This window comes from Blastococcus sp. SYSU D00669 (assembly GCF_054050715.1).
The window spans coordinates 1-42649 of the sequence record NZ_JBJGZV010000044.1 but is presented as its reverse complement, the minus strand read 5'-3'; the positions used below and the strand labels follow the sequence as shown (position 1 = coordinate 42649).

The following is a 42649-nucleotide window of genomic DNA, read 5'->3' as shown; positions in this document are numbered from 1 at the left end:
GTGCTCTGCGACATCGAGGGGCTGACCTACGAGGAGATCGCGGCGACCCTGGGCATCAAGCTGGGGACGGTGCGCAGCCGCATCCACCGCGGCCGCGTCCAGCTGCGCGAGGCGCTCGCCCACCTCGACCCGCGCCGGGCGCCGGCTGGGGCTGCCGAGGAGGACGTGCCGGCAGCAGGATGACGGCATGGCCGCCGAGCCCGGGCTGGAGCCCGACCGCGAACCCAACCTCGACGAGTTCCTGCTGGCCCGCATCGCGGAGGACAAGCGCGTGGCCGCCGACGCGGCCGCGGCCGCCGGCCACGCGCACTGGGGCACCGGGGACGCCGGGACCCTGCAGCGCGACGCGACCGAGCACCTGCTGCACCACGACCCGGCGCGCACCCTCGCCGAGTGCGCCGCCAAGCGGCGGCTGGTCATGGTCTGCCGCGACTCGCAGCCCGACTTCCGGTTCCTGGGTGCCCGGCCGGACGGCATGGCCGACTTCCCGCTGACCCCGGCCGACCAGCACCAGCTGGCCGCGCTCACCCTCGCGCTGCTGGCCCTGCCCTACGCCGACCACCACGACTACCGGCCGGAGTGGCGGCCCTAGACCGGAGGGGCCGGGGCCCCGGTGCGGGCGCGGGGCAGGGCGAGGGCCGCGGCCAGGCCGGCGGCCAGCACGCAGGTGGTGACCGCGAACGCCGCCTGGTAGGAGGCGACGTCGGCCAGCCAGCCCGCGACGAGGGGCCCGGCGATCGCGCCGAGGTCGGCCGCCATCTGGAAGACCGCGACGACCCGGCCGCCCCGCGCCGGGGTCACGTCGCCGACGAGGGCGGCCGGCGCGCTGCCGAGCAGGGCGGCCGCGAGCCCGAAGACGGCCATCGACACGAGGAACGCGGCCAGCGAGGGCGGCAGCACCAGCACCGCCAGCGCGACCGTGCCCGTCGCCGTCCCGAGCACCAGCGACGGACGCCGTCCCCACGTGTCGACCAGCCGGCCCGAGCGGAGCAGGCCCAGGGCCTGCGCCGCCGTCCCGGCCAGCAGGCCGGCCCCGGCCCACGCGACGGTGCGCCCGAGCTCCTCGGTGACGTAGAGCGGGACGAGTGAGTTGCGGACGCCGAAGATCACCCAGCCCAGACCGAGGTTGGCGACCAGCGCGGCGAGGTAGGCGCGGGTCCGCAGGGCCGCCCGCAGGCCCAGCGGCTCGGGCTCCGGTCCGCCGTCCGGCGGCGTGCCCTCGGCGCGGGCCGCGGCCGGGGTGCGGAGCAGGGCCAGGGAGACGGCGCCGGCGACCAGCAGCGTCCCGGCGTAGAGGAAGAACGGCAGCCGCGGGGACAGCTCGGCGAGCAGCCCCCCGGCGGCCGGGCCGGCGATGCCGCCGAGGATGAACCCGCCCTGCCAGGTGGCCGCCGCGCGCCCGCGGTGGGTCGTCGGGGCCACCCGCAGGAGCAGGGAGAGCGCGGCGACGGTGAACATCGCGCTGCCGGTACCGCCGGCGGCGCGCAGCGCCAGGAAGACCGGGAAGTTCGTGGCCAGCCCGGCCAGCCCCGTGGTGACCGCGACGACGACCAGCCCGGTGGCGAGGACCAGCCGCTCGCCGAACCGCTCGACCAGCGAGCCGCCGCCGAACGCGGAGACGAAGCGGAAGAACGCGAACGCGCTGACCGCCAGTCCCACGGCCGTCGTCCCGACGCCGAACGAGCTGGCGAAGATCGGGATCGCCGGCGCCACCACCCCGAAGCCCAGGGCGACGACGAACGCGATGACGGCGAGGACCCACACCTCGCGGGGCAGTTCCCCCCGACCCCGCGCCCGCACGAGACGGCATGCTCGCACGTCCCGGCGGAGGAGCTGGGGAGCCGAGCGCGTCGATCGGCCTTCTGCGACGCGGGGCTGCCGGGCCGGAGCGCGGCGACGGTCGCACCGTGCTACGACTCCGGCGTGCGAGAACTGCTCGTGGTGGTCAACGGTGCAGCGGGAACCGCTGACGACGCGGCGGTGCGGGCGGCCCTGGCCGAGCTGCGCCGGGGAGCGGACGTGCGCCTCGCCGCGACGTCCGGTGCACGGGAGTTGGCGGCGGCGGTGGCCGGCCGGGGCGACCGCCGGCTGGTCGTCCTGGGCGGGGACGGCACCGTGCACGCCACGGTCCGGGCGCTGGACGACGCCGGCGGGCTGGACCCGGGCGAGCCGATCGGGCTCGTCCCGGGCGGCACGGGCAACGACCTGGCACGCGCGCTGGGCATCCCCCTGGACCCCGTCGACGCGGCGGCCGCGGTGCTGGCCGGCACACCGCGCCCCCTCGACCTCCTCCGCGACGGTCGTGGCGGGCCGGTCGTCAACGCCGTCCACGTCGGAGTGGGTGCCCGGGCCTACGCCGAGTCCATCCGCTTCAAGCAGCCGCTCGGCCGGGCGTCGTTCCCCCTGGGCGCCGCGATCGCCGGGGTCACCACCACCTCCTGGGACCTCCGGGTGGAGCTCGACGGCCGGGTCGCCACCCACGAGACCGCCGGATGGGCGGCCGACGGGACGACCGGCCTGCTCATGGTCGCGGTGTGCAACGGACCCACGGTCGGCGGCGGGACACCGCTCGCCCCCGACGCGGTTCCCGACGACGGTCTGGCCGACGTCGTCATCAGCGCCGCCACGGGTCCGGTGGCGCGGGTGGCCTTCGCCGCCGCGCTCGCCGACGGTCGGCACGGCGGGCGCGACGACGTCCTGGTGACCCGTGCCCGCACCGTGGCCGTCTCCGGGCCCCCGCTCGAACCCGATGCCGACGGGGAACTCCACGACGCCGTCGCCGACCACTCGTGGCACCTGCACCACCACGCGTGGTCAGTGCTCGTCCCGCCGTGATTCCCGAGACGGCCAGCCCGGTCGGCGTCGGCGGCCCACCCGACCATCCGGATGGCCGGCTGCGCGAGGTGCGAGATCTCCCCGTCACGCTCGACGAGCTGCTGGCCGCGCTGCCCTGACCGCCCGGTCAGCCGAGGGCCTCGGCCACGTCGAGGACGCCGCCCGCCGCCTCGAACTCGGCGGTCACCGCGGCGAGGAGATCGGGGTCGGCGAGCACGTCGAGCGCGGTGAGCGCCAGCCCGACGGCGCCGTCGAGGACGGCGCGGTCGCCGGCGGGGGAGGCGGCGGCCGCGGCGAACCCGGTGGTGTGCATGGACGTGTCGGGGCCGGCGATGGCGATCATGGGGTGGATCGACGGCACGCGCACGCTGACGTTGCCGAGGTCGGTCGAGCCGGCGAGCGAGGCCGGGGTCACGCCGGGCGGCAGCGCGGTCCGGCCGCGACGGGCCTGGTGCCGGGTCCAGCGCGCCGCGAGCTCGAGGTTGGCCCGGATCGGCAGGTAGGCGGGCAGCTCGTCCCAGGTCAGCTCGTACCCGCAGCCGGTCATCGCCGCGGCCGCCACGGCGATCGCCTCCACGCGGCGGGACAGGTCGGCGAGCGTCTCCGGGGTCGCCGAGCGCACGTAGTAGAGGGCGCTCGCGGTCTCGGGGACGACGTTGGGGCGCTGGCCGCCGTCGGTGATGATGCCGTGCACCCGGTCGCTGTCCGGGAGGTGCTGGCGCAGCATCGCCACGCCCTGGTACCCGGCGACGACGGCGTCGAGCGCGTTGCGTCCCATGAAGGGCTGGGCCGAGGCGTGCGCCGCGATGCCGGTGTAGGTGACCTCCAGCTGGCGCCGGCCCAGGAACGGCTGGACGGCGGCGTCGTAGCTGAACGGGTGCAGCATCACCACGGCGTCCACCCCGTCGAAGGCGCCGTCGCGGGCCATCAGCTCCTTGCCGCCGCCGCCCTCCTCGGCCGGGGTGCCCAGCAGCAGCGCCGTCCCGCCGACGCCGCCGGCGGACAGCACCGCGTGCAGGCCGAGGAACGCCCCCACGGCCGCGGAGCAGATGACGTTGTGCCCGCACCCGTGCCCGATGCCCGGCAGCGCGTCGTACTCGGCGAGCACCGCGACGGTCGGGCCGGCGCCGTTCCCGGTGGACGCCCGCAGCGCCGTCTCGAGGCCGTGGACGCCGATCTGCGCCTCCACGCCGTGCCGCGCGAGGAGCTCGGCGACGGCGCGCACCGACCGGTGCTCGGCGTACCCCTCCTCGGGGTGGGCGTGCAGGTCGTGGCTGAGCCCGAGCAGTTCGGCCCGGGCCGCCTCGACCGCCTGCTCCGCCCGGGCGAGCTGCTCCTCGGGGGCGCCGGCGTGGGTCGACGACAGCGGTTCGGCGACGGCGGCGGCCCGGTCGGTGGCCGCCCGCAGCTGCTCGAGGTGGGCGGTGTCGGCCGGGCGGGGCCGACGCGGGTCGGGCGCATCGGGCGTCATGGCCCGTGTCTACCGGGTGCCGCCTCCGGCCGCCGCTCGGTGCCGGGGTGTACGGGGACGGCCGCGCGGGCACCCCCTCCCGACGGGCGAGAGCCGCACCGGACGACAGGAGGGACCGAACCAGCGTGTCCATCGCCGACCTCGGCCACGAGGTCCTGGGAGACCGCTACGAGCTGCAGCGGATGATCGCCGCGGGCGGGATGGGCGAGGTCTGGCGGGGCCGGGACACCCTCTTCGACCGGCCGGTCGCGGTGAAGCTGCTGCGCAGCGAGTACGCGGCCGACCCCACCTTCACCGCCCGGTTCCGGGCCGAGGCCACCCACGCCGCCGCGCTCCGCCACCCCAACATCGCCGCGGTGCACGACTACGGCGAGGATGCGCTCGAGGTCACCGGCGGGCCGGCGGCGTACCTGGTCATGGAGCTCGTCGACGGCGACCCGCTGGCCGCCCGCCTGGCCGCCGACGGCGCGATCGGCCCGCGCTCCGCGCCGCTGGTGCTGCGGCAGGCGGCCGCCGCGCTGGGCGAGGCGCACCGGCACGGCGTCGTCCACCGGGACGTGAAGCCGGCCAACATCCTGGTCCGCGACGACCGGACGGTGAAGCTGACCGACTTCGGCATCGCCCGGTCGGCCGGCAGCGTCCCGCTGACCGGGACCGGCCAGGTGGTCGGCACACCGCAGTACATGGCGCCGGAGCAGGCGATGGGCGAGTCCGTCGGCCCGGCGAGCGACGTCTACGCCCTGGGGCTGGTCGGTTACGAGTGCCTGTCCGGCCGGCCGGCGTTCGCCGGGGACAACCCGGTGAGCGTGGCGCTCCAGCAGGTCCGGCAGCAGCCCGCGGCCCTGCCGGAGGAGGTGCCGGCCGCCCTGCGCGACGTCATCGACGCCGCGATCGCCAAGAACCCTGCCGACCGCATCCCGGACGGCGACGCGCTGGTGGCCGCGCTGGAGGACGTGCACGTCGAGGCGCCCCGCACCACCCGCGTGATCGACCTGGCGCCCGCTCCGCCGCCGCGCCGGCCCGCCGCGGACCCGCGCCCCGCGCCGGTCCGGCTGGAGGCGCCGCGGCGCAGGTGGCCGATCGCCGTCCTCGTGCTCGTCCTGCTGTCCCTGGCCGGCGTGGCGTCGGTGGTCCTCGCGTCCGGCGACGAGCCCGGCGCGCCGCCGGTCGTAGGTCCCTCGGTGTCGCGGACCGGCGGGATCCTGCTGGCCGCGGAGGACTACGTGGGCCGCCCGGTCGAGCAGGTGGCCGCGGAGCTGACCGCGGTCGGGCTGGTCGTCGAGCGGGGCGAGGTGACCACCACGGCGGTCGACCCGGGACGGGTCGCCGACCTCGACCCCGCCGGCGTGCGGCTCTCGGCGGGCGACGTGGTGCGGCTCGCGGTGGCGGTCGCGCCGCCGTCCGCGGTCCCCGCTCCCGCGGCACCGTCGGCGTCCGTCCGGGCACCGGCGGACCCGCCGACGACCGCGGGGCAGCCCTCGGCCGGGGCGGCGACGCCGGAGCCGTCGACCGCCGCCTCCTCGACCGCGCAGCCGTCCACCGCCGAGCCGACGGCGCCCGAGGCGACGACCGCCGAGCCGAGCACCGCCGAGCCGACGGCGCCCGAGGCGAGCACCGCTCAGCCCTCGACCGCCGAGCCGTCGACCGCCGACACCTCGACCGCGCAGCCGTCGACCGCCGACCCCTCGACCGCCGAGCCGACCACCGCCGAGCCGACCACCGCCGAGCCGACCACCGCCGAGCCGTCGCCCGCCGACCCCTCGGCCACGGGGTCCACCGGCACGACGCAGCCGGCACCGATCACGCCGGCCGGGTGAGCCGGCCGGGACGTCGGGCCCCGGCGGACGAGCAGCTCGTGGACGGACGGGTCGTCGGGGTCGACGACGTGCCGTCCCGGACGCCGATCGACGCGGGCCCGGTGCGCCTGCGCTGAGCCGCCTCAGCCCCGGTGGATCTCGTCGTCCCGCCGGGGCAGCGGGGAGAGGGTGCCGCCCTGGCCCATGCTCCCCGGGTCGACGCCGAGCTCCCGCAGCAGGTCGGCGTCGCCCTCGGTGTCCACCTCGGGGCCCAGCTCCCGCTCCGCCCGCTCCACCTGCTCGCGGGTGCCCAGGCTGCGCACCACCTGCAGGACGTGCTCCCGATCGATCCGCATGAGCTCACCTCGCCGACCGTGTGCGCGGACTGTCGGTTTCCGCGCCGTGGGGTGACAGTCTGCGCACACGGTCGGGGATCCCGGTCCCGTCGGCCGTCCGGCACCCCGTGGAGGCGCGGCATGGCGACGTCAGATCCCGGCGGCGAGGTCCGGGTGGCCGTGCCCGGCGCCGTCCTCACGGGCGATCTGGTCGTGCCGGCTCCCGCACGCGGCGTCGTCCTGTTCGCCCACGGCAGCGGCAGCAGCCGGCACAGCCCGCGCAACCGGCGGGTGGCCGCCGCCCTCCAGGCGGCCGGGTTCGGCACCCTCCTGCTCGACCTCCTGACCGAGGCCGAGGAGCGGGTCGACGCCCGCACCGGGGAGCTGCGGTTCGACACCGGGCTGCTGGCCGGCCGGCTGACCGCCGCCGCCGACCGGCTCGTCCGGGACCGCGGCCTGCCGCTCGCCACCTTCGGCGCGAGCACCGGGGCGGCCGCCGCGCTGATCACCGCCGCCGAGCGGCCCGGCGAGGTGCGGGCGGTCGTGTCGCGCGGCGGCCGGCCCGACCTCGCCGGCGAGGCGCTGGCGCGGGTCCGGGCGCCGACGCTCCTCGTCGTCGGTGGCGCCGACGAGCAGGTGCTCACCCTCAACCGCGAGGCCGCGGCACGGCTGGGCGGTGAGGTCGAGCTCGCCGTCGTCCCCGGGGCCACCCACCTCTTCCCCGAGCCGGGGGCGCTGGACCAGGTCGTCGAGCGCACGATCGGCTGGCTGCGGCGCTGGCTCGGCTGAGCGTCACCGGGCCCGCAGCACGCGGTGGCCGTGCTCGGTCGCGTAGGCCCGCAGGACCTCCGCGGTGGGCGCGCCGCTGCGCAGGAACTGCTCGTCGACCACGCGGGCGAAGTCGTCGAGCGCGTGCCCGAGCAGGTCCCCGGCGAACCGCGCGTCCGCGACCGGTGAGGCCGCCCCCGCGGCGGCCAGGTCGGCGGCGATGCCCAGGGTCGCCGGCAGCGAGCTCTCCTCGTCGCCGTCCCGGAAGTAGTAGGTCTCGGGGTACTGGGCCAGGTCGACCCGGGCCTGGACGACGTCGGCGGCGAGCGCCTCCAGGGTCGTGACGGCGAGCGGCGAGTCCTCGCGCTCCACCAGCCGGCAGGCGTCCGTGCGCGCCAGCAGCACCAGCCGGATCGCCAGCGCCCGCCGCCGGGTCAGCGCGGGGAAGACCTGCAGCACCCAGGACACGGCGGCGGTGAGCAGGGCGAACCCGACGAGGCCCTGCAGCGGCACCACCATCCGCAGCCACGGGTCGTGGGGCACGATGTCGCCGAAGCCGAGGGTCGCCAAGCTCACCGTGGACAGGTAGACGGCGTCGAGGAAGCCGGCGCGCGTGTCGGGGTCCAGGCCGCTGCCGTACACGAACCCGCTCGGCAGGTGCGGCCAGTAGACGAGCGCCCACCCCAGCACGATCACCAGCACCCACGCGACCACCACCACGCCCATGGCGATCGGGCCCGCCAGCCCGCCGAACCGCCCGTGCCGGCGGCGGCGCCCGGCCCGCCAGATCCCCACCATGACCCGCTCGCTGAAGCCCCCGCGCCCACCGGGGTGCCACAGCGTGTGGAAGATGTCCCGCAGCCCGACCAGCACCACGGCGCCGCCGATCGCGGTCACCACCCAGCCCATGCGCCCTCCCGGCCCCCGCCCATGGGCATCGCGTAGGCATTCCGCCCGATGTCCCGCCCGCCCGGGATCCCGATCCTCGTTGTCACCAGTCCTGACCGCGAGGAGAACCCCCGATGACCGTCACGATCGACGACCACGAGCTCAAGGCCCGCCACCGCACGATGTGGGCCTCCGGCGACTACCCCCGGATGGTGGAGACCTGGCTGCTGCCCCTCGGGCCGCGGCTGGTCGAGGCCGCCGGCATCACGGCGGGGACGACGGTGCTCGACGTCGCCGCCGGCACCGGCAACGCCTCGCTGCCCGCCGCCGAGCGCGGCGCGGCGGTGACCGCCAGCGACCTCACCCCCGAGCTGCTCGAGGTCGGTCGGCGCCGGGCCGAGGCCGCCGGTCTGGAGCTCGAGTGGACACCGGCCGACGCCGAGCACCTGCCGTTCGGCGACGCCTCGTACGACGCCGTCATCTCCGCCATCGGCGTCATGTTCGCCCCGCACCACCAGGCCGCCGCCGACGAGCTGGTGCGGGTCTGCCGGCCCGGCGGCCGGATCGGGCTGCTCTGCTGGACCCCCGAGGGCCAGATCGGCGCGCTGTTCCGGGCGATGAAGCCGTTCGCGCCGCCGCCCCCGCCCGGTGCCCAGCCGCCGCCGCTGTGGGGCAGCGAGGAGCACCAGCGGGCGCTCTTCGGCGGCCGGGTCGAGTTCTCCGGCGTCGAGCGCGACGTCCTCGAGGTCACGGCGTTCGCCGACCCGCACGACCTCGCGCGCCACTTCACCGCCTACTACGGGCCGACGATCGCGGCCCGGGCGAACGCGGCCCGGGAGGGCCGGGAGGCGGAGTTCGACCAGGTGCTGCTCGACTTCTGCGACGAGTGGAACCGGGGCACGGCGGAGCAGGCGCGCTTCGAGATGGAGTACCTCGTCGCCGTGGGAACGCGGGTCTGAGACCTCCCGGCGCCCGCCCCTCTCGTGGCACGCTGACCTGCCATGGAGGGGCCGGCGCAGCTCCGCGAGGGATGGCGCGCGCTCGAGCGGGCGGACTGGGAGTCCGCCCGCTCGGCGTTCACCGCCGTGCTGTGCGACCCGTCCGGGCGCGGCTCGGTCGAGGCCCGCGACGGTCTGGCCCAGGCCCTGTGGTTCCTCGGCGAGGTGGCCGAGGGGATCGCCCTGCGGGCCCGGGCCTTCGAGGGGTACGTGGCGGCCGGCCGGTGCGACGACGCCGCCCGGGTGGCGGTGTGGGTGGCGCACCAGCACACGACCGCCGGTCGCGCGTCGGCGGCGCGCGGGTGGCTCGCGCGCTGCGAGCGGGCGCTGGCGGGGGTCGAGCCCTGCGCCGGCCTCGGCTGGCTGGCCTTCGAGCGGGCCCGCCAGGCGCGCAGCGTCGAGGAGCAGGTCGCCCAGGCCGAACGCGCCGTCGAGCTGGCCCGCGCGCACGGGGCCGCCGACCTGGAGGTGTTCGCCGTCAGCCTGCTCGGGCGCGCCCAGGTCAGCGCCGGCCGGCGGGAGGAGGGCCTGCTCCTGCTCGAGGAGGCGATGGCCGCGGCCTCCGCCGGGCGCGTCCGCGACGTGCACACGCTCGGCTCGGCGTACTGCAACCTCGTCTCCGCCTGCACCAGCGCGGGGGAGTGGGAGCTGGCCTCCGAGTGGTGCGAGCTGGTGGAGGAGTTCGCCCGCACCCGCCGGGTCACCCCGCTGATCGGGGCGTGCCGGACCGTGCACGCCGAGGTCCTGCTCGCCAACGGGCACTGGGCCCGGGCCGAGAGCGCGCTCCAGGAGGCGCTCGCGGCCAACGCCCGGCACATCCCCGAGATGAGCGCGCCCACCATCGCCTCGCTCGCCGAGCTGCGCGTGCAGCAGGGCCGCCTGCCCGAGGCCGAGGAGCTGCTGGCCGGCCGCGAGGAGCACCCCGCGTCGCTGCGGGCCCTCGCCGCGCTGCGCATCGCCGACGGGCGGCACCGGCAGGCCGTGACGCTGCTCGAGCGCGGGCTCCGCGGCGCGGCCGACGACGCCGTCACGACCGCCGCCCTGCTCGTGCCGCTGGTGGAGGCCCGCCTCGCCCTCGGCGACCCGGCCGGCGCCCGCGCGGCCGCCGACGACCTCGCCGGGCTGGCGGCGGCGTCGGGCATCCGGCTGCTGCGCGCACGGGCCGAGCTCGCCGCGGCGCACGTGGCGCTGGCGGCGGGCGAGCACGACGAGGCGATGGAGGCGGCCCGGCGGGCCCTGGCCGGCTTCGGCGGCCTGCTCATGCCCCTCGACGCCGGGCTGGCCCGGCTCGCGCTCGCCCGGGCGGTCGCCGGCGACGACCCCGACACCGCGCGCGAGGAGGCGCGGACCGCGCTGGGCGCCTTCCGCGAGCTGGGGGCCTCCCGGGCCGCGGATGCCGCGGCCGAGGTGCTGCGCGAACGGGGCGCCGGGCAGGCCGGCCGGCCGCGCACGGTCGGCGAGCTCACCGCGCGCGAGGAGGAGGTGCTCGGCCTGGTCGCCCGGGGGATGTCGAACGCCGGCATCGCCCGCGCGCTGCTGATCAGCGAGAAGACCGCCGGCCACCACGTCAGCCGGATCCTCACCAAGCTCGGCGTGCGCAACCGCGCCGAGGCGGCCGCGTACGCCGCGCGTCAGCGGCCCCCGGCGACGTCCACCAGGGTCCCCGTGACGTAGGACGACTCCGCGGAGAGCAGCCAGGCGATCACCGCCGCGACCTCCTCCGGCTCGCCGCCCCGCCGCATCGGCACCGCCGGGGCCAGCCGGTCGACCCGTCCGGGCTCGCCGCCGGAGGCGTGGATGTCGGTGCGGATCAACCCCGGCCGCACGCCGTTCACCCGGATCCCGTCGGCGCCCACCTCCCGGGCCAGGCCGACGGTGAGCGCCTCGACGGCGGCCTTGGCGGCGGCGTAGTCGACGTACTCGTCGGCGCCGCCCAGCACCGCCGCCCGCGACGAGACGGTGACGACGGCCCCTCCCTCGCCGCCGAACCGGGTCGACATGGCGCGCACGGCCTCGCGCGCGCAGAGCAGGGCGCCCACGGCGTTGACCGCGAAGGTGCGCTCGACGCGCCGGGTGTCGAGGTCCTCGACCCGGGCCTGGCGCCCCAGCGAGCCGGCGTTGGCGACCAGCCCGCGCAGCGGCCCCAGCTCCGCGGCCGCGGAGAACAGGGCCAGGACGTCGTCCTCCCGCGCGACGTCGGCTCGGACGGCGACCGCCCGGCCCCCGGCGTCGCGGCAGGCGGCGGCCACCTGCTCGGCGGGCTCGCGCCGCGACACCCACGACAGGCAGACGTCCCAGCCCTCGCGGGCCAGCCGCAGGGCGGTCGCGGCGCCGATTCCGCGCCCCCCGCCGGTGACCAGGCAGACGCCCCGGGAACCGGTCCCGTCCGGTGAGCTCATGGGCTCAGCTTCGCCGTCCCCGCTGCCGGCGGCGAGCAGCGGGGCGGACGGCGTCCGTCGAAATCCCGCCACGAGGTCCACGGAACGGGCGTAGCGTTCCGGACGTGGCCGTCTCGAACAGAGTGGACGCCGTCGTCGCGGCGGCGCGGGCATGACGCCGACCCGCCCGACCGGGGACTGGGACGGCAAGGCGTTCGCGCACGAGGCCTTCGTCTTCGGCACCGACGACGAGGTCGCCGAGCGCGTGCTGCCGTTCGTGGCGGAGGGGTTCTCGCGCGACGAGCCGGTGCTCGTCGTGGCCGGCGAGCGGGTGCGCACCGTGCTCGCCGAGCGGCTCGGCGCCGACGCCGCGCGGCTGGCCACCTTCGCGCCCGCCGAGAGCTGGTGGCGCGGCGGCCACGGCACGCTGCAGGCCTACGACCGCGACCTGCAGGCCCTGCGCGCGAGCACGCCGTCCTGGCGGCTGGCCGCCGAACCGGTGTGGCTCGCGTCCGACGAGGGCCGGGAGTGGAGCCGCTTCGAGGCCGTGGCGAACGAGTGCTACACCGACATGCCGTACTACAGCCTCTGCCTGCACGACCGCGAGCGGCTGCCGGGAGAGGTGCTCGACGCCGTCGTCCGCACCCACCCGCTGGTCTGGGGCGGCAGCCAGCCGGCGCCCTCGCCGGCGTACGAGGACCCCGTGCGCTTCCTCCGCGCGGTGCAGCCCGAGTGGGTGGAACGCCCGGGGCACGCGGTGCTGGGCGCCGTGACGACGCCCCGCGAGGCCCGGGGGGAGCTGGCGGCCGCCATCGACGGCGGCCCCTGGGCCGAGCGCGCCGACGACGTCCTCCTCGCCGTCCACGAGCTGGTGGTCAACGCGCTGCGGGTGGCGCCGTTCGCCCGGGTCGCCTACTGGACCGACCACGACACCCTCGTCGTCGAGGTCGCCGACGACGGTCCCGGCCTGCCCGACGAGCTGTGCTCCTACGTCCCGCCACCGCCCGACCCGGGCGCCGCGCGCGGCATGTGGCTGGCCTGGAGCCTGAGCGACGACGCCGCGGTCGCCACCGGCCCGGCCGGCACGGCCATCCGGCTGCACTTCTCCCGCGACCGCTGACGCTCCGCAGCGGTCCGCTGACCGGCAGACTGCCCCGGTGACCATCCACCGCATCGGCCTGGTCGTGCACACCGGCAAGGAGGCCGCGCGCGACGCCGCCGCGCGCGTGCGCGCCTGGGCCCGCGCCCGCGGCCTGCCGTGCACCGACGTCGACGTCTGGGGCGAGGGCTCCCGGCACACCGCCGGCGAGGAGGCCGAGATCGCCGGCGAGCCCGACCTCGTGGTGACCGTCGGCGGCGACGGCACGTTCCTGCGCGGCGCCCGGGTGGCCGCTGCCGCGGGGGCGCGGGTGCTGGGCGTCGACGTCGGCCGGGTCGGCTTCCTCACCGAGGTCGAGGTCGGCCGGCTGGAGGAGGCGCTCGAGGCCGTGCTCGCCGGCGACGTCGTCCTCGACCAGCGGATGACGCTGACCATGCGCGCCTCCCGGCCGCTGGAGATCCCGCACGGGATCGACGAGCTGCTGCGCTACGGCCGCGGGCCGGCGCTGCCCCCGCCGGCGGTGCGGCCCGATCCGGAGACGTTCGGCTGGGGGGTGCCGCTCGACGTCTGGGCGCTCAACGACATCGTCTTCGAGAAGCTGGCCCGCGACCGGCAGGCCAGCATCGCCGTCTACGTCGACAGCCGGCTGTTCGCCTCGTACTCGGCCGACGCGCTGATCGTCTCCACCGCCACCGGGTCGACGGCGTACAGCTTCGCCGCCGGCGGCCCGGTGCTCTCCCCGGACCTGGACGCGCTGGTGTTCACCCCGGTCGCCCCGCACATGGTGTTCAACCGCAGCCTCGTGCTGGCCGCCAGCCACCGGATCGGCATGCGGGTGCTGGCCCGCTCCGGGCAGGTCGCGGTGAGCATCGACGGCCAGCTGACCGGCGTGCTGGACCCGGGGGACTGGCTCAACGTCTACGGCGCCCGGCAGCGTGCGAAGCTGGTCCGCCTCGACCAGCCGCACTTCCTCGACCGCGTGCGCGACCGGTTCGGGCTGGCCGACGCCCGGGCCGCGGTGGCCGACGGGCAGGCGCCGGAGGTCTACGACCCCGGCGTCCCGCTGCCGTACGACCTGGCCCACCCGGGGCCGGTGGACGACTGAACCGATGACCCGGGCCGGCCCGGCCGGTCCACCCTGCATGCGCACTCTCGCGATCACCCAGAACGCGACCGTCGACGGCTCGATCGAGATGCTCGGGGACTGGTTCGACCCGTCGGACCAGTCGGGCACCGCCGACCTGCTGGAGGAGGTGCGCCGCCAGGACGACCGGGCGGATGCCTTCTTGGTGGGCCGGCGGACGTTCGAGGACCTGCGCGGCTACTGGCCGGCGCAGACCGACGACCCCACGGGGATCACCGACTACCTGAACCGGGTGCAGAAGTACGTCGTCTCCTCGACGCTGACCGATCCCGGCTGGGAGCCGACCACCGTGCTGTCCGGCGACCCGGTCGAGGAGGTGGCGGCGCTCAAGGAGCAGCCGGGGCAGGACATCGTCGTGACCGGCAGCATCACGCTCTGCCACGCGCTGGTCGGCGCCGGGCTGGTCGACGAGTACCGGTTGTTCACCTACCCGGCGGTGCAGGGCCGCGGCCGGCGGCTGTTCCCCGAAGGGGCCCCGGTGCCGGCGCTGCGGCTGGTCGAGTCGCGGTCCTTCCGCAACGGCGTCGTGTACTCCCGCTACGCCGTCGGCTGAGCCTCCCCGGCCAGCAGGGCCCGGACGGCGTCGAGCGTGTCGGCCTCGGCCGGCGTCTTGTCCGGCCGGTAGCGCACCACGCGGGCGAAGCGCAGCGCGACCCCGCCGGGGTAGCGCGGGCTGCGCTGGGCGCCGTCCAGGGCGACCTCGACCACGAGCTGGGGCCGCAGCAGCACGCCCCACTGCGGTCGCTCGCGGGCGAGGTCGGGGAAGGTCCGCGTCTGCCACTCGAGCAGCTCGTCGGTCATGCCCTTGAAGGTCTTGCCGACCATGACGGGCTCGCCGCCGTCGGGGTCGCGGGCGCCCAGGTGGATGTTCGACAGCTTCCCGGAGCGCCGTCCGTAGCCCCACTCGGCGCCGAGCACGACGAGGTCGAGGGTGTGGACGGGCTTGACCTTCTGCCACGCCTTGCCGCGCCGGCCGGCGGCGTAGGGCGCGCCGAGCGCCTTGACGACGACGCCCTCGTGCCCGGCGGCGAGGGCGTCGGCCAGCACGGTCCGCGCCTGCCCGGGGGCGGGGGAGCGGACGCCGGGCATGCGCAGCGGGGCGTGCTCGTCGGCGGCCAGCAGCCCGGCGAGGGCGTCGAGGCGGACGCGCAGCGGCTCGTCGAGCAGGTCGCGGCCGTCGAGGTGCAGCAGGTCGAAGAAGAACGGGCTGAGCAGGACCGCCTCGGTCGCCGCGCTGCCGAAGCGGCTCATCGTGTCCTGGAAGGCCCGCGGCCGGCCGTCGTCGTCCAGGGCGAGGGTCTCGCCGTCGAGGACGGCGGTCGTGCAGGGCAGCGCGCGGACCCGGGCCACGAGCTCGGGCACCGCCTCGGTGACCTCGCGCAGGGTGCGGGTCCAGACCCGGACCTCGTCGCCGTCGCGGTGCACCTGGATGCGGGCGCCGTCGAGCTTGTGCTCGACGGTGACGTCGGCGCCGAGGTCGGCGAGGGCGTCGTCGAGCGAGGAGCCGGGGCTGGCCAGCATCGGCCGCAGCGGGACGCCGACCTGCAGGTGCACCTGCTCCAGCGCCGCGGCGCCGCCGCCGAGCGCGGTGGCCGCGGTGCCGGGCAGGCTGCCCGAGAGCATGAAGGCCCGCCGCACCGTCTCGGCCGGCACCCCGGCGGCGGCGACGACGGCGTCGAGCACGACCCCCTCGAGCGCGCCCTGCCGCAGCTCGCCGGTGAGCAGGCGGACCAGGAAGCCCTGCTCGTCGGCGGTGGCGGCCCCGAACAGTCCCGCCAGCAGCTCCTCGCGCCGGGCCGTGGAGCCGGGCCCGGTGGTGGCCGCCAGCTCGTCGAGGACGGCGTCGACCGCGGCCACGGCGAGCGCCGGCCCGGGCGCGGGGTCGTGCGCGAGGCGGGAGAGGGTGCGCCAGCCGACGCCGAGCCGCGCCTGCAGCGTCTCGCCGGAGAGCCAGGCGGTGACCGGCCGCACCTCGTCGGGGGCCGCCCGCCGGAGCAGGTCGGCGATGGTCGCCGCCTTGGCCGTGCGGGACCGCGTGGCGGCCACCGCGGCGGAGGCGGCGAGGACGTCGGCGAGCAGCACGGACGCATCGTCGCAGGTGACGCCGACAGCCCGCCGTCCGCGACCGTGGCCGGCGCTCATCCTCGCCGCGTGGCCGCCGCCCTCGCGGTGGGTCGCGCCGGTGGCGACCACGCGGCGCGGGTCAGCCGAGGGCGACGCCGTCGAGGTAGCGCCAGCGGCCGTCCTCGCGGAGGAAGCGGCTGCGCTCGTGCTGCGCGCCGGGCACCCGGTCGACGACGTACGAGGCGCGGAACTCGACGACGCCCTCCGCCTCGAGCAGCGACCCGCCCGAGGTGGCCAGCACCTCCAGGCCGGTCCAGCGCACGTCGGCGTCGAGGTCGAGCGTGCGCGGCCGGGTGCGCGGGTGCCAGGTCTCCAGCAGGTAGCCCGCGTCGCCGACGGCGAAGGCGCTGTACCGCGAGCGCATCAGCTGCTCGGCCGTGGCCGCGGTGGCGGTCCCGTCGTGCAGCCGGCCGCAGCACTCGGCGTACGGCAGCCCGCTGCCGCACGGACAGCGTCGGGGAGCCACCCCGCCAGTCTGCCGGTCTTCCGGTCGGGCGGCCGTGGTGGTGTGCTGCCCATCACACCCCGCTTCCCGATCCCCCAGGGAGGGTCCCGATGACCCAGACGCTCGACACGCCCCCGCTCACCCCGCAGCGGAAGGCGGAGACCTGGCTCGCCGACCTGGAGGACGCGCTGCGCGCCCGCGACGTGGCGCGGGCGGCCGGCCTGTTCGCCACGACGAGCTTCTGGCGGGACCTGATCGCGTTCTCCTGGAACCTCTTCACGGTGGAGGACCGGGACGGCGTCACCGAACTGCTCACCGCGACCCTCGAGCGCACCGACCCGACGGGCTTCGCGGTCGAGGAGCCGCCCGAGGAGGCCGACGGGGTCACGACCGCGTGGTTCACCTTCGACACCGCCGTCGGCCGCGGCCGGGGGCTGCTGCGCCTGGTCGAGGAGGACGGCGCCCCCAAGGCCTGGACGTTCCTCACCTCGCTCCACGAGCTGAAGGGCCACGAGGAGCCCAAGGGACCCCGCCGCCCGATGGGCGCGGAGCACGGCGCGAACAAGGGGCGGCTCACCTGGCTCGAGCGGCGGGAGAAGGAGCGGGCCGAGCTCGGCACCTCCGTGCAGCCGTACGTGCTGGTCGTCGGCGGCGGGCAGGGCGGCATCGCGCTGGGCGCGCGGCTGCGGGCGCTCGGTGTGCCGAGCCTCGTCGTCGACAAGCACCCCCGGCCCGGCGACCAGTGGCGCGGCCGCTACAAGTCGCTGTGCCTGCACGACCCGGTCTGGTACGACCACCTGCCGTACCTGAAGTTCCCTGACACCTGGCCGGTGTTCTCGCCCAAGGACAAGATCGGCGACTGGCTCGAGTCCTACGTCGAGGCCATGGAGGTCCCGTACTGGACGAGCACCACCGTCACACGGGCGGCGTACTCGCCCGAGAAGGGCGAGTGGACCGTCCAGCTCGAGCGCGAGGGCGACCCGCTGACCCTGCGGCCGGCGCACCTGGTGCTCGCCACCGGGATGTCGGGCAAGCCGAACGTCCCCGACATCCCCGGGCAGGACGTCTTCCGCGGCGACCAGCACCACTCGTCGGCCCACCCGGGGCCCGACGCCTACGCCGGCAAGCGGTGCGTCGTCATCGGCAGCAACAACTCCGCCTTCGACATCTGCGGCGCGCTCTGGGAGAACGACGCCGACGTCACCATGGTGCAGCGCTCGTCGACGCACATCGTCAAGAGCGCCACCCTCATGGACATCGGCCTGGGCGCCCTCTACAGCGAGGAGGCCGTGGCCGCCGGCGTGACGACGGAGAAGGCGGACATGATCTTCGCCTCCATCCCGTACCGGATCATGCACGAGTTCCAGATCCCGGCGTACCAGCAGATGGCCGAGCGCGACGCCGACTTCTACGAGCGCCTGGAGGCGGCCGGCTTCCGGCACGACTGGGGGGACGACGGCTCCGGGCTGTTCATGAAGTACCTGCGCCGCGGCTCGGGCTACTACATCGACGTCGGCGCCGCCGACCTGGTGTGCAGCGGCGACGTGAAGCTGGCGCACGGCCAGGTCGTCCGGCTCACCGAGGACGCCGTCGTCCTCGAGGACGGCACCGAGCTGCCCGCCGACCTCGTGGTGTACGCGACCGGGTACGGCTCGATGAACGGCTGGGCCGCCGACCTCATCGGCCAGGACGTCGCCGACAAGGTCGGCAAGGTGTGGGGGCTCGGCTCGGACACCACCAAGGACCCCGGTCCGTGGGAGGGCGAGCAGCGCAACATGTGGAAGCCGACCCAGCAGGAGGCGCTCTGGTTCCACGGCGGCAACCTGCACCAGTCACGGCACTACTCCCTCTACCTGGCCTTGCAGCTCAAGGCCCGCCACGTGGGCATCCCCACCCCGGTCCACGGCCTGCAGGAGGTGCACCACCTCGCGTGAGCGCGGTCGGGACCCCGGCCCGGCTGGTCCTGGCCGGGGTCGCGGCGAACCTGGCCGTCGGCACGCTGTTCGGCTGGAGCCTGCTGGCGCAGCAGGCGGCCGACGACGTCGGCATGTCCGACCGCGGCGCCGCGGCCGTGTTCGCGACGGCGGTGGCCGTGTTCAGCGCGGTGCTGCTCGCGCTCGGGCCGCTGCAGCGCCGGGCCGGGCCGCGGCGCCTGCTGGCCGCGGCCGCCGTGCTGGCCGCGGCCGGTCTGCTCGTCGCCGCCTCGGCCCGGTCGGCGCTGCTGCTGTGGGCCGGGGTCGCCGTCCTCTTCGGCACCGCCAACGGGCTCGGCTACGGCGTCGCCGTCGGGCTGCCCGCCCGGGTGCCGGCCCGGCGGCGTGGCGCCGCGACCGGGCTCGTGGTCGCCGCCTACGCGGTGACACCGGTGCTGCTCGGGTTCGTGGCGCCGCCCGCCCTGGCGGCGGCCGGCTGGCGGACCTGCCTGGCCGTGCTGGCGCTGCCGGTCACGGCGCTGCTCGCCGCGGCGGCCCGGCTGCTCCCGCCGGAGCCGGTGCAGCCGTCCGGGAGGGAGGAGCCGGCCCCGGTCCCTCGGCGCACCGTCGTCCTGCTGTGGGTGGTCTTCGCGGCCGGGACGGCGCCCGGGCTCGCGCTGTTCGCGCAGGCGGTCCCGCTCGCGGCGGACCGGCGGCTGGGCCCGGCGGCGGCCGGGCTCGCGGTGGCCGCCCTGGCCGTCGGCAACCTGACCGGACGGCTGGTCGCCGGGTGGTGGTCCGACCGGGTCGGCCGCCGGGTCGCGCTGGCCACCGCCCTCGCCGCCGGTGCGGCCGCGGTCGCCTGCCTGGCCGGCCCCAGGGCGGCCGTCGTGGTCCTCGCCGGCTTCCTGGGCAGCGGCCTGGCCTACGGGGCGGTGTCCGCCCTCGTCCCGGCGGCCACCGCCGACCGGGTGGGCGCGGCGGCGTTCCCGGCGGCCTACGGGCGGGTCTTCACCGGCTGGGGGACGGCGGGCCTGGTGGCGCCGCTGGCCGGTGAGCGCCTGCTCCGCAGCGCCGAGGGCAGCCCGGCGCTGCTGCTGCTCGCCGCGGTGCCGTTCGCCGTCGCCACCCTGGCGGTGCGGCTCCTCGCGGCCGACCCCGCCCGGGCGCAGCGTTGATCATTCCTCGACCCGGACCGCGCTGTCCGGCGGGAGGGCGAGTCCGCCGCCGGAGGAGTGCACGTGCGCCGCGACCCCGGCGACGGCGAAGAAGAAGCCCACCGTGCCCGCGGTCACCAGCACGATCCTCGTCCGCAGCGACAGCGGGCGGGCGACCGCCGCCGACACCGCAGGGACGGTGGCCGTGACCGGCCGGCGCGGACGAGGCACCCCGCCCCCCGGCGGCCTGCCCGACCGGGGCGTCCGGGCAGTGGCCGGTGCCACCAGGCCGCAGACGACGACGCCGAGCAGCAGCACCGCGGCGCAGGCGAGCACCGCCGTCCCGAACCCGTCCGCGAACGCACTCCGCGCGCCGTCGGCGAGCACCTCTCCCCGCGGACCGAGCCTCCCGGCCACGCCGAGCGCCTGCGCCACGCCGGACCCGGCCCGGGCGGCGGCCTCGTCCGGCAGGGACGCGGTCAGCCGCTGCAGGTCGGCCGCGTAGACGGCGAGCACGGCGCTCGCGGCCACGGCGCCGCCGAAGGCGCCTCCCAGCTGGCGGGCCACGTTGGTCACGGCGGCCGCGACGGTGCGCCGGGCGGGGGGCAGGCTCTCCATGACCAGCTGGACCCCGGGCGCCAGCGTCAGGCCGAACCCGGTGCCGAAGAGGACGAGACAGACCTCGAAGCGCCACAACGGCGCCCCGCCGGCCTGGGCCGCGACGAGCGCGAGGGCGGTCGCCATCTGCGCCAGGCCCCAGGCGGCGAGCGCGCGCGCCCCCACGCGCCGGAGCAGCACGGGCGAGAGCCGTGCCGTCGGGCCGACGCCGAGCCCCACCGGGACCAGGGCCAGCGCCGACTGCAGCGGGGGCAGCCCGTGCACGTACTGCAACCACTGCGGCACGAGGAAGAAGACGCCGAAGGCGGCGAAGAACTGGACGAAGACCACCGCGCTCCCGATGGCGAGATCGGGGTGGCCGAACTGGCGCACGTCGAGCAGGGGGTGGGCGGCGCGCAGCTCGTGCCCCACGAACGCCGCCAGCACGAGCAGGCCACCGACCAGCGCGGTGAGCGTGATCCGGTCGGCCCAGCCGCGCACCGGGCCCTCGACGAGGCCGTACACCAGGCCGCCCAGCCCCAGCAGCGCGAGCGCGCCGCCCAGCGGGTCCAGGGGCACCCCGGCGCCGCGGGAGGACGGCACGACCAGGGCGCACAGAGCCAGGACGACGGCGGCCGTGGCGCCGATCGCCACCTGGATGCTGCCCCACCACGCGAAGTGCAGCAGGACGCCGGCCAGCACCACTCCGAGGACGCCGCCGGCCCCGGAGACGGCGGCCCACGTGCCGATCGCCGCGGCGCGACGCTCGAGGGGGAAGGCGTCGACCAGCACCGACAGGGTCGTGGGCAGCACCGCGGCCGCCCCCGCTCCCGCCAGCGCCCGCAGGACCACGAGGGCCACCGGATCGCCCAGCAGCCCCGAGACCAGCGTGGCGGCCGCGAAGACGGCGAGGCCGGCGAGGAGCACGGGCCGGCGACCGACGCGGTCGGCGACGACCCCGAACGGCAGCAGCAGGCCGGCCAGCACGAGCACGTAGGCGCTGACCATCCAGCTCAGCTGGCTCTGGGTGGCCCCGGTGTCCTGCGCGATGGCCGGCATGGCGAGGGACAGCGACGACCCGGCGGCGATGACCAGGGCGAGGGCCGCGCACATCCCGGTCAGGAGCAGGGGCGGCTCGCGGCGGACCGCGTGGGCAGGGGCCATGGAAGCTCCAGACGATCGTCTGAGACGTTCGTATTAGACTGGCGCGGACCAGCATGGAGGCGGCATGACGGACGGCACAACCCCCCTCCGGTTGCTGGACGCCGCCGAGCGGCTGCTGGCCCGCCACGGCAGCGCCGGGACGTCGGTGCGCGACGTCCTGCGGCTGGCCGGCGTCGGCAACGCCGCCGCCGTCGGGTACTACTTCGGCGGCAAGGACGCGCTGGTGGCGGCGGTGGAGCGACGGGTCGTCGACGAGGTGCTCGCCGGGCGCGAACGGGCGCTGGCGGCGGCTCCGGATCCCCCGGAGCTCGAGGCCCTGGTCGACGGGTGGGTCCGTCCGGTCGTGCGGCTGCGGTGCACCGGCCGGGGCCGGTACTCCGCCCGCGTCTTCGCCCGCGTCTTCGAGGCCCCGCCCGACCGGTGGGAGGCGAACGGAGCCGCCGCGGTGCGGGCCCAAGCCGCGCGCTACTGCACGGCCGTCGGCCCGCTCCTGCCGCACCTGGACGCCGGAGAACTGCGCTGGCGCTGGCAGTGCGTCACCGCGACCACCGCCTCCTACGCGATCGGCGCGCTGGACCCGGACGGACCGGAGCCGGGCCCCGATCGGGTCGACGCGGACGTGCGACGGCTGGTCGTCCCGGCCGGCGCGCTGCTGCGGGCCCCCGCGGCGGGCTGACGCCGACCCCGCCGCGCCGCGCTGTTCAGTCCTCGAGCCAGACGGCGCTGTCGGGCGGGAGGGCGATGCTGCGGCCGGAGGCGGGGACGTGCGCGGCGGAGGCGAGCAGCACGGTGCCCGTCGAGCGCACCAGCGCGGTCTCGCCGCCCATGTTGAGCACGACCCGCACGGTCCGCCCCTCACCGGTGCACCGGATGGTCAGGACGTCGCCGCGCCGGCTCACCGTGGCCTCGCCGGAGCCCAGCGCCGGGTGCTCGCTGCGCAGCGCCAGCGCCCGGCGGTACAGCTGGAGCATCGAGCCGTCGTCCCTGCTCTGCCGCGACACCGCGTAGCGCCGCCAGGCCGACGGGATCGGCAGCCACGGCTCGGCCGCCCCGCGGGGGGAGAAGCCGACGCCGGCCGAGGCGTTCCACGGCATCGGCACGCGGCAGCCGTCGCGGCCGGCCCGCGCGCCGCCGCTGCGGAGGAAGATCGGGTCCTTCTTCGCCTCGTCGGGCACCACGGCCTGGGGCAGGCCGAGCTCGTCGCCGGCGTAGACGTAGGGCGAGCCAGGCAGCGCCAGCAGCAGCAGGGCCGCGGCGCGGGCGCGGGCCTCACCGACGGCGGCGCCGCCGAAGCGGGTGACCAGGCGGTCCTTGTCGTGGTTGCCCAGCACCCACGAGACCGGCGCGCCGACCTCGCCGAAGGCGTCCAGCGCGGTGCGCACGCCGTCGGCGAACGCCTCCGCCGACCACGGCGACTTCAGCAGCCGGAAGGAGAACGACTGGTGCATCTCGTCGGGCCGCGAGTACAGGGCCACCTGCTCCAGGTCGGCCAGGCAGACCTCGCCGACGAGCATCGTGTCGGGGTACTCGTCGCAGATCGACCGCCAGCGCCGCCAGACGTCGTGCACCTCGGGCTGGTTCCAGGTCATCGCCTGCTCGGGCCCGTGCCCGAACAGCGTGGGGGAGTAGGCGCCGGGGTTGTCGCGCAGCGCGGCGTCCTTGAACAGCCCGTAGGCGACGTCGACGCGGAACCCGCTCACCCCGCGGTCGAGCCAGAAGCGCAGCGTCCGCTCGAAGTCGGCGGCCACCTCCGGGTTCCGCCAGTTCAGGTCGGGCTGCTCGGGGGCGAACAGGTGCAGGTACCAGCGGCCGTCCGGGGTGCGCGACCACGCCGGGCCGCCGAACAGCGACCGCCAGTTGTTCGGCGGCTCCGCCGACGGCGGGGCGAAGTGGTAGCGCCGGGCCTCGGGGCAGTCGGGGTCCGCCAGCGCCGCCCGGAACCACGGGTGCTGGTCGGAGGTGTGGTTGGGGACGACGTCGAGGACCACCCGCAGGCCCAGCCGGCGGGCGTCGGCGACCAGGTCCTCCAGGTCGGAGACGTCGCCGTAGTCGGGGTCGACCGCGCGGTAGTCGATGACGTCGTAGCCGCCGTCGGCCCCGCCCGAGGGGTAGTGGGGGTTGATCCAGAGGGCGTCCACGCCCAGCCAGCTCAGGTACGGCAGCCGCGAGCGCAGGCCGGCCAGGTCACCGATGCCGTCGCCGTCGCTGTCGGCGAACGAGCGCAGGTAGACCTGGTACACCGCCGCGGTGCGCCACCAGGGCTGTGTCGACTCCCCGGGTGCCGAGGGGCGGGGCGCGACGCGGGGTTCGGTCGCGGACAGCGCTGTCACGAGCCGGACGGACATGTCCCCACGATCGGCAGCTGCACCGCGTGGTCCGCGGATTTCGGCTGTCGAACCGGGCGGCGTTCTTCAGCAGGTTCTGCCAAGACCTCTCAGCGAGGGGCCGGCACCGGGTCGCCGACCACCCGGTCGCGCCCCTCCCGCTTGGCCCGGTACAGGTGCCGGTCGGCCCGTCCGAGCAGGTCGGCGGGGGATCCGGCGTCGGACCCGGCGGCGCACGTGGCGCCGATGCTCACCGTGACCGGCAGGCCGCGCGTCAGCCCCGCCCAGGCGGGGTGGGCGGAGACGGCCCGGCGGACGGCGTCCAGGTGGGCCGCGGCCGCGGCGGTGTCGCCGGCGAGCACCAGCAGGAACTCCTCGCCGCCCATGCGGGCCACGAACGACCCGGCCCCCGGCGCCGGCGGCTCCATCGCCTCCAGCAGCTCGCCCACGATGCGCAGCACCTGGTCGCCCACCTCGTGCGAGCACGTGTCGTTGACCCGCTTGAAGTGGTCGACGTCGAGCAGCGCCACGGTCACCGGCAGGGCCGCGGCGGCGGCGCGGCGCAGCAGGCCGGGCAGCTGCTCGTCGACGTAGCGCCGGTTGTACAGGCCGGTCAGCGGGTCGCGCAGCGACAGCTCGCGGTAGCGGCGGCTCTGCTTGCGCGCCTCGGTGGTCTCGTACATGGCGTGCACCGCCCGGGCGCGGGCGTCGCGCTCGGCGGACTGCAGCTCCAGCAGCGCCGCGGTGTAGCGCCGGTGCTCCTCGTAGGCCGCCCGGAAGTCGCCGCCGGCGGCGTGCAGCTCGGCCTGCTCGCAGCGGGCACGCACCCGGATCGAGGTCAGCCCGTGCCGCTCGCAGCGGCGCACGCACTCGTCGAGGCTCTGCTGCGCCGCGGCGAGGTCACCCAACCCGCGGCGGACCTCGGTGAGGGTGAGCAAGAAGTCGGCGCCGGCGTCGCCGTCGTCGGAGGCGGCGAGCACCTCCGGCGCCAGCCCGGGCAGCAGCACCGCCTCGGCGTCGGCCAGCCGGCCCAGCCCCATGAGCGCCCGGGCCACCGTGTCGAGCCGGCCGACGTGCAGCGCCAGGCCGTGCGCGGCCGACAGCTCCTGCAGCCGCGCGCTGTCGGCGAGGGCCTGCTCGAACCGCCCGCGGAGCACCGCGCAGTAGGCCCGGTTGTTCAGGACGAGCAGCTGGCGGTCGACGTCGCCGAGCTCCTCGGCCAGCCGCAGCACCTCGGCGTAGTGCTCCTGCGCGGCGTCGTCGCCGTCCAGGCCCAGGCAGTCGGCCAGCCGGCCGAGGTGGTCGATCCGCAGCGCCGGGGGCGCGTCGTCGGCCAGCAGGTCGACGGCCCGCACGGCGTGCTCGAGCGCGAGGGAGCGGTCCCCGAGCTCCTGGAAGACGGCGGCGAGGACGAAGGAGCTGCGGGCGAGGAGGTAGCGGGCGCCGTGGTCGGTGGCCCAGCGGTGGACCGCCTGGGCGATCCGGCCGGCCGCGGCGACGTCGCCGCGCCGCCGCAGCAGGTCGCCGCCGATCAGCCGGGCCCGCAGCTCGAGCGCCGCGTCGCCGAGCTCGCGCGCGGCCGCGGCCACGCGCTCGGCGTCGTCCTCGAGCCCCTCGCTGACGAGCCGGGAGCGGATCTCCAGCTCGTCCAGGGACGACGCCAGCGTCCCGGCGTCCGCGAGAAGGGTGGTACCCACGAGAGGGGCATCGGCCGTCCCGGCGAGTTCCTTGAGCGCCTCTTGACGCGGATCACACCGATCGGACGATGCCGCTCGCGCGACGGCGCACCCAGCGTGCCCGGGACCGCACGGGGGACCCCGACCGCTGGACGGCGACCATGCGCACGTCCCGGGTCATCCCGTGAACGCGGCACTCGAGCGGCTGGGCCGCTGGTGCGCCCGCCGTCACCGGCTGGTGGTCCTCACCTGGGTCGGGATGGCTGCGGCGGTGCTCATCGACACGACCGTCATCCGGATGGTGCGGGTCCCGGCGATCATGGCGCTGCTCGGCCGGGCCGCCTGGTGGGCGCCGCGCTGGCTGGACCGGGTGCTGCCGCACCTGGACGTCGAGGCACCGCACCCGCCGTCCCGGTCGGCTCGCTGGTGCCCGCCCCGCGGCAGGGGGAGGGGACGGGGGTCGCCGGCGAGGCGGAGCGGGCGCCCCGCGGTTGACGGGCCTCAGCCGCCGGCGGCGCGCTCCACGGCGGCCAGCAGCTCGGTCAGCCGGTCGCGGTCGGCCGGCGGCACCCCGGCCAGCATCCGGTCCAGCGTGGCGACGTGGTCGGCGACGGCCCGGTCGACCAGCTCCCGGCCGGCCGGGGTGAGCTCCACGACGCCGTAGCGGCCGTCGGCGGGGTCGGGACGGCGGACCACGAGCCCCCGGCCCTCGAGCAGCTGGACGCGGTGGGTGGTGGCCGCCGGCGAGAGCACCATCGCCCGGGCGAGGTCGCCGGGGGAGAGGCGGAAGGGTTCCGCGGCCCGGCGCAGCGACGCCAGCACGTCGAACTCCCCGCGCTTGAGGCCGTACCGGCCCAGGGTGGCCTCGATCGCCCGCGACGCCGCGACGTGCACGCGGGTGAGGCGGGCGAACAGCGCCATGGCGGAGGGGTCGAGGTCGGCCCGCTCGGCGCGCCACTGGGCCACCATCCGGTCCACCGCGTCCTCGGTCGTCACGGGTATGAGTTTGACATCGAAATGATGACCTGTCATCGTTTCGACGTCGAAATCACGGGGGACGCCACCCACCCGAGGAGGACGCCATGTCGGCGCTGACCCACTGGTACGACCACCTGAAGGCCGGCGACCTGGCCACCGCGGCGCAGGCCCTCACCGAGGACTCCGTGCTGCACGTGCCCGGCCGCAGCAGCAACACCGGCACCTACGAGGGCCGCGACGCCGTCGTCGGCTTCGTCGTCCACGCCGCCGAGGTGAGCGGGGGAACGCTCGACCTCACCGTGCACCGCGTGCTCGACGACGGCGAGTGGGGCGTCGCGCTGTGCACCTACACCGCGACGCGCCCCGACCGCGAGCGGCCGCTGGAGAACAACCTGGCGCACGTCGCGCGGCTGCGCGACGGGCTGGTCGCCGAGTCGTGGCTGCACAGCCGCGACCAGTACGCCGTCGACGAGTTCTGGGGCGAGCCCGCGGCGGCGGCCACCACCTGAGCGGGGGCTGTCGGCGCCGTCGGCGACACTGCGGCGGTGCGGCGCATCCTCCTCCGGCGGCTCGGCGAGGCCGACGGCGCGGAGGCGCGCGAGTGGACCGACGACGGCCCGGCGGCGGAGGCCACCCGGCTGCCGGCCGGCGCGCTGGCCGGCTGGGTGCGCGACCGGGAGGCGTCGGCGGTCCGCTGGGTCTGGGACGACACGACCCGCTGGTACCCTGCGCTGCTGGAGGCGGGCGTCCGGGTGGAGCGCTGCACCGACCTGCGGCTGTCGCACGCGGTGCTGCGGCGCTCGCCCCTGGTCGACCAGGCGCTGCTGACCACGCCGGAGTCCGCCGGCTGGGACGCGCTGGCGCCGGCGACCCCGGGCGAGCCGGGCCTGTTCCCCCTGGACGACCCGGCCGACCGGCTCGACCCGGCCGCCGAGCACGCCGCCCAGCAGGCCGCGCTGGCCGCGTCGCGCGATCCCGGCCGGCTCGGCCTGCTGCTCGCCGCCGAGTCGTCGGGGGCGCTGGTGGCCGCGGAGATGACGCACACCGGGCTGCCGTGGCGGCCCGACGTGCACGACCGGCTCCTCACCGAGCTGCTCGGCCCGCGGCCGCGCGCGGGGCAGCGGCCGGCGGTGCTCGAGCGGCTGCTCGCGGAGGTCCGAGCCGCCCTGGGCGCGCCGGCGCTGAACCCGGACTCGCCGGGCGAGCTGCTCACCGCGCTCCGGGTCGCCGGGCTGCCGGTGGAGGACACCCGCTCGTGGACCCTCGAGCAGCTCGACCACCCGGCCGTGCCGGCGCTGCTGGAGTACAAGAAGCTGGCCCGCCTGCTCGCCGCCAACGGCTGGTCCTGGCTGGAGACCTGGGTGCGCGACGGCCGCTTCCGGTCGGTGTTCCTGCCGGGCGGGGTCGTCACCGGGCGGTGGGCGTCGAACGGCGGGGGAGCGCTGTCGGTGCCCACCCAGGTGCGCGCCGCCGCGGTCGCCGACGACGGCTGGCGGCTCGTGGTCGCCGACGTCGCCCAGCTCGAGCCGCGGGTCCTCGCGGGCATGAGCGGGGACACCGCGCTGGCCGAGGCGGCCCGCTCGGCCGACCTCTACCAGGGCATGGTCGACGCCGGCGTGGTCGCGACCCGGGCGGAGGCGAAGGTCGGCGTCCTCGGCGCGATCTACGGCGGCACCCGCGGCGGGAGCGGCCGCATGATGCCCCGCCTCGCCCGCCGCTACCCGCGCGCCGTCGGGCTGGTGGAGGACGCCGCCCGCGCCGGCGAGCGCGGCGAGGTGGTCGCCACCCTGCTCGGCCGCGGGTCGCCGCTGCCGACCGGGGAGTGGGCCGAGCGCCCCGTGGACCTCGGCGAGCCCCCCGACGACGGCGGCCCGCGGCCCGACCGCGACCGCCGGCGGCGGGCGTGGGGACGGTTCACCCGCAACTTCGTCGTCCAGGGCACCGGTGCCGAGTGGGCGCTGTGCTGGCTCGCCGACCTGCGCAACCGGCTGTGGCGGCTGGGCGGCGGCGACCTGGGGGAGCGGCCGCACCTGGCGTTCTTCCTCCACGACGAGGTCGTCGTCCACACCCCGGCGCAGCTGGCCGACGAGGTCGCCCGCGAGGTGCGCGCGGCCGCGGCGACCGCCGGGCGGCTCCTGTTCGGCGGCTTCCCCCTCGACTTCCCGCTCGACGTCGCCGTCGTCCGGTCCTGGGCCGACGCCGGCTGAGCGCGGGGGCCGGTCACCCTCGGTGGCGTGACCGGCACGCGACACGCTGCGAGAGGACGTGCCGGCACCCGTGGCGCCGGAACCGCTCCTCCGTCCGCTTGCGGTACGGGATGGTCCGGGGCACGACAGCTCGAGGACCCGGCAGCCAGGCCCACCCCCGACCCCCACGGGCCCAGCCGGAGCGAGGAGGCGATCGCCGTGACCGATCAGCCCGACGTCGTGCGGGAGGACGCGCCGGAGGTGCGGGAGGAGCCCGCCGCCGCGGTCGCCGCCCTCCCCGTGCGGCGCCCGAACCTCACCGGCGACATCGACGAGATCCTCACCGCCCGGCCGGTCTTCCGGCGGCGGCTGCTGGGCTACGAGCGGCTCCAGGTCGACAACTACGTCGGCTGGGCCGAGGCCGGCCTGGTCAGCGCCCGCCGCGAGACCGACGACCTGCTGCAGCGCTTCGGCCGGTGCTATGCCGAGCTGCAGCTGGCCCGCCAGCGGCTGGTGCACTCACCCGGCGCCCAGCAGCTCGCCCGCGTCTCGGAGCGGATCGGCACCATGCTGCAGCTCGCCGCCGACGAGGCCGCCGAGATCACCGCGACCGCCGCGGAGGAGGCCGAGGCCTGGAAGCAGCGGGCCCGGGAGGTGACCGAGCTGGCCGCCGCGGACGCCGCCCGGGTGCGCCGGGAGACCGAGGCCGACCGCGCCGAGGCGGCCGCCGCGCGCCAGCAGGCCCTCGCGGAGGTCGCCGAGCTGCTGGAACGGGCGGGCGACGAGCGGTACCGGCTGGACACCGAGTCGGCCCGCGAGCGCGCGCGGCTGGACGAGCAGGCGGCCGAGCGCCGCGCGCGGGACGACGCGGAGGCCGTCGCGCGCCTCCGGCGGCTCGAGGAGGCCTCCCGCCGGCAGCGCGAGGCGGCCGAGGCCCAGGCGGCCGAACGCCTCGCGGCCCTGGCGGCGGAGGTCGCCGAGCTGGAACGCCGGCGGGACACCGCGCTCGCCGGTCTGCGGCGGATGAACCAGCAGGTCAACGAGGCGGTCGCCACGCTGGCCACGAGCCTGCCGCCACCGGGCCTGCAGCTGGTCGCCCCACCGGCCGCCTCCTAGGGCGTGTGGGCTCGGCCGCTTCCGGGCACCGGCACCGCATGACGATCCGACGCGCCCGCTGGCGCACCGCCGTGGCCGGGATGGCCGTCGCCGCCTCCGCCTTCACCGTCGCCGCCTGCGGCGGCGAGTCCGGTGACGACGGCGGCGGCCAGGAGCAGGTGGACGAGGAGTCCGGCGACGACGAGGGCGAGGAGGACGACGACTGACGGCGCGCGGCCCGCCTCCCGCAGGGGGAGACGGGCCCCGTGACGGTCGGGCCGGTCAGCGACCGGCGACCACCGGCTCCGCCGGTTCGGCCGGCCGGTGCGACGCCTTCTCCAGCGCCGCGCCCTCGACGTCGAGCACCGGCAGCCAGCGCAGCCAGCGGGGCAGCCACCAGGCGGCACCGCCGAGCAGCGCCAGCGCGGCCGGCACCAGCACCATCCGGACGACGAAGGCGTCGAACAGGATGCCCATGGCCAGCGCGAACGCGATCGACTTGACCGTCGGCTCGCCGGCCGGCACGAAGCCGGCGAAGACCGAGAACATGATCAGCGCGGCCGCGACCACGACCGGCGCCGCCTGGCGGAAGCCGGTGCGGATCGCCTCCCGCGGCGCGATGCCGTGGCTGTGCGCCTCGTGCATGCGCGACACCAGGAAGATCTGGTAGTCCATCGCGAGGCCGAACAGGATCCCGATGACCAGGATCGGCGTGAGGCTGATCAGCGGACCGGCCGAGTCCAGGTTCACCGCGTCGGCCAGCCACCCCCACTGGAACACCGCGACGGTGGCGCCCAGCGCCGCGCCCACGGTGAGCAGGAAGCCGAGCACGCCGACCAGCGGCACCAGCAGCGACCGGAAGACCAGCACCAGCAGCACCAGGGCCAGGCCGACGACCAGGGCCAGGTACACCGGCAGCGCGTCGTCGAGGGCCTGCGCGACGTCGACGCTCACCGCCGTCTGACCGGTGACCGACGCCTGCACCCCGTCGGTGCCGGCGAGCAGCTCGCGCAGGTCGGCCACCAGCTGCTCGGTCGCCGGGTCGGTCGGGCCGGAGGTCGGGATGACGGTGAGCAGCGCGGCGGTGCCGTCGGCGTTCGGGACGGGCTGGGTGACCAGCGTGACGTCGTCCAGCCCGCCGATCGCGCCGCTGAGCCCGGCGGCCGTCCCGGCGGCGCCGTCACCCTCGAACAGGACGGTGAGCGGGCCGCTGAAGCCCTCGCCGAAGCCGTCGGCGAGCAGCTCGGCCGCCCGGGCCTGGGTGCTGCCCTCGGCCGGCGTCTGCACCAGCGTGGTCTGCAGCGAGAAGAACGGGATCGAGACGACCCCGAGGGCCGCCACCGTGAGCAGCAGCGAGACCACGCGGCGCCGGGTGACCGTGGCCGCCCAGCCGGCCAGGAAGCCGCGGCCGGTCGCCGGGCCGTCGCCCACGGCGGCGCGCTGCTTCTTCGGCAGCGCCTTCAGACCGAGGAAGCCCAGCACCGCGGGCACGAGGGTCAGCGCCACCAGGACGGCGACGACGATGGTCGCGGCCGCCGCGAGGCCCATCTGGGTCAGGAACGGGATGCCGACGACGAACAGGCCGGCCAGCGCGATGACGACGGTCAGGCCCGCGGTGACGACGGCCGAGCCGGCCGTGCCGACGGCGGTGGCGAGCGCGGTGCCCACGTCGGCGCCGTGCCGCAGCTCCTGCCGGTGCCGGGTGACGATGAACAGCGCGTAGTCGATGCCGACCGCGAGGCCGAGCATCGCGGCCAGGATCGGGGTGGTCGACGACAGGTCGGTGAACCCGGTGGCGATGGTGATGCCCATGACGCCGATGCCGACGCCGATCGCGGCGGTCAGCAGGTTCATGCCGGCGACGAGCAGCGAGCCGTAGGTGACGGCCAGGACCACCAGGGCGATGACGACGCCGATCGCCTCGGCCGGGCCGCCGACGTGCGGCACCTCCTGCACCGCCTCGCCGGAGACCTCGACGGTGTACCCGGAGGAGCGGGCGTCGGCGACGGCGTCGAGCAGCGCCTCCTGCTCGGCGGGGGTGACCTCGCCCGGCGCCGCGTCGTAGGTGACGGTGCTGTAGGCGGTGTCCTGGTCGGCGTTGACGCCCGGCGCGGCCGGGTCGAGCGGGTCGGTCGCCGACGTCACGCCGGGCAGCTCGCCCAGGGTGGCGACGAGCTCGCCGATCGCGGCGGCGCCCTCGGGCGTGGTCAGCGTCGCGCCGTCCGGTGCCGCGACGACGACCCGGGCCGTGGCCCCGCCGCCGAGACCGCCGAACTCCTCGTCGATGCGCTCCAGCGCCGTCGTGGACTCCTGCCCCGGGATGGAGAACTGGCTCGTCGTCTCCCCGGCCAGGGTCGCGGCGCCGACGCCGCCGGCCACCAGGACGGCCAGCCAGACGAGGACCACCCCCACCCGGTGGCGGTGCGAGAACGCCCCGAGTCGGGACAACAGAACAGCCATGCGGATCAGGCCTCCACCTGGTCGGGGTCGGGGGGAGCGGCGCCGGGTCGGCGGTGGCCGAGCGCGTCGAAGCAGGTGGCGACGATGTGCGGCCGCCACTCGGTGGTCCGGTTCTCGCGGTGCGCGGCGAGGGTGAGCACGGCCAGCGCGGTGAGCGCGCCGACGACGCGCACCACCCGCTCCGACACCGGCTCCTCGGGGTCGATGCCGAAGACCTGCAGGGCCATGGCACCCACGGCGTCGAGCTCGGGGACGGCGGTGTCCACCTCGCGGTTGGTCAGCGGCGCCAGGAGCAGGGCGACCAGACCGGGGTGGGCGAGGGCGACGTCGACGACGACCTCGACCGCCCGGCGGTCCCGCGCGGGACCGTCCGGCAGGTCGCCCACCTGGTCCAGCACCCGCCGGCCGAGGGCGGCGGCCTGGGCGAGCACGGCCTCCTGCAGCGCGTCCTTGCTGGGGAAGTGGTGCAGCAGCCCTGCCTTGGACAGCCCGACGGCGTCGGCGACCGCCTGGACGGAGGTCTTCGCGAAGCCGGTACGGGCGAACAGCGCGGCCGCGCGGTCGACGATGCCCTCGTCGATCCGCTGACGGAACGGTCGTGCCACGGGGACACCGTACGGACCGGGCCGACCATTTCGGTAGGCGAACCGACCGAAATGGTCGGTAACGTCGCTCACACCGATCGGCGCGACCTGACGGTTTCCGACGCCGCCGATTGTCACGGCTGCATAACGTGGCTACCGTGGCTCCCGCCCGTCCCGGCCGTCACATCCCCAGCAGGGGAGACCGGGCGAGCGCCGCCGAGTCGCCCTCCGGGGCGAGCCGGGGACCCACCGCAGTACTGGGGTGAATCCGCACCCGCGGCCCGTCGAGGGCCGGGGTCGGTAGGGCTGCTTCCCGCCCGAACCCGTCAGCTAACTCGGTAGGCGGCCATCGGAAGAACGGAGAGCCGCCCCGATGGCGTGCCCCAGCACCACCGCACGGATCTGCTCCGCCCGGTCCCGCCGGACCCGGGTGCGCCCGCGCAGCTGACCACCCCGCGACCGCACCCGCGCGGCCGTCGCCCGACGCCGCGTCCCGGGCCCACCCGCCGCAGTCCCGCCCCGTCCGGGCGGCCTGCGCCCAGCACACCTCTCGGAGCAGTTCCCCCATGGATCCCCGCACCACCTCGTCCGGCCGCGCCGCCGGGCGTCGCACCGCCCGCTCCCGCCGCCGCGTGCCCGTCCCGGCGCGCCGACCGGGCATCTACCTCGGCGTGGCCGCCGCCGGCGCCGTCCTCGTCAACGTGCTCCTCGGCGCCGACCCGGCAGCCCAGGCCGAGGCCGGGTCCAGCGAGTCCGTCGCCGTCGCCCAGGCCCTCGGGCTGACCGCGCAGTCCGGACCGCTCGAGGCGCGTGAGGTGGACCTCGCGCCGCTGGAGGACCTGGCCGCCAGCCGGTCCACCCGCGAGGCCGCGCAGACCGCCGCCGCGCAGGCCCAGGCCGCCGCCGACCAGGCCGTGCTCGACCGGCAGGCCGCCGAGGCCGCCGCCGCCGCGCAGGCCGCGGCCGCCGCCCAGGCCGCCGCCGAGGCGGCCGCCGCCGCCGCTGCCGAGGCCGCCGCCGTCGAGGAGGAGGGCGGTGCGGTCTCCTCCAGCACCGCCGCGCCGTCCGGCGTCGCCGTCATCAGGAACACCGCCGGGGCGCACAAGGCCGTCGTCCAGCGCGCCGCCGACGCCGTGGTGACCAACGTGCCGGGCGCGGGCTCGATCACCCTGGGCGGCACCCGGGCCAGCGCGGCCGACCCGGGCGGTCACCCCTCCGGGCTCGCACTGGACTACATGGTGCTGACCGACGCCGCGCTCGGCGACGCGATCGTCGACTACCACATCGCGCACTGGGACGAGCTCGGCGTCGACTACATCATCTGGCAGCAGCGGATCCTGCAGTCGCCGGGCGGCTCGTGGTCGACGATGGAGGACCGCGGCGGTGCCACGGCCAACCACATGGACCACGTGCACGTGAACTACCGGGGCTGACCGCGACCCCGCCCGGAGGCGGGTCAGTCGTGCGCGGTCAGCTCGTGGGACGCGTGCGCCGGTGACTCGAGCTGGAAGGTGGAGTGCTCGACGCTGACGGCGAAGTCGCCGGCGAGCGAGGCCTGCAGCCGGTCGAGGATCTGCGGTGCGTGGCCGTCGTGGAAGCAGGAGTCCTCCACCACGACGTGCGCGGACAGCACCGGCAGGCCGCTGGTGATCTGCGAGGCGTGCAGGTCGTGCACCTCGACGACGTGCGGCACCTCGAGCAGCCGCCGGCGCACCTCGTCGAGGTCGAGGCCCGGCGGCGTCGACTCCAGCAGGACCGAGACGGTCTCCCGGAGCAGCGACAGGGTGCGCGGCACGATGAGGACGGCGATGAGCAGCGACGCCACGGCGTCGGCCTGCTGCCACCCGGTGAGCGCGATGACGCCCGCCGAGACCAGCACCGCGACCGAGCCGAACGCGTCGGCGAGCACCTCGAGGAACGCCGCGCGCAGGTTCACGTCGGAGCTGCGACCGCCGCGGGTCAGCACGACCAGGGCGACGACGTTGGCGGCCAGGCCCACCGCGCCGAAGACCAGCACGCCCGCGGCGGCCATCTCCGGGGGATCGGCGAGGCGGCGGACGCCCTCGACGAACACGTAGACCCCGACGGCGAGCAGGACGGCGGCCTGCAGGGTGGCGCCCAGCACCTCCGCCCGGCGGTAGCCCCAGGTCCGCCGGGCCGTCGCCGGCCGGAGTGCCAGGGTGGCCGCGACCAGGGCGATCGCCAGCCCGGCGACGTCGGTGAGCACGTGCCCGGCGTCGGCGAGCAGCGCGAGGCTGCCGGTGAGCAGCGCGCCGACGAGCTCCACCACGAGCACGGTCGCGGTGAGGGCGAGCACGACCGCCAGCCGCCGCCGGTGGTCGGCCGTCCCGCCGTGCCGGTGGCCGTGCGCGTGCCCGGCGCTCACCGGCCGGCCTCCCCGCGGCAGCAGTCGCAGCCGGGGCCGTCGTCGTCCGCGGGTCCGGCCAGGGCGGCGGCGGGGGAGCAGCAGGCGTCGCCGCGCCAGGCCGCGCGCCCCTCCCTGACCGCGACGGCGGCGATGACGAGGGCGGCGACCGGGTCGGCCCACGCCCACCCGAACAGGCTGTTGAGCGCCAGGCCGGCGAGCAGCACCGCCGAGAGGTAGGCGCACAGCAGGGTCTGCGTGGAGTCGGCGACCGCCGAGGCCGAACCGAGCTCGCGGCCCGCCCGCCGCTGGGCGGTGGAGAGCACGGGCATGACCGCCAGGCTGACCGCCGCGAGCACCAGCCCGACCGCGGAGTGCTCGGCCTCCCCGGGCCCGAGCAGCGCCCGGACGGCGTCGACGGTGACGAAGGTCGCGAGGGCGAAGAACGAGACGGCGATGACGCGGAGCGCGACCCGCTCGCGCGCCTCGGGGTCGCGGCCGGCGAACTGCCAGGCGACGGCCAGCGCCGAGGACACCTCGACCACCGAGTCGAGCCCGAAGCCGATCAGCGCCGACGACGACGCCTGCGTGCCGGCGCCGAGCGCGACGACGGCCTCGACCGCGTTGTAGGTGATGGTCGCCGCGACCAACCAGCGGATCCGCCGCGCCAGCAGCGCACGCCGCGCCGCGGAGCTCGCCAGCGACCCGGGCGTCGCGGTCATCAGCAGCAGTCCCCCACCGCCGCGGACGGGCAGGCGCTGGGATCGACGGCGAGGACGACCCCGAGCAGGTCGTCGAGGGCGTGCGCCAGGCGCGGCTCGGCGAGCTCGTAGCGCGCGCGCCGCCCCTCGGGCACGGCGACGACGAGCCCGCAGCCGCGCAGGCAGGCCAGGTGGTTCGAGAGGTTCTGCCGGGTGACCCCGAGCTCCTCGGCCAGGTCGGAGGGGTAGCCGGGTCGTTCGCGCAGCGCCAGCAGCAGCCGGGTCCGCGTCGGGTCGGACAGTGCGTGGCCGAACCGGGCGAGGACGTCGGCGTGCGCGACGGGCATCATGGCGCGGACTGTACAGCGGACGCTGAACCGACGGGAGCCTGCCCGGCACGTCCGTCCTCCCGGGCCGTCGCCGCCGGCCCCAGCGCGCCGGGCTAGGGTCGTGAACCGTGCCGACACCGCCGCCGGGAGATCCAGCCGAAGCCCCCGCGGCCCCGCCGATCCCGTCCTTCGAGTCGCTGCGCGCGCCCCGGCGGCGCACCACCGCGATGGACGTGCTGGCCCCCGCCCGGGAGCCCGCGGCCGCCCCGGAACCCGTGGCGGCCCCGGAGCCCGTGGCCGCCCCCGCGCCCGCGCCGACCCCCGCCCCGTCGGCGCCGCGGCCGCCCGAGTGGGGCGACCTGGTGCACCTGGGCGTCCGGCTGCTGCGGTGGTCGGCCGGGATGCCGGTGCGCTGCGTGCGCCGGCTCCTCGGCGGGTAGCACCCCGTCGCCGCTCCCGGCAGGAGGTGCGCCGATGCGCTTCGTGTTCAGTCCCCCCGCGGAGGCGGCGACGGCCCTGCTGGCGCTGCCGTGGGAGCTGCCGCTGGCGCGGTGGCCGGCCGACCTGCTGGTCGAGATCCCGCAGAGCGGGCGTGCCCGGCACGTCGTGCGCTTCGTCGCGGAGTCCGGCCAGGTCTTCGCGCTCAAGGAGCTGCCCGAGGAGCCCGCCCGGCGCGAGTACCGGGTCCTGCGACACCTCGCCGAGCTCGCCGTCCCGGCGGTGACCGCGATCGGCGTCGTCGTCGACCGGCCGGCCCCCGCGGGAGCGGCGCTGGTCACCCGGTTCCTCGACTACTCGTCGTCCTTCCTGACGCTGTTCGCCAACCCCCGGTGCGGCCAGCTGACCGCGCGGGTGATGAACGCCCAGGTCGAGCTGCTCGTCCGGCTGCACCTGGCCGGCGTGCTCTGGGGTGACTGCTCGCTGTCCAACACGCTGTTCCGCTCCGACGCCGGCCGGCTGACGGCGTACCTGGTCGACGCCGAGGAGGGGGAGGTGCACGACGTCCTCACCCAGCGGCAGCGCGACACCGACCTGGAGGTGGCCTACGGCCGGGTCGTCGACGAGCTCGGCGAGCTCCGCCGCCGGGGGTCGCTGGCCGCCGACGTCGACCCCGCGCTGGCCGCGGCCGACCTGGTGGGCCGCTACGAGCAGCTCTGGGCGACCCTCACCAGCGAGGAGGTGATCGCCCGCGACGAGCAGCGCTTCCGGGTCACCGAGCGGATCCGCCGGCTGCACGCCCTCGACTACGACGTCGACGAGCTGGAGCTGCTCGACGAGCCGGGCGGGGGCAGCCGGCTGAGGCTCACCACGCGCGTCGCCGAGCCCGGCCACCACCGGCGGGTGCTGTTCGCGCGCACCGGGCTGCACGTGCAGGAGAACCAGGCGCGCCGGCTCCTGGCCGACATCGCCGTCTACCGGGCCTGGCTGCAGCACGTCGAGGGGCGTCCCGTCCCGGAGGCCGCGGCGGCTGCGCGCTGGCTCACCGAGGTCTACGAGCCGGCGCTCGCCGCCGTCCCGGACGACCTGCGCCGCCGGCTGGACGACGCCGAGATCTACCACGAGCTGCTCGAGCACCGGTGGTTCCTGTCCGAGGCCGCCGGGCGGGACGTCGGCACCGAGGCCGCGCTGCGCGACTACGTCGGGCGCGTGCTGCCCGCCGTGCCCGCGGGGCTCGTCACCACCCCGCCCGCCTGAGGGGAGGTGCCCAGCGCGACGGTGAGCGCGAGGACCGTCGCGGGGTCCTCCAGCCGGTTGCCGTAGATCTCGCGCAGCTGGCCCATGCGGTAGCGCACCGTCTGCGGGTGGACGAAGAGCTCCGCGGCCACCCGCTCGCGCCGGCCGTGGTGCAGCAGCCAGGCGCGCAGCGTCTCGGTGAGCTTCTCCCGGGCGCCGGGGGCGAGGCCGGCCAGCGGTTGCAGCACCTGGGTGCGCAGGTCGGCCAGCGCGCCCTCGTCGGCCCGCAGGACCAGCTCGGCCAGCCGCTCCTCGGTGTCCACGGGCTCGGTGCCCTCCGCGGCCAGCCCGAGCTCTAGCGCCCGCCGGACCCGGGCGTGCGACTCGTGCACCGCCGTCCACGGCCGGGGCGGCCCGACGACGGCGTCGCGCCCGTCGAGGGTGCGCAGCAGGGCCGGCCGTGAGCGCCCCTCGGCGTCGGGGACGAGCAGCACCAGGAGCCCCTCGGTGTCGGGCACCTCCTCGCCGGAGCGCAGCGTCCGCCCGTCGAGGGAGACCAGCGCGCCGTGCACCTTGGCCTCCGGCAGGACGACGGCGGTGAGCGTCCGCGGCGGCGCCCACCCGGCCCGCTCGGCGACCGCGGCCAGCTCCTGCGGGTCGGCACCGCCCAGCAGGCGGGCGGCCAGCCGCTCGAGGTAGCGCTCGCGCACCCGGCCGCTCGTGGCCAGCTCGTCGCTGTGCCCGGCGACGCTGGAGGCGGAGAGCTGGTCGATGTAGGCGAAGACGAGCTCGGCGAAGCGGGCCAGCCGCTCGGCGTCCAGGCCGGCCCGCACCGCGCTGGCGCTCATCAGCCGCCACGACACCCGCGCGCCCACCCGGTAGGCGGCCAGCAGCGCGTCCATGGAGCGCCCGCTGCGCGCCTCGCCCCGCCCCAGCGCGTACGCGCCCTCCAGCGCCGGCCGGATCGGCTGGGCGGGGTCGGCGGCGCTCGCCGTGGCCAGCTCGAGGAACCCGGCCAGCGCCAGCTCGACGGCGTTGCCGATGACCCGGCCCATGTCGCCGGAGAAGGCGTCGACGTAGCTGGGCACCTGGACGATGATCTCGGCGACGGTCGCCTCGGCCACCGCGGGCAGCTCGGCGCGCATGGCCGCCGCCACCGGCGCGGGGATCGCGGTCGGGTCTGCCGCCACCGGCCCTCCTGTTTGTTCGCGGGGAACAGAACCTATCGCCCGATTCACGTCGAGGGCACAGGTACTTGTGCGCTGCGCTGGACAAACCTCGGGGCATGACGTCGACCGCCCCGCGCCCCGCCACGGTCCGGCCGCGCGTCGCACTGCGCGACCGGGTGCTCAAGCTCGCCGAGCTGGTGACCACCCCGCTGCTGCCCGGCGACTACCTCGACCTGATCGACCCGCTGCGCGCCGGCGCCGCGCTGCGCGGCCGCATCGAGGCCGTCCGGCCCGAGACCCGCGACGCGGCCACCGTGGTCATCCGCCCGGGTCGCGGCTGGCGGCCGCACACGCCCGGGCAGTACGTGCGCATCGGCATCGACGTCGACGGCGTCCGCCAGTGGCGGGCCTACTCGCTCACCTCCGACCTGACCCGCGCCGACGGCTGCATCAGCATCACGGTCAAGGCCATCCCCGACGGCAAGGTGAGCAACCACCTGGTGCACCGGGCCCGCCCGGGCACGATCGTCCAGCTGGACCAGGCGACGGGGGAGTTCTGCCTGCCGCCCCGGCCGCCGGCCAAGGTGCTCTTCGTGACCGCCGGGTCGGGGATCACGCCGGTCATGGGCATCCTGCGCAACCTGCCGGCCGGGGCGTGCGACGTCGTCGTCGTCCACTCCGCCCCGACGGCCGACGACGTGATCTTCGGCGCCGAGCTGCGCCGGCTCGCCGCCGCCGGCGCGCTGCGCCTGGTGGAGCGGCACACCGACCGCGACGGGGTGCTCGACGCCGCCGGCATCGCGGCGCACGTGCCCGACCTCGCCGAGCGGACGACCTGGGCCTGCGGCCCGGTCGGCCTGCTCGAGGCGCTCGAGGAGCACTGGGCCGCGGCCGGCCTGGCCGACCGGCTGCACACCGAGCGCTTCCGGCCCACCGTGCTGGTCACCGGCGAGGGCGGCACCGTGTCCTTCGCCCGGACCGGCACCACGGTCGACGCCGACGGCGCCACCCCGATCCTCGACGCCGCCGAGGACGCCGGCGTCCTCATGCCGAGCGGCTGCCGGATGGGCATCTGCTACGGCTGCGTGCTCCCGCTGCGCGAGGGCGCCGTCCGCGACCTGCGCACCGGCGAGGTCACCACCGCCGCACCCGGCGACGGCGTCCTCGTCCAGACCTGCATCAGCGCCGCCGCCGGCGCCTGCGACATCGACCACTGACCCCGACGGACGGAGCCCCCGTGACCGCCCTGCAGAAGAAGACCCAGAACCCCATCGAGCACCTCACCGCCGAGGACGTCGAGCTCCTGGGCAAGGAGCTCGACACCATCCGCCAGGAGATCCGCGACAGCCTCGGCGAGTCCGACGCGAGGTACATCCGCACCGTCATCGACGTCCAGCGCAAGCTCGAGCTCGGCAGCCGCGCCGTCCTCCTGGCCTCCGGCTTCCCGCCGGCCTGGATCGTGGGGACGATCGGCCTGTCGCTGGCCAAGATCCTCGAGAACATGGAGATCGGGCACAACATCCTGCACGGGCAGTGGGACTGGATGCGCGACCCGAAGATCCACTCCACGACGTGGGAGTGGGACATGGCCAGCCCGGCCGAGCAGTGGAAGCACTCGCACAACGAGCTGCACCACACGTACACGAACGTGCTCGGCAAGGACAACGACCTCGGCTACGGCATCATGCGCGTCGACGAGGACCAGCGCTGGCACCCGCTGTACCTGCTGCAGCCGCTGTGGAACTTCGTCAACGCCTGCTTCTTCGAGTACGGCATCGCCGCCTACGACCTGGAGCTGGGCGCCAACCTGGCGACCAAGGAGCGGCGCAGCAAGCCCGAGTTCCGGGCCGGCGTCCGCGCGGTGCTGGGGAAGATCCGCAAGCAGGCCACCAAGGACTACCTCGTCCACCCGCTGCTGTCGGGGCCCTCGTTCCTGGCCACGGTGGGGGCGAACTTCACGGCGAACGTCGTCCGCAACGTGTGGTCGCACTCCGTGATCATGTGCGGGCACTTCCCGGAGGGCGTCGAGACGTTCGAGAAGAAGTCCATCGACGGGGAGACCCGCGGCGAGTGGTACCTGCGGCAGATGCTGGGCTCGGCCAACATCTCCGGCAGCAAGGCCATGCACCTCCTGACCGGCAACCTCTCCCACCAGGTCGAGCACCACCTGTTCCCCGACCTGCCCAGCAACCGGTACGCCGAGATCGCGCCCAAGGTGCGCGACGTCTTCGAGCGCTACGGGCTGCGCTACCACTCCGCACCCCTGCCGCAGCAGGTCGCGTCGGCCTGGCACAAGGTGCTGCGGCTCTCGCTGCCCAACGGCTGGCTCGAGCAGACGACGTGGCGCAACGCCCCCTCGCAGCTGGTCAAGCTCTACCGGATGACCACCGGCGGGCCGAAGGTGCGCCGGGCGCTGCAGGCCGCCTGAGGCGACCTGCGGACGAGAACGGGCCCCGGCGCGCCGCGCCGGGGCCCGTTCTCGCGTGCGGGGTCAGACGGGGCGGACGTTCTCCGCCTGCGGGCCCTTCTGGCCCTGGGTCACGTCGAACTCGACGCGCTGGTTCTCGTCGAGGGACTTGAACCCGTTCGTCTGGATGGCGGAGAAGTGGCAGAAGACGTCGGGGCCGCCGCCGTCCTGGGAGATGAAGCCGAAGCCCTTCTCCGCGTTGAACCACTTCACAGTGCCCTGGGTCATGTCGTTCTCTTTCCGTGCTGGAGGTGTCCGGACCGGCGGAGAGCCGGTCCGGGGTCGCCGCACCGACCGGCAGGACCGAGGGGAACGTCAGGCAGAGACGACTGCGGACGTCCGAGAACGAGGCAGAGGTACGACAGCGACCGCCTACAGCGTACGCGATGGCGGCCGGAGGGCGCTGCGGCTCACCCCGGCGTGACGACGACCTTGCCGAGCGCCCGCCCCGCGCCGACGCGGGCCAGGGCCTCGGCGACGTCGTCGAGGCCGTACGTCCGGTCGATCCGGACGGCGACCTCCCCGGCGAGGCAGACGTCGGCCAGCCGGGTGGAGTGCGCGGGCCCGGTGCGGACGACGAGGACGCCCAGCGACCGACCGGTGAGCCGGCCGGCGGGGACGACCCGCAGCAGCGCGCGCACCGTCCCGCCGACGCAGCGGTAGCGGCCGCCGCGGGCCAGCGCCCGCCGGTAGGCGAACACCGACCGGTGCGCCACGAGGTCGAGGACGGCGTCGTAGGGCCCGCGGCGGGTGAAGTCCTCGGCGCGGAAGTCCACCACGTCCGTCGGCACCCAGCGACCGCAGGAACCCCAGCTTCCCGGCGTCGTCGACGGCGGTGACGTGAGCGCCGGCCCGCCCGGCGAGCTGGACGGCGAAGGCGCCCGAGCCCCCGCCGGCGCCGTTGACCGCCAGCCGCTGCCCGGCCCCGATCCCGGCGGTGCCCTGCAGGGCGGTGGCGCCGGCCTGGGGGATGGTCGAGGCCTCGGCGAACGTCGGCCCGGCGGGCTTGACGGCCGGCGCCGCCTCCGGCGCGACGGCGTACTCGGCGAAGCCGCCCAGGAGCGCGAGGTCGTCGCCGTAGACCTCGTCACCGACCCGGAAGCGGGTGGCGCCCTCGCCGACCGCGGCCACCCGCCCGGCGATGTCGGAGCCCAGGGTGCGCAACCGCGGGGACCGGAGCCCGCCGATCCGGGCGTAGGCGGGGGAGCCGACCAGGCACTCCCAGTCGCTGAGGTTGACCGACGTGGCGACGACCTCGACCAGCACCTGACCCGGCCCGGGCGCCGGGACCGGGACCTCCTCGACGCGCAGCACGCCGGGCGGGCCGTACCGGTCGCGCACCGCGGCTCTCACACCCCGGGGACCGTAGGGCAGCGGCGCCCGCGCGTCAGCCGTCCGGGAACCGATGCTCCTATGGATCGTCAAGCGGCTCGGGCCGGTGGTGGTGAGGTGAGCAGGTAGTAGAGCTCGCGGGCGATCAGTCGTTTGAGGCATCGGATGATGTCCTTCTTCGACAGCCCTTCTTCGGT

The 42649-nt window shown here is 76.6% G+C and carries 42 protein-coding genes, 1 pseudogene and 1 riboswitch; of the genes and pseudogenes, 23 read left to right on the top strand and 20 right to left on the bottom strand.

Features of this window, described 5'->3' with window-relative positions; genetic code table 11:
• Both ACI8AF_RS23365 and ACI8AF_RS23360 read left to right on the top strand, forming a co-directional pair.
• On the top strand, positions 1–183 hold a 183-nt coding region (locus ACI8AF_RS23365; protein WP_456542159.1), incomplete at its 5' end, for a sigma factor-like helix-turn-helix DNA-binding protein.
• A gap of 4 nt (positions 184–187) precedes the next feature.
• Positions 188–592, top strand: coding sequence for a DUF6221 family protein (locus tag ACI8AF_RS23360; protein ID WP_456542158.1), 405 nt, complete (start codon positions 188–190; stop codon positions 590–592).
• On the opposite strand, the gene ACI8AF_RS23355 is transcribed toward ACI8AF_RS23360, so the two are convergent.
• Positions 589–1800, bottom strand: a complete 1212-nt coding sequence (locus tag ACI8AF_RS23355) for an MFS transporter (RefSeq protein WP_456542157.1) — start codon at positions 1798–1800, stop codon at positions 589–591. The genes ACI8AF_RS23360 and ACI8AF_RS23355 overlap by 4 nt on opposite strands.
• Positions 1801–1923: 123 nt before the next feature.
• Between ACI8AF_RS23355 and ACI8AF_RS23350 the strand changes: the two genes are divergently transcribed.
• Together ACI8AF_RS23350 and ACI8AF_RS23345 are read left to right on the top strand one after the other, a co-directional pair.
• Complete coding sequence (locus ACI8AF_RS23350) at positions 1924–2835, top strand: diacylglycerol/lipid kinase family protein (protein WP_456542156.1); 912 nt, start codon at positions 1924–1926, stop codon at positions 2833–2835.
• Positions 2832–2954, top strand: coding sequence for a hypothetical protein (locus ACI8AF_RS23345; RefSeq protein WP_456542155.1), 123 nt, complete (start codon positions 2832–2834; stop codon positions 2952–2954). The genes ACI8AF_RS23350 and ACI8AF_RS23345 overlap by 4 nt, the downstream gene beginning before the upstream one ends.
• Positions 2955–2962: 8 nt before the next feature.
• On the opposite strand, the gene ACI8AF_RS23340 is transcribed toward ACI8AF_RS23345, so the two are convergent.
• A complete protein-coding gene (locus ACI8AF_RS23340; protein ID WP_456542154.1) occupies positions 2963–4306 on the bottom strand; it encodes a M20 family metallopeptidase in 1344 nt (447 codons plus the stop codon).
• A gap of 125 nt (positions 4307–4431) precedes the next feature.
• Here ACI8AF_RS23340 and ACI8AF_RS23335 point away from each other — a divergent pair, with 125 nt between their 5' ends.
• A complete protein-coding gene (locus ACI8AF_RS23335) occupies positions 4432–6123 on the top strand; it encodes a protein kinase domain-containing protein (RefSeq protein ID WP_456542153.1) in 1692 nt (563 codons plus the stop codon).
• Between the two features lie 122 nt (positions 6124–6245).
• Here ACI8AF_RS23335 and ACI8AF_RS23330 read toward each other — a convergent pair whose 3' ends face one another.
• Positions 6246–6458, bottom strand: a complete 213-nt coding sequence (locus tag ACI8AF_RS23330) for a hypothetical protein (RefSeq protein ID WP_456542152.1) — start codon at positions 6456–6458, stop codon at positions 6246–6248.
• A 120-nt stretch (positions 6459–6578) separates the two neighbouring features.
• Between ACI8AF_RS23330 and ACI8AF_RS23325 the strand changes: the two genes are divergently transcribed.
• Positions 6579–7226, top strand: a complete 648-nt coding sequence (locus ACI8AF_RS23325; protein ID WP_456542151.1) for a dienelactone hydrolase family protein — start codon at positions 6579–6581, stop codon at positions 7224–7226.
• 3 nt (positions 7227–7229) lie between these two features.
• Here ACI8AF_RS23325 and ACI8AF_RS23320 read toward each other — a convergent pair whose 3' ends face one another.
• Positions 7230–8114: a potassium channel family protein gene (locus tag ACI8AF_RS23320; protein WP_456542150.1), complete on the bottom strand. Its 885-nt coding sequence runs from the start codon at positions 8112–8114 to the stop codon at positions 7230–7232.
• A gap of 113 nt (positions 8115–8227) precedes the next feature.
• Between ACI8AF_RS23320 and ACI8AF_RS23315 the strand changes: the two genes are divergently transcribed.
• Entirely contained in the window at positions 8228–9052 is an 825-nt protein-coding gene (locus ACI8AF_RS23315) for a class I SAM-dependent methyltransferase (protein ID WP_456542149.1), read from the top strand.
• A gap of 42 nt (positions 9053–9094) precedes the next feature.
• Complete coding sequence (locus ACI8AF_RS23310) at positions 9095–10765, top strand: LuxR C-terminal-related transcriptional regulator (RefSeq protein WP_456542148.1); 1671 nt, start codon at positions 9095–9097, stop codon at positions 10763–10765.
• Here the strand turns inward: ACI8AF_RS23310 and ACI8AF_RS23305 are convergent.
• Positions 10723–11490 carry an SDR family oxidoreductase gene (locus tag ACI8AF_RS23305; RefSeq protein WP_456542147.1) on the bottom strand — a complete coding sequence of 256 codons (768 nt, stop codon included), beginning with the start codon at positions 11488–11490 and terminating at the stop codon, positions 10723–10725. The two genes, ACI8AF_RS23310 and ACI8AF_RS23305, sit on opposite strands and share 43 nt — an antisense overlap.
• Before the next feature lie 151 nt (positions 11491–11641).
• On the opposite strand from ACI8AF_RS23305, the gene ACI8AF_RS23300 reads away from it, so the two are divergent.
• Genes ACI8AF_RS23300 through ACI8AF_RS23290 form a run of 3 tightly spaced genes read left to right on the top strand, consistent with a single transcriptional unit; the run spans position 11642 to position 14265 of the window.
• Positions 11642–12589 (top strand): anti-sigma factor RsbA family regulatory protein, encoded by a 948-nt coding sequence (locus ACI8AF_RS23300; RefSeq protein ID WP_456542146.1) that lies wholly within the window; start codon positions 11642–11644, stop codon positions 12587–12589.
• A 37-nt stretch (positions 12590–12626) separates the two neighbouring features.
• On the top strand, positions 12627–13673 hold the full coding sequence (locus ACI8AF_RS23295) for an NAD(+)/NADH kinase (protein ID WP_456542145.1): 1047 nt from the start codon (positions 12627–12629) through the stop codon (positions 13671–13673).
• Positions 13674–13710: 37 nt separating this feature from the next.
• Positions 13711–14265, top strand: coding sequence for a dihydrofolate reductase family protein (locus tag ACI8AF_RS23290; RefSeq protein WP_456542144.1), 555 nt, complete (start codon positions 13711–13713; stop codon positions 14263–14265).
• Here the strand turns inward: ACI8AF_RS23290 and ACI8AF_RS23285 are convergent.
• Positions 14250–15794: an ATP-dependent DNA ligase gene (locus ACI8AF_RS23285; RefSeq protein ID WP_456542143.1), complete on the bottom strand. Its 1545-nt coding sequence runs from the start codon at positions 15792–15794 to the stop codon at positions 14250–14252. The genes ACI8AF_RS23290 and ACI8AF_RS23285 overlap by 16 nt on opposite strands.
• 121 nt (positions 15795–15915) lie before the next feature.
• Positions 15916–16302, bottom strand: a complete 387-nt coding sequence (locus tag ACI8AF_RS23280) for a YchJ family protein (RefSeq protein ID WP_456542142.1) — start codon at positions 16300–16302, stop codon at positions 15916–15918.
• A gap of 89 nt (positions 16303–16391) precedes the next feature.
• Between ACI8AF_RS23280 and ACI8AF_RS23275 the strand changes: the two genes are divergently transcribed.
• Positions 16392–18215, top strand: coding sequence for a flavin-containing monooxygenase (locus tag ACI8AF_RS23275; RefSeq protein WP_456542141.1), 1824 nt, complete (start codon positions 16392–16394; stop codon positions 18213–18215).
• Positions 18212–19372: an MFS transporter gene (locus ACI8AF_RS23270; protein ID WP_456542140.1), complete on the top strand. Its 1161-nt coding sequence runs from the start codon at positions 18212–18214 to the stop codon at positions 19370–19372. The genes ACI8AF_RS23275 and ACI8AF_RS23270 overlap by 4 nt, the downstream gene beginning before the upstream one ends.
• Here the strand turns inward: ACI8AF_RS23270 and ACI8AF_RS23265 are convergent, their stop codons facing one another.
• Positions 19373–21112, bottom strand: a complete 1740-nt coding sequence (locus ACI8AF_RS23265; protein ID WP_456542139.1) for an MFS transporter — start codon at positions 21110–21112, stop codon at positions 19373–19375.
• A 64-nt stretch (positions 21113–21176) separates the two neighbouring features.
• On the opposite strand from ACI8AF_RS23265, the gene ACI8AF_RS23260 reads away from it, so the two are divergent.
• Entirely contained in the window at positions 21177–21788 is a 612-nt protein-coding gene (locus ACI8AF_RS23260) for a TetR/AcrR family transcriptional regulator (protein WP_456542138.1), read from the top strand.
• Between the two features lie 25 nt (positions 21789–21813).
• Here ACI8AF_RS23260 and ACI8AF_RS23255 read toward each other — a convergent pair whose 3' ends face one another.
• From ACI8AF_RS23255 to ACI8AF_RS23245, 3 genes are all read right to left on the bottom strand, one after another.
• Positions 21814–23457, bottom strand: coding sequence for a glycoside hydrolase family 13 protein (locus tag ACI8AF_RS23255; protein WP_456542137.1), 1644 nt, complete (start codon positions 23455–23457; stop codon positions 21814–21816).
• Between the two features lie 89 nt (positions 23458–23546).
• A complete protein-coding gene (locus ACI8AF_RS23250; RefSeq protein WP_456542136.1) occupies positions 23547–25133 on the bottom strand; it encodes a diguanylate cyclase in 1587 nt (528 codons plus the stop codon).
• A 480-nt stretch (positions 25134–25613) separates the two neighbouring features.
• Positions 25614–26108, bottom strand: a complete 495-nt coding sequence (locus ACI8AF_RS23245; RefSeq protein ID WP_456542135.1) for a MarR family winged helix-turn-helix transcriptional regulator — start codon at positions 26106–26108, stop codon at positions 25614–25616.
• Between the two features lie 86 nt (positions 26109–26194).
• Between ACI8AF_RS23245 and ACI8AF_RS23240 the strand changes: the two genes are divergently transcribed.
• From ACI8AF_RS23240 to ACI8AF_RS23225, 4 genes are all read left to right on the top strand, one after another.
• A complete protein-coding gene (locus ACI8AF_RS23240) occupies positions 26195–26599 on the top strand; it encodes a nuclear transport factor 2 family protein (protein ID WP_456542134.1) in 405 nt (134 codons plus the stop codon).
• 36 nt (positions 26600–26635) lie between these two features.
• Positions 26636–28297, top strand: coding sequence for a bifunctional 3'-5' exonuclease/DNA polymerase (locus tag ACI8AF_RS23235; RefSeq protein ID WP_456542133.1), 1662 nt, complete (start codon positions 26636–26638; stop codon positions 28295–28297).
• A gap of 198 nt (positions 28298–28495) precedes the next feature.
• On the top strand, positions 28496–29392 hold the full coding sequence (locus tag ACI8AF_RS23230; RefSeq protein WP_456542132.1) for a hypothetical protein: 897 nt from the start codon (positions 28496–28498) through the stop codon (positions 29390–29392).
• Between the two features lie 38 nt (positions 29393–29430).
• The gene (locus ACI8AF_RS23225) at positions 29431–29598 is read left to right on the top strand and encodes a hypothetical protein (protein WP_456542131.1); all 168 of its coding nucleotides are present in this window, start codon (positions 29431–29433) and stop codon (positions 29596–29598) included.
• A gap of 55 nt (positions 29599–29653) precedes the next feature.
• Here the strand turns inward: ACI8AF_RS23225 and ACI8AF_RS23220 are convergent, their stop codons facing one another.
• Both ACI8AF_RS23220 and ACI8AF_RS23215 read right to left on the bottom strand, forming a co-directional pair.
• A complete protein-coding gene (locus ACI8AF_RS23220; protein WP_456542130.1) occupies positions 29654–31831 on the bottom strand; it encodes an MMPL family transporter in 2178 nt (725 codons plus the stop codon).
• Positions 31832–31836: 5 nt separating this feature from the next.
• Entirely contained in the window at positions 31837–32436 is a 600-nt protein-coding gene (locus ACI8AF_RS23215; RefSeq protein WP_456542129.1) for a TetR/AcrR family transcriptional regulator, read from the bottom strand.
• A gap of 183 nt (positions 32437–32619) precedes the next feature.
• A riboswitch (cyclic di-AMP (ydaO/yuaA leader) is annotated at positions 32620–32775 on the top strand.
• Between the two features lie 206 nt (positions 32776–32981).
• On the opposite strand from ACI8AF_RS23215, the gene ACI8AF_RS23210 reads away from it, so the two are divergent.
• A complete protein-coding gene (locus ACI8AF_RS23210; protein ID WP_456542128.1) occupies positions 32982–33848 on the top strand; it encodes a hypothetical protein in 867 nt (288 codons plus the stop codon).
• A 23-nt stretch (positions 33849–33871) separates the two neighbouring features.
• On the opposite strand, the gene ACI8AF_RS23205 is transcribed toward ACI8AF_RS23210, so the two are convergent.
• Genes ACI8AF_RS23205 through ACI8AF_RS23195 form a run of 3 tightly spaced genes read right to left on the bottom strand, consistent with a single transcriptional unit; the run spans position 33872 to position 35831 of the window.
• Positions 33872–34801, bottom strand: coding sequence for a cation diffusion facilitator family transporter (locus tag ACI8AF_RS23205; protein WP_456542127.1), 930 nt, complete (start codon positions 34799–34801; stop codon positions 33872–33874).
• A complete protein-coding gene (locus ACI8AF_RS23200; protein ID WP_456542126.1) occupies positions 34798–35502 on the bottom strand; it encodes a cation transporter in 705 nt (234 codons plus the stop codon). Before ACI8AF_RS23200 ends, ACI8AF_RS23205 begins: the two co-directional genes overlap by 4 nt.
• Positions 35502–35831, bottom strand: coding sequence for an ArsR/SmtB family transcription factor (locus tag ACI8AF_RS23195; RefSeq protein ID WP_456542125.1), 330 nt, complete (start codon positions 35829–35831; stop codon positions 35502–35504). The genes ACI8AF_RS23200 and ACI8AF_RS23195 overlap by 1 nt, the downstream gene beginning before the upstream one ends.
• Before the next feature lie 107 nt (positions 35832–35938).
• Between ACI8AF_RS23195 and ACI8AF_RS23190 the strand changes: the two genes are divergently transcribed.
• Together ACI8AF_RS23190 and ACI8AF_RS23185 are read left to right on the top strand one after the other, a co-directional pair.
• Positions 35939–36250, top strand: coding sequence for a hypothetical protein (locus ACI8AF_RS23190; RefSeq protein ID WP_456542124.1), 312 nt, complete (start codon positions 35939–35941; stop codon positions 36248–36250).
• A gap of 34 nt (positions 36251–36284) precedes the next feature.
• Positions 36285–37505, top strand: coding sequence for a DUF4032 domain-containing protein (locus ACI8AF_RS23185; protein ID WP_456542123.1), 1221 nt, complete (start codon positions 36285–36287; stop codon positions 37503–37505).
• Here the strand turns inward: ACI8AF_RS23185 and ACI8AF_RS23180 are convergent.
• The gene (locus ACI8AF_RS23180) at positions 37445–38674 is read right to left on the bottom strand and encodes a PucR family transcriptional regulator (RefSeq protein ID WP_456542122.1); all 1230 of its coding nucleotides are present in this window, start codon (positions 38672–38674) and stop codon (positions 37445–37447) included. The two genes, ACI8AF_RS23185 and ACI8AF_RS23180, sit on opposite strands and share 61 nt — an antisense overlap.
• 95 nt (positions 38675–38769) lie before the next feature.
• On the opposite strand from ACI8AF_RS23180, the gene ACI8AF_RS23175 reads away from it, so the two are divergent.
• Both ACI8AF_RS23175 and ACI8AF_RS23170 read left to right on the top strand, forming a co-directional pair.
• Complete coding sequence (locus ACI8AF_RS23175; protein ID WP_456542121.1) at positions 38770–39870, top strand: ferredoxin reductase; 1101 nt, start codon at positions 38770–38772, stop codon at positions 39868–39870.
• Positions 39871–39890: 20 nt separating this feature from the next.
• Entirely contained in the window at positions 39891–41081 is a 1191-nt protein-coding gene (locus ACI8AF_RS23170) for a fatty acid desaturase family protein (protein ID WP_456542120.1), read from the top strand.
• A gap of 63 nt (positions 41082–41144) precedes the next feature.
• Here ACI8AF_RS23170 and ACI8AF_RS23165 read toward each other — a convergent pair whose 3' ends face one another.
• The 3 genes and pseudogenes from ACI8AF_RS23165 to ACI8AF_RS23155 form a co-directional block, all read right to left on the bottom strand.
• Positions 41145–41348 (bottom strand): cold-shock protein, encoded by a 204-nt coding sequence (locus tag ACI8AF_RS23165; protein ID WP_456542119.1) that lies wholly within the window; start codon positions 41346–41348, stop codon positions 41145–41147.
• 182 nt (positions 41349–41530) lie between these two features.
• Complete coding sequence (locus tag ACI8AF_RS23160) at positions 41531–41911, bottom strand: zinc-binding dehydrogenase (RefSeq protein WP_456542118.1); 381 nt, start codon at positions 41909–41911, stop codon at positions 41531–41533.
• Positions 41912–42149: 238 nt separating this feature from the next.
• Positions 42150–42614: pseudogene (locus tag ACI8AF_RS23155) on the bottom strand (alcohol dehydrogenase catalytic domain-containing protein); the annotation flags it as partial.
• Positions 42615–42649: the final 35 nt, after the last annotated feature.

Excerpts from the sequence above, each read along its gene's own strand:
- ACI8AF_RS23360 (WP_456542158.1), top strand. The coding sequence starts at position 188 with ATGGCCGCCGAGCCCGGGCTGGAGCCCGACCGCGAACCCAACCTCGAC.
- ACI8AF_RS23340 (WP_456542154.1), bottom strand. The coding sequence starts at position 4,306 with ATGACGCCCGATGCGCCCGACCCGCGTCGGCCCCGCCCGGCCGACACC.
- ACI8AF_RS23330 (WP_456542152.1), bottom strand. The coding sequence starts at position 6,458 with ATGCGGATCGATCGGGAGCACGTCCTGCAGGTGGTGCGCAGCCTGGGC.
- ACI8AF_RS23325 (WP_456542151.1), top strand. The coding sequence starts at position 6,579 with ATGGCGACGTCAGATCCCGGCGGCGAGGTCCGGGTGGCCGTGCCCGGC.
- ACI8AF_RS23320 (WP_456542150.1), bottom strand. The coding sequence starts at position 8,114 with ATGGGCTGGGTGGTGACCGCGATCGGCGGCGCCGTGGTGCTGGTCGGG.
- ACI8AF_RS23315 (WP_456542149.1), top strand. The coding sequence starts at position 8,228 with ATGACCGTCACGATCGACGACCACGAGCTCAAGGCCCGCCACCGCACG.
- ACI8AF_RS23310 (WP_456542148.1), top strand. The coding sequence starts at position 9,095 with ATGGAGGGGCCGGCGCAGCTCCGCGAGGGATGGCGCGCGCTCGAGCGG.
- ACI8AF_RS23305 (WP_456542147.1), bottom strand. The coding sequence starts at position 11,490 with ATGAGCTCACCGGACGGGACCGGTTCCCGGGGCGTCTGCCTGGTCACC.
- ACI8AF_RS23300 (WP_456542146.1), top strand. The coding sequence starts at position 11,642 with ATGACGCCGACCCGCCCGACCGGGGACTGGGACGGCAAGGCGTTCGCG.
- ACI8AF_RS23290 (WP_456542144.1), top strand. The coding sequence starts at position 13,711 with ATGCGCACTCTCGCGATCACCCAGAACGCGACCGTCGACGGCTCGATC.
- ACI8AF_RS23275 (WP_456542141.1), top strand. The coding sequence starts at position 16,392 with ATGACCCAGACGCTCGACACGCCCCCGCTCACCCCGCAGCGGAAGGCG.
- ACI8AF_RS23265 (WP_456542139.1), bottom strand. The coding sequence starts at position 21,112 with ATGGCCCCTGCCCACGCGGTCCGCCGCGAGCCGCCCCTGCTCCTGACC.
- ACI8AF_RS23260 (WP_456542138.1), top strand. The coding sequence starts at position 21,177 with ATGACGGACGGCACAACCCCCCTCCGGTTGCTGGACGCCGCCGAGCGG.
- ACI8AF_RS23255 (WP_456542137.1), bottom strand. The coding sequence starts at position 23,457 with ATGTCCGTCCGGCTCGTGACAGCGCTGTCCGCGACCGAACCCCGCGTC.
- ACI8AF_RS23240 (WP_456542134.1), top strand. The coding sequence starts at position 26,195 with ATGTCGGCGCTGACCCACTGGTACGACCACCTGAAGGCCGGCGACCTG.
- ACI8AF_RS23225 (WP_456542131.1), top strand. The coding sequence starts at position 29,431 with ATGACGATCCGACGCGCCCGCTGGCGCACCGCCGTGGCCGGGATGGCC.
- ACI8AF_RS23220 (WP_456542130.1), bottom strand. The coding sequence starts at position 31,831 with ATGGCTGTTCTGTTGTCCCGACTCGGGGCGTTCTCGCACCGCCACCGG.
- ACI8AF_RS23210 (WP_456542128.1), top strand. The coding sequence starts at position 32,982 with ATGGATCCCCGCACCACCTCGTCCGGCCGCGCCGCCGGGCGTCGCACC.
- ACI8AF_RS23200 (WP_456542126.1), bottom strand. The coding sequence starts at position 35,502 with ATGACCGCGACGCCCGGGTCGCTGGCGAGCTCCGCGGCGCGGCGTGCG.
- ACI8AF_RS23195 (WP_456542125.1), bottom strand. The coding sequence starts at position 35,831 with ATGATGCCCGTCGCGCACGCCGACGTCCTCGCCCGGTTCGGCCACGCA.
- ACI8AF_RS23185 (WP_456542123.1), top strand. The coding sequence starts at position 36,285 with ATGCGCTTCGTGTTCAGTCCCCCCGCGGAGGCGGCGACGGCCCTGCTG.
- ACI8AF_RS23175 (WP_456542121.1), top strand. The coding sequence starts at position 38,770 with ATGACGTCGACCGCCCCGCGCCCCGCCACGGTCCGGCCGCGCGTCGCA.
- ACI8AF_RS23165 (WP_456542119.1), bottom strand. The coding sequence starts at position 41,348 with ATGACCCAGGGCACTGTGAAGTGGTTCAACGCGGAGAAGGGCTTCGGC.